Annotated in this window: 56 protein-coding genes and 1 tRNA gene (1 of these 57 cut by a window edge); 19 read left to right on the top strand and 38 right to left on the bottom strand. The window is 69.6% G+C overall.

The genetic code is table 11. From position 1 onward, the window contains the following. The first annotated feature begins 58 nt into the window (after positions 1 to 58). Positions 59 to 1,495 (top strand): carboxylesterase/lipase family protein, encoded by a 1,437-nt coding sequence (locus ACMGDM_RS18620; protein ID WP_436805621.1) that lies wholly within the window; start codon positions 59 to 61, stop codon positions 1,493 to 1,495. A 25-nt stretch (positions 1,496 to 1,520) separates the two neighbouring features. Next, positions 1,521 to 2,312, top strand: coding sequence for a ThuA domain-containing protein (locus ACMGDM_RS18615; RefSeq protein ID WP_436805620.1), 792 nt, complete (start codon positions 1,521 to 1,523; stop codon positions 2,310 to 2,312). Positions 2,313 to 2,503: 191 nt separating this feature from the next. Here the strand turns inward: ACMGDM_RS18615 and ACMGDM_RS18610 are convergent, their stop codons facing one another. From ACMGDM_RS18610 to hspQ, 5 genes are all read right to left on the bottom strand, one after another. Continuing rightward, complete coding sequence (locus tag ACMGDM_RS18610) at positions 2,504 to 3,124, bottom strand: TetR/AcrR family transcriptional regulator (RefSeq protein ID WP_436805619.1); 621 nt, start codon at positions 3,122 to 3,124, stop codon at positions 2,504 to 2,506. Between the two features lie 84 nt (positions 3,125 to 3,208). Next, on the bottom strand, positions 3,209 to 3,751 hold the full coding sequence (locus ACMGDM_RS18605; protein WP_436805618.1) for a GNAT family N-acetyltransferase: 543 nt from the start codon (positions 3,749 to 3,751) through the stop codon (positions 3,209 to 3,211). Positions 3,752 to 3,924: 173 nt separating this feature from the next. Then, positions 3,925 to 4,194 carry a 50S ribosomal protein L27 gene (rpmA, locus tag ACMGDM_RS18600; protein WP_132910023.1) on the bottom strand — a complete coding sequence of 90 codons (270 nt, stop codon included), beginning with the start codon at positions 4,192 to 4,194 and terminating at the stop codon, positions 3,925 to 3,927. A 27-nt stretch (positions 4,195 to 4,221) separates the two neighbouring features. Then, positions 4,222 to 4,518 (bottom strand): 50S ribosomal protein L21, encoded by a 297-nt coding sequence (gene rplU, locus ACMGDM_RS18595; protein WP_219756704.1) that lies wholly within the window; start codon positions 4,516 to 4,518, stop codon positions 4,222 to 4,224. Positions 4,519 to 4,652: 134 nt separating this feature from the next. Beyond that, a complete protein-coding gene (gene hspQ, locus ACMGDM_RS18590) occupies positions 4,653 to 5,030 on the bottom strand; it encodes a heat shock protein HspQ (protein WP_436805617.1) in 378 nt (125 codons plus the stop codon). 127 nt (positions 5,031 to 5,157) lie between these two features. Between hspQ and ACMGDM_RS18585 the strand changes: the two genes are divergently transcribed. Then, positions 5,158 to 5,247: transfer RNA gene (locus ACMGDM_RS18585), tRNA-Ser, on the top strand. A 14-nt stretch (positions 5,248 to 5,261) separates the two neighbouring features. On the opposite strand, the gene ACMGDM_RS18580 is transcribed toward ACMGDM_RS18585, so the two are convergent. The 5 genes from ACMGDM_RS18580 to ACMGDM_RS18560 all read right to left on the bottom strand — a co-directional run bounded on the left by ACMGDM_RS18580 (position 5,262) and on the right by ACMGDM_RS18560 (position 15,098). Further along, a complete protein-coding gene (locus ACMGDM_RS18580) occupies positions 5,262 to 6,530 on the bottom strand; it encodes a S41 family peptidase (RefSeq protein ID WP_436805616.1) in 1,269 nt (422 codons plus the stop codon). Positions 6,531 to 6,674: 144 nt separating this feature from the next. Beyond that, the gene (locus ACMGDM_RS18575) at positions 6,675 to 8,765 is read right to left on the bottom strand and encodes a phosphocholine-specific phospholipase C (RefSeq protein ID WP_436805615.1); all 2,091 of its coding nucleotides are present in this window, start codon (positions 8,763 to 8,765) and stop codon (positions 6,675 to 6,677) included. Positions 8,766 to 9,023: 258 nt separating this feature from the next. Beyond that, the gene (locus tag ACMGDM_RS18570) at positions 9,024 to 10,391 is read right to left on the bottom strand and encodes an efflux transporter outer membrane subunit (RefSeq protein WP_436805643.1); all 1,368 of its coding nucleotides are present in this window, start codon (positions 10,389 to 10,391) and stop codon (positions 9,024 to 9,026) included. A 320-nt stretch (positions 10,392 to 10,711) separates the two neighbouring features. Next, on the bottom strand, positions 10,712 to 11,902 hold the full coding sequence (locus ACMGDM_RS18565; protein ID WP_436805614.1) for an efflux RND transporter periplasmic adaptor subunit: 1,191 nt from the start codon (positions 11,900 to 11,902) through the stop codon (positions 10,712 to 10,714). Then, complete coding sequence (locus ACMGDM_RS18560) at positions 11,895 to 15,098, bottom strand: efflux RND transporter permease subunit (RefSeq protein WP_436805613.1); 3,204 nt, start codon at positions 15,096 to 15,098, stop codon at positions 11,895 to 11,897. Before ACMGDM_RS18560 ends, ACMGDM_RS18565 begins: the two co-directional genes overlap by 8 nt. A 188-nt stretch (positions 15,099 to 15,286) precedes the next feature. Between ACMGDM_RS18560 and ACMGDM_RS18555 the strand changes: the two genes are divergently transcribed. Next, complete coding sequence (locus ACMGDM_RS18555) at positions 15,287 to 16,177, top strand: LysR substrate-binding domain-containing protein (RefSeq protein WP_436805612.1); 891 nt, start codon at positions 15,287 to 15,289, stop codon at positions 16,175 to 16,177. Positions 16,178 to 16,234: 57 nt separating this feature from the next. Here the strand turns inward: ACMGDM_RS18555 and ACMGDM_RS18550 are convergent, their stop codons facing one another. Both ACMGDM_RS18550 and ACMGDM_RS18545 read right to left on the bottom strand, forming a co-directional pair. Beyond that, positions 16,235 to 16,591 (bottom strand): hypothetical protein, encoded by a 357-nt coding sequence (locus ACMGDM_RS18550; protein ID WP_436805611.1) that lies wholly within the window; start codon positions 16,589 to 16,591, stop codon positions 16,235 to 16,237. After that, positions 16,588 to 17,049 (bottom strand): hypothetical protein, encoded by a 462-nt coding sequence (locus tag ACMGDM_RS18545; protein ID WP_436805610.1) that lies wholly within the window; start codon positions 17,047 to 17,049, stop codon positions 16,588 to 16,590. Before ACMGDM_RS18545 ends, ACMGDM_RS18550 begins: the two co-directional genes overlap by 4 nt. Before the next feature lie 141 nt (positions 17,050 to 17,190). Here ACMGDM_RS18545 and obgE point away from each other — a divergent pair, with 141 nt between their 5' ends. After that, on the top strand, positions 17,191 to 18,243 hold the full coding sequence (gene obgE / locus ACMGDM_RS18540; RefSeq protein WP_436805609.1) for a GTPase ObgE: 1,053 nt from the start codon (positions 17,191 to 17,193) through the stop codon (positions 18,241 to 18,243). 176 nt (positions 18,244 to 18,419) lie between these two features. Here obgE and ACMGDM_RS18535 read toward each other — a convergent pair whose 3' ends face one another. From ACMGDM_RS18535 to ACMGDM_RS18520, 4 genes are all read right to left on the bottom strand, one after another. Continuing rightward, on the bottom strand, positions 18,420 to 19,550 hold the full coding sequence (locus tag ACMGDM_RS18535) for a M23 family metallopeptidase (protein ID WP_436805608.1): 1,131 nt from the start codon (positions 19,548 to 19,550) through the stop codon (positions 18,420 to 18,422). A gap of 309 nt (positions 19,551 to 19,859) precedes the next feature. Further along, complete coding sequence (locus ACMGDM_RS18530) at positions 19,860 to 20,048, bottom strand: hypothetical protein (RefSeq protein ID WP_436805607.1); 189 nt, start codon at positions 20,046 to 20,048, stop codon at positions 19,860 to 19,862. After that, positions 20,045 to 20,326, bottom strand: coding sequence for a hypothetical protein (locus ACMGDM_RS18525; protein WP_436805606.1), 282 nt, complete (start codon positions 20,324 to 20,326; stop codon positions 20,045 to 20,047). The genes ACMGDM_RS18530 and ACMGDM_RS18525 overlap by 4 nt, the downstream gene beginning before the upstream one ends. Further along, positions 20,323 to 20,499 carry a hypothetical protein gene (locus ACMGDM_RS18520; RefSeq protein WP_436805605.1) on the bottom strand — a complete coding sequence of 59 codons (177 nt, stop codon included), beginning with the start codon at positions 20,497 to 20,499 and terminating at the stop codon, positions 20,323 to 20,325. The genes ACMGDM_RS18525 and ACMGDM_RS18520 overlap by 4 nt, the downstream gene beginning before the upstream one ends. Before the next feature lie 275 nt (positions 20,500 to 20,774). Between ACMGDM_RS18520 and ACMGDM_RS18515 the strand changes: the two genes are divergently transcribed. Then, positions 20,775 to 21,023, top strand: a complete 249-nt coding sequence (locus ACMGDM_RS18515) for a hypothetical protein (protein ID WP_436805604.1) — start codon at positions 20,775 to 20,777, stop codon at positions 21,021 to 21,023. 59 nt (positions 21,024 to 21,082) lie between these two features. Here the strand turns inward: ACMGDM_RS18515 and ACMGDM_RS18510 are convergent, their stop codons facing one another. Next, entirely contained in the window at positions 21,083 to 22,234 is a 1,152-nt protein-coding gene (locus ACMGDM_RS18510) for a GNAT family N-acetyltransferase (protein ID WP_436805603.1), read from the bottom strand. A gap of 120 nt (positions 22,235 to 22,354) precedes the next feature. Between ACMGDM_RS18510 and ACMGDM_RS18505 the strand changes: the two genes are divergently transcribed. Then, positions 22,355 to 23,434, top strand: coding sequence for a fatty acid desaturase family protein (locus ACMGDM_RS18505; RefSeq protein ID WP_436805602.1), 1,080 nt, complete (start codon positions 22,355 to 22,357; stop codon positions 23,432 to 23,434). A 206-nt stretch (positions 23,435 to 23,640) separates the two neighbouring features. Here the strand turns inward: ACMGDM_RS18505 and lptG are convergent, their stop codons facing one another. From lptG to proB, 7 genes are all read right to left on the bottom strand, one after another. Further along, a complete protein-coding gene (gene lptG / locus ACMGDM_RS18500; RefSeq protein WP_436805601.1) occupies positions 23,641 to 24,735 on the bottom strand; it encodes an LPS export ABC transporter permease LptG in 1,095 nt (364 codons plus the stop codon). Then, positions 24,732 to 25,910 (bottom strand): LPS export ABC transporter permease LptF, encoded by a 1,179-nt coding sequence (gene lptF / locus ACMGDM_RS18495; RefSeq protein WP_436805600.1) that lies wholly within the window; start codon positions 25,908 to 25,910, stop codon positions 24,732 to 24,734. Before lptF ends, lptG begins: the two co-directional genes overlap by 4 nt. Positions 25,911 to 26,447: 537 nt before the next feature. Further along, positions 26,448 to 28,370, bottom strand: a complete 1,923-nt coding sequence (locus ACMGDM_RS18490) for an ATP-binding protein (RefSeq protein ID WP_436805599.1) — start codon at positions 28,368 to 28,370, stop codon at positions 26,448 to 26,450. Positions 28,371 to 28,406: 36 nt separating this feature from the next. After that, complete coding sequence (gene spt / locus ACMGDM_RS18485; protein ID WP_436805598.1) at positions 28,407 to 29,681, bottom strand: serine palmitoyltransferase; 1,275 nt, start codon at positions 29,679 to 29,681, stop codon at positions 28,407 to 28,409. Between the two features lie 5 nt (positions 29,682 to 29,686). Continuing rightward, on the bottom strand, positions 29,687 to 29,929 hold the full coding sequence (locus tag ACMGDM_RS18480) for an acyl carrier protein (protein WP_436805597.1): 243 nt from the start codon (positions 29,927 to 29,929) through the stop codon (positions 29,687 to 29,689). Positions 29,930 to 29,972: 43 nt separating this feature from the next. Next, positions 29,973 to 30,878 (bottom strand): NAD-dependent epimerase/dehydratase family protein, encoded by a 906-nt coding sequence (locus tag ACMGDM_RS18475; protein ID WP_436805596.1) that lies wholly within the window; start codon positions 30,876 to 30,878, stop codon positions 29,973 to 29,975. Next, positions 30,875 to 31,978, bottom strand: coding sequence for a glutamate 5-kinase (gene proB / locus ACMGDM_RS18470; RefSeq protein ID WP_436805595.1), 1,104 nt, complete (start codon positions 31,976 to 31,978; stop codon positions 30,875 to 30,877). The genes ACMGDM_RS18475 and proB overlap by 4 nt, the downstream gene beginning before the upstream one ends. 92 nt (positions 31,979 to 32,070) lie before the next feature. On the opposite strand from proB, the gene erpA reads away from it, so the two are divergent. Then, positions 32,071 to 32,409 (top strand): iron-sulfur cluster insertion protein ErpA, encoded by a 339-nt coding sequence (erpA, locus tag ACMGDM_RS18465; protein ID WP_436805594.1) that lies wholly within the window; start codon positions 32,071 to 32,073, stop codon positions 32,407 to 32,409. 150 nt (positions 32,410 to 32,559) lie between these two features. Here erpA and ACMGDM_RS18460 read toward each other — a convergent pair whose 3' ends face one another. The 3 genes from ACMGDM_RS18460 to ACMGDM_RS18450 form a co-directional block, all read right to left on the bottom strand. Beyond that, the gene (locus ACMGDM_RS18460; protein WP_436805593.1) at positions 32,560 to 32,694 is read right to left on the bottom strand and encodes an entericidin A/B family lipoprotein; all 135 of its coding nucleotides are present in this window, start codon (positions 32,692 to 32,694) and stop codon (positions 32,560 to 32,562) included. Positions 32,695 to 32,965: 271 nt separating this feature from the next. Then, positions 32,966 to 34,525 carry a sensor histidine kinase gene (locus ACMGDM_RS18455; RefSeq protein WP_436805592.1) on the bottom strand — a complete coding sequence of 520 codons (1,560 nt, stop codon included), beginning with the start codon at positions 34,523 to 34,525 and terminating at the stop codon, positions 32,966 to 32,968. 59 nt (positions 34,526 to 34,584) lie between these two features. Next, complete coding sequence (locus ACMGDM_RS18450) at positions 34,585 to 34,743, bottom strand: NepR family anti-sigma factor (RefSeq protein WP_260181586.1); 159 nt, start codon at positions 34,741 to 34,743, stop codon at positions 34,585 to 34,587. Between the two features lie 259 nt (positions 34,744 to 35,002). On the opposite strand from ACMGDM_RS18450, the gene ACMGDM_RS18445 reads away from it, so the two are divergent. The 3 genes from ACMGDM_RS18445 (at position 35,003) to ACMGDM_RS18435 (ending at position 36,920) form a co-directional block, all read left to right on the top strand. Next, positions 35,003 to 35,797, top strand: coding sequence for a response regulator (locus ACMGDM_RS18445; RefSeq protein ID WP_436805591.1), 795 nt, complete (start codon positions 35,003 to 35,005; stop codon positions 35,795 to 35,797). 222 nt (positions 35,798 to 36,019) lie between these two features. Continuing rightward, positions 36,020 to 36,157 (top strand): hypothetical protein, encoded by a 138-nt coding sequence (locus tag ACMGDM_RS18440; RefSeq protein ID WP_436805590.1) that lies wholly within the window; start codon positions 36,020 to 36,022, stop codon positions 36,155 to 36,157. A 112-nt stretch (positions 36,158 to 36,269) separates the two neighbouring features. Beyond that, positions 36,270 to 36,920 carry a sigma-70 family RNA polymerase sigma factor gene (locus ACMGDM_RS18435; protein WP_436805642.1) on the top strand — a complete coding sequence of 217 codons (651 nt, stop codon included), beginning with the start codon at positions 36,270 to 36,272 and terminating at the stop codon, positions 36,918 to 36,920. Between the two features lie 193 nt (positions 36,921 to 37,113). On the opposite strand, the gene ACMGDM_RS18430 is transcribed toward ACMGDM_RS18435, so the two are convergent. Then, entirely contained in the window at positions 37,114 to 37,287 is a 174-nt protein-coding gene (locus ACMGDM_RS18430; RefSeq protein ID WP_436805589.1) for a hypothetical protein, read from the bottom strand. 36 nt (positions 37,288 to 37,323) lie between these two features. Between ACMGDM_RS18430 and ACMGDM_RS18425 the strand changes: the two genes are divergently transcribed. Then, entirely contained in the window at positions 37,324 to 39,972 is a 2,649-nt protein-coding gene (locus ACMGDM_RS18425) for a bifunctional [glutamine synthetase] adenylyltransferase/[glutamine synthetase]-adenylyl-L-tyrosine phosphorylase (RefSeq protein WP_436805588.1), read from the top strand. Continuing rightward, positions 39,933 to 40,400, top strand: a complete 468-nt coding sequence (locus ACMGDM_RS18420; protein ID WP_436805587.1) for a peroxiredoxin — start codon at positions 39,933 to 39,935, stop codon at positions 40,398 to 40,400. The genes ACMGDM_RS18425 and ACMGDM_RS18420 overlap by 40 nt, the downstream gene beginning before the upstream one ends. Positions 40,401 to 40,588: 188 nt before the next feature. On the opposite strand, the gene ACMGDM_RS18415 is transcribed toward ACMGDM_RS18420, so the two are convergent. The 8 genes from ACMGDM_RS18415 to ACMGDM_RS18380 all read right to left on the bottom strand — a co-directional run bounded on the left by ACMGDM_RS18415 (position 40,589) and on the right by ACMGDM_RS18380 (position 46,429). Continuing rightward, positions 40,589 to 41,398, bottom strand: a complete 810-nt coding sequence (locus ACMGDM_RS18415; protein WP_436805586.1) for a transporter — start codon at positions 41,396 to 41,398, stop codon at positions 40,589 to 40,591. Further along, complete coding sequence (gene xth / locus ACMGDM_RS18410) at positions 41,395 to 42,165, bottom strand: exodeoxyribonuclease III (RefSeq protein WP_436805585.1); 771 nt, start codon at positions 42,163 to 42,165, stop codon at positions 41,395 to 41,397. Before xth ends, ACMGDM_RS18415 begins: the two co-directional genes overlap by 4 nt. Positions 42,166 to 42,390: 225 nt before the next feature. Next, entirely contained in the window at positions 42,391 to 43,161 is a 771-nt protein-coding gene (gene tatC, locus ACMGDM_RS18405; RefSeq protein ID WP_436805641.1) for a twin-arginine translocase subunit TatC, read from the bottom strand. 5 nt (positions 43,162 to 43,166) lie between these two features. After that, a complete protein-coding gene (gene tatB, locus ACMGDM_RS18400) occupies positions 43,167 to 43,595 on the bottom strand; it encodes a Sec-independent protein translocase protein TatB (protein WP_436805584.1) in 429 nt (142 codons plus the stop codon). Positions 43,596 to 43,621: 26 nt separating this feature from the next. After that, entirely contained in the window at positions 43,622 to 43,861 is a 240-nt protein-coding gene (locus ACMGDM_RS18395; protein WP_436805583.1) for a twin-arginine translocase TatA/TatE family subunit, read from the bottom strand. A 26-nt stretch (positions 43,862 to 43,887) separates the two neighbouring features. Next, positions 43,888 to 44,457 carry an SMC-Scp complex subunit ScpB gene (gene scpB / locus ACMGDM_RS18390; protein WP_436805582.1) on the bottom strand — a complete coding sequence of 190 codons (570 nt, stop codon included), beginning with the start codon at positions 44,455 to 44,457 and terminating at the stop codon, positions 43,888 to 43,890. After that, on the bottom strand, positions 44,454 to 45,188 hold the full coding sequence (locus ACMGDM_RS18385) for a segregation and condensation protein A (RefSeq protein WP_436805581.1): 735 nt from the start codon (positions 45,186 to 45,188) through the stop codon (positions 44,454 to 44,456). Before ACMGDM_RS18385 ends, scpB begins: the two co-directional genes overlap by 4 nt. 239 nt (positions 45,189 to 45,427) lie before the next feature. Then, positions 45,428 to 46,429 (bottom strand): glycoside hydrolase family 3 N-terminal domain-containing protein, encoded by a 1,002-nt coding sequence (locus ACMGDM_RS18380; protein WP_436805580.1) that lies wholly within the window; start codon positions 46,427 to 46,429, stop codon positions 45,428 to 45,430. Positions 46,430 to 46,558: 129 nt separating this feature from the next. Between ACMGDM_RS18380 and ACMGDM_RS18375 the strand changes: the two genes are divergently transcribed. Both ACMGDM_RS18375 and ACMGDM_RS18370 read left to right on the top strand, forming a co-directional pair. After that, on the top strand, positions 46,559 to 47,425 hold the full coding sequence (locus tag ACMGDM_RS18375) for a MipA/OmpV family protein (protein WP_436805579.1): 867 nt from the start codon (positions 46,559 to 46,561) through the stop codon (positions 47,423 to 47,425). Between the two features lie 40 nt (positions 47,426 to 47,465). Continuing rightward, positions 47,466 to 48,212 carry an energy transducer TonB gene (locus ACMGDM_RS18370; RefSeq protein WP_436805578.1) on the top strand — a complete coding sequence of 249 codons (747 nt, stop codon included), beginning with the start codon at positions 47,466 to 47,468 and terminating at the stop codon, positions 48,210 to 48,212. 16 nt (positions 48,213 to 48,228) lie between these two features. On the opposite strand, the gene ACMGDM_RS18365 is transcribed toward ACMGDM_RS18370, so the two are convergent. Further along, positions 48,229 to 48,762, bottom strand: coding sequence for a L,D-transpeptidase family protein (locus ACMGDM_RS18365; protein ID WP_436805577.1), 534 nt, complete (start codon positions 48,760 to 48,762; stop codon positions 48,229 to 48,231). A gap of 262 nt (positions 48,763 to 49,024) precedes the next feature. Here ACMGDM_RS18365 and ACMGDM_RS18360 point away from each other — a divergent pair, with 262 nt between their 5' ends. Continuing rightward, complete coding sequence (locus ACMGDM_RS18360) at positions 49,025 to 49,765, top strand: murein L,D-transpeptidase catalytic domain family protein (protein WP_436805576.1); 741 nt, start codon at positions 49,025 to 49,027, stop codon at positions 49,763 to 49,765. 4 nt (positions 49,766 to 49,769) lie between these two features. Here ACMGDM_RS18360 and ACMGDM_RS18355 read toward each other — a convergent pair whose 3' ends face one another. Further along, on the bottom strand, positions 49,770 to 50,072 hold the full coding sequence (locus tag ACMGDM_RS18355) for a chorismate mutase (RefSeq protein WP_436805575.1): 303 nt from the start codon (positions 50,070 to 50,072) through the stop codon (positions 49,770 to 49,772). Between the two features lie 243 nt (positions 50,073 to 50,315). On the opposite strand from ACMGDM_RS18355, the gene rpsD reads away from it, so the two are divergent. The 3 genes from rpsD to ACMGDM_RS18340 form a co-directional block, all read left to right on the top strand. After that, the gene (rpsD, locus tag ACMGDM_RS18350; protein ID WP_436805574.1) at positions 50,316 to 50,930 is read left to right on the top strand and encodes a 30S ribosomal protein S4; all 615 of its coding nucleotides are present in this window, start codon (positions 50,316 to 50,318) and stop codon (positions 50,928 to 50,930) included. A gap of 166 nt (positions 50,931 to 51,096) precedes the next feature. Beyond that, the gene (locus tag ACMGDM_RS18345; protein WP_436805573.1) at positions 51,097 to 52,749 is read left to right on the top strand and encodes a M28 family peptidase; all 1,653 of its coding nucleotides are present in this window, start codon (positions 51,097 to 51,099) and stop codon (positions 52,747 to 52,749) included. 15 nt (positions 52,750 to 52,764) lie between these two features. Further along, positions 52,765 to 53,508, top strand: partial view of an agmatine deiminase family protein gene (locus ACMGDM_RS18340; RefSeq protein WP_436805572.1) — the 5' portion only. Its footprint extends 222 nt past the window's final position; the window shows 744 of its 966 coding nt (coding positions 1-744); the start codon lies at positions 52,765 to 52,767; its stop codon lies beyond the right edge, outside the window.

The raw sequence follows: 53,508 nt of genomic DNA, 5'->3' as shown, positions 1-53,508 counted from the left end.
GGAGGTCTGGCGTAACTCGTCGGGTCGCCGGGACGATTCGACGTCGGGAGGGGGATGCATGAGGAAGCCGATCGTCGCGGCACTGGCCGGGCTGCTGGTCGCGGAGCCTGCCGCGGCCCAGCCGGGGTCTCCGGTGGTGCAGACCGACCGCGGCGCGGTTCGCGGCACGGTGAGCGAGGGCGTCGCCAGCTGGAAGGGCATCCCGTTCGCCTCGCCGCCCGTCGGCGCACTGCGCTGGCGTGCGCCCCAGCCGGCGGCAAGGTGGACCGGGGTGCGCGACGCGACCCGCTACGCTGCCGATTGCATGCAGCTGCCTTTCCCCAGCGACGCCGCGCCGCTCGGCACCGAACCGTCCGAAGATTGCCTCTACGTCAACGTGTGGAAGCCGACGGCGGCGCGCGGCAAGTTGCCCGTGCTGGTGTGGATCTACGGTGGCGGCTTCGTCAACGGTGGTGCCTCGCCGCCCACCTATGCCGGCGCGAACATGGCCAAGCGCGGCGTGATGTTCGTCAGCTTCAACTACCGGCTCGGCCGCTTCGGCACGTTCGCGTTGCCGCAGCTCAGCCGCGCCAACCCCGATGCGGGTCGGCTCGGTAATTACGGCACGATGGACCAGATCGCCGCGCTCGAATGGATCCGGCGCAACATCGCGGCGTTCGGGGGCGATCCCGCGCGGGTGACGATCGTCGGCGAGAGCGCGGGTGGCATGTCGGTGCATCAGCTGGTCACCTCGCCGCTGACCCGCGGGCTGTTCCGCCAGGCGTTCGTGATGTCGGGCGGCGACGGCCACCCCGATCCGCGCGGCAAGTCGCTCGCCGATGCGGAGCAGATCGGTGCCAATTTCGCGCGCAGCAAGGGCATCGACCCGTCCGCGCCCGACGCGCTCGAACGGCTGCGCGCGCTGCCCGGCAGCGCGGTGGTGGATGGGCTCAACCTCGCCGCGATGGCACCGCGCGACCCGGCCGCGCCCACCTATGCCGGTCCGTTCATCGACGGCACGGTGGTGGTCGACATCGGTGCGGCTTATGCCGGAAACCGCTTTGCGCATGTGCCGATGCTGATCGGCGCCACCAGCGCGGACATCGGCGGCCGTACCGGCTATATGGTAGCGGGCGCGCGCGATGCCGCGGCGCGGCTCGCCGCCAAGGGCGTGCCGGTCTGGGCCTATCGCTTCTCTTATGTCGCGAGTTCGGTTGCCACGCCGGGCGCGCAGCACGCCACCGACATCCCCTTCTTCTTCGACAATGCCGCAATCAAATACGGCGCGCAGGCGACCCCGCGCGATGAGGCGATGGGGCATGCGATGAGCCGCTACGTCGCGAACTTCGTCGCGCATGGCGATCCCAACGGCACCGGCCTGCCGCGCTGGCCGCGTTATAGCCGCGTCGCGGACACGATCGCCGACTTCAGCGCCGCGGGCACCACGGTGATCGCGCGCGATCCCTGGGGCGCGGAGATCGACCGGGCTGCGGCCACCCCAACCCTGCGCCCCTGACGCGCGACGACGACAAAGGAGACGGATGATGCGATTGTTGGCGATAGTCGGGCTGCTCGCGCTAACGCAGGCGGACCCGAACCCGCATCTGCCGCCCGCCACGCTCGACCGCGTGGCGCCGGCCCTGCCCGCCGGGATCACGCATGGCGTGCTGATCGTCTCCAAGACGAACGGCTGGCGCCACCTCGAGCACATCCCACACTCCAATGCGGTACTGGCCGACATCGCGCGCGGCCTCGGCCGCAAGAGCTTCCAGACCGAGAATGGCGCGGTGTTCAACGACGAGGCGCTTCGGCATTTCTCGGTGGTGGTGCTCAACAGCGCGAGCGGCGCCTTTCTGACACCCGAGCAGCAGGCCGCGTTCGAGCGCTTCGTCGCGCGTGGCGGTGGCGTGGTGGCGCTCCATGCCGCGGGCGACAACAGTCACAAGGAGCCATGGTACGTCGACACGATCATCGGCACCGAGTTCATCGGTCACCCGAACGGCGATGATCATATCCAGAAGGCCACGATCCTGGTGGACCAGCCGCGCCACCCGGTGATGGCGGGCGTAAAGCTGCCATGGACGTCGAGTGACGAATGGTACTCGTTCAGCAGCGACCCGGCGGCGCGCGGCATGACCGTGCTCGCGCGCGTCGACGAGGCGAGCTACCGGCCGGGCGACAAGTTGCGGATGGGCAAGCACCCGGTCATGTGGGTCAACCCGCGCGCCAAGGGGCACGTGTTCTTCTCCGCGCTCGGCCACGACGCGGCGAACTACGACGATCCCAACTATCGCCGCGTGCTGACGAACGCGATCCGCTGGGCGGCGAAATAGCTTAATTGCAGCGGCGGCCTCGGGAGGTAGCCGGCCGCGGCAATCTCGCGGGCGGTCAGTGCCTGATCCCTTTCGTCTGAACCGCGAGCGTGCTCAAGCGAACGCCGGAGCCCAGGGCCAGCAACGTTACCACCTTTGGCTCTGGGCTCCCGCAGGCGCGGGAGCATGGTTCAGCTTGGGTGAATCAGGCGCTAGCCTGATGCCCCCGCCTCGTCCGTCGTCGCCGCCGCCCTATCACGCAGCAGCATCTGCCGCGCCAGCTCGCGCGCGCGATCATTCGGCAGCGCGAGCGCACGCGCCATTGCGGCGCCGAGCAGCGCATCGCCCAGTGCCGCCAGCACGAGCTGGAGCGTCTCGTCGCGGATCAGCGCGTCGGCGCGCTCCTCATCGCGCGCCAACTCCTCGACCAGATCATGGATGGCGCCGAACACCGGGTCGAGCGCGTCGCGGTTGCCGGTGAGGATCATCCAGCTCGCCAGCGCGCCCGCCCCGCCCTGCCCGAAGGCATCGAACACCACGTCGACCAGCTCGGCCGGGTCGCGCTCGGCGCGCGAGCGGCGCACCGCGTCGCGGATCGTGGCGACGATGCTCGCCGTCATGCGCTCGATCAACGCCTGTTGCAGGCCGTCGGCCGAACCGAAATGATGAAGCAGATTGGCATGCGTCCGCCCGACCCGCGCTGCTACGGCCTTGAGCGTCACCGCCTGCGGGCCGTCCTCGAGCAGCAGCGCGCGTGCTGCCTCCAGCGCCGCGTCGCGCGACGCCTCAGGCGTCAGCCGGCGGCGAGGAAGGGCAGCGGTCGCCCGCGGCATCGGCTGGTCACCTGTCGGAGTTTCGGAACGTTGCTGCCCTTGTGCCGCGTTCAACGCCGAAAGCAACCGATCATGCCGCGATGATCAGGCCGCGATCGGCATCGCTCGCTCCGGGTCGACGGCGAGGTCGAGCGTGTAATCCACGCAGTCCACCTCGGCGTCGCGCGCCAGCGCGTAGCGGCGCGACCGGCCGCACTCGACGAAGCCGAGCTTGCGCAGCACCCGCCCGGACGCCGGATTGTCGACCTGATGGTGGGCGTCCACCCGCGTCAGCCCGAGCGCGCGACGCGCGATGTCGAGCACGGCGCGCCCCGCCTCGGTGGCATAGCCGCGCCCCCAGGTGTCCGGGGTGAGCCAATAGCCCAGCTCGACCCCGCCGCACTGGCCGCGATGCAGACCGATCCCGCCGATCAGCCGATAGTCGCCGCTACGCTCGACGATCTGGAAGCGCGGCTCGCGCGGATGTGGCTGGAGCGAGAGAAAGGCGGCCGCATCCTCCTCGGCATAGGGCCAGGGAACGCGCGTCAGCCGCGACACCACCGCCTCATGCGCGATGGCGCGGGCGAGCGCCGGCGCGTCCTCAAGCCACCCCGGCCTGAGCGTGAGTCTCGGCGTCAACGCGAACATGCTCCGTCTCCTTGTTCGGGCCGCTGCCACACGTCGATGACGATGGCGCGACACGCTGGGGCCGAGGGAGCATGAAAAAAGGGAGCCGGGGCGACCCGTCTCCCTTGTTGGCTGGGTTCCGTGCTGCGGAACCCCGGGTCGCCCTGGTGGGCAACCCGGCTGGTTACCCGATGTTATTCGGCTGCCGCCGCCATAATGTCGACCGAGCAGAATTTGCGGCCGAGCTTACCCTCGTGGAACACCACGCGGCCGTCGACGAGCGCAAAAAGGGTGTGGTCCTTGCCGATGCCGACATTGCGGCCCGGGTAGAACTTGGTGCCGCGCTGGCGCACGAGGATGTTGCCCGCGATCGCTTCCTGACCGCCGAACTTCTTCACGCCAAGACGACGGCCGGCCGAGTCACGACCGTTGCGCGACGAACCGCCTGCTTTCTTATGTGCCATTTGCTCTTGCTCCTGCGCGCTACGGGATCAGCCGACCGACACGATCTTGAGGATCGTGTGGTTCTGGCGATGGCCGTTGCGACGACGATAATTGTGGCGGCGACGCTTCTTGAACACGATCACCTTCTCGCCCTTGGCTTGGGCGACGATCTCCGCCGCCACAGTGAGGCCGTCGACCGACTTGAGCTCCGCGCCCTCACCCGCGAGCAGCACGTCACCCAGCGTCACCGACGCGCCGGCCTCGCCCTCGATCTTCTCGACGACGATCTTGTCTCCGGCGGCGACGCGATACTGCTTGCCGCCCGTGCGCACGACTGCGAACATGGCTCTTGTCACTTCCCAAATTTCATAGCTCGCGAAGGCGTACCCTGCGAGAGAAGCGTGCGAGCTATGCGAAGCCTCCCGGCCTGTCAACCGATTCCGTCACGCCTGGGGGAATGGGCAACCCGGCGGGCGGATCAGTGACGGTGCTGGCGCTTCAACCCGTAGCGTCCGTCCGCCAGCCGATCGAACAATCCGGCGATCGCGGGATGGTCGATCGGCTCGTCGCTGTCGTCATGGACCAGGTTCTGCTGGCTGACATAGGCGACGTAGCTCGATTCCATGTTCTCCGCGAGCAGATGATAGAAGGGCTGGTCCTTGTCCGGACGGAAATCCTCTGGGATCGACTGGTACCATTCCTCGCTGTTGGCGAAGACCGGGTCGACGTCGAAGATCACCCCGCGAAAATCGAGCATGCGGTGGCGCACCACGTCGCCGATCGAAAAGCGAGCATGGGCAATCGGCGGCGCCACCGGCGCCTCGGCTTTCGTGGCCATCGTCTGTTGGCGGGTCATGTGGACAATCTAGTGCGGAAATCGCCGCGCACAACAACGGACATGCTTGCGTCCCGCGCGGGACCGGGCTAGGGGCGCCGCTCGATCGCCGCCGGACCCGCCTTTCGCAGGTTCCGGTGTCCTCCGCGGAGAGGTGCCAGAGTGGTCGATTGGGACGGTCTCGAAAACCGTTGTGCCCTCACGGGTACCGTGGGTTCGAATCCCACCCTCTCCGCCACCTTCCTCCCCACATCATCGATCAAGCTCTGCACCACCGGTCAGTCGGTCGAGCGCGGACAGTACCGGGTCACCCGCTGGCATCGGTTCCGCACGGCTGAGATAGATTTGGGGGCGGTAAAGCTCGCGCGGCAGGCCCGTCACGGTGAAGAGCTGCTCGGTGCCGAGATCGACCTGGGCCGCCGAGACATCGATCGTCTCGTTGCTGAGCGCGCCCAGCAGATGCGCCATGTCGGTGCCGACGGTGGTGGCGCCGATCGCGTCGAATCCGATCATCAGCCCCTCGCCCATGCTGCCGGTCCATCGCCCGCCCGCGACATAGACGCGCCCCGGGTAGCGCAAGCCGAACGGCGCGACATATTCCATGAACTTGCGGGTCGGCCCGAGCACGCGCGCCTCATAAGGAACGACATGCATCTGATAGGGGCGATCGTGGTCGACGAAATGGCCCATGATGCCGCGCGCCACGCTCGTGTTACCGCCACTGGGCGTGTTGCGCAGATCGATCAGCAGCGCGTCCGTGTCCTTGAGTGTCTCGAGCGCGCGGGAGAAACGATCGACCAGCGCCTGGTCGCCGAGCGAGTTGTTGATGCGGATGATCCCCATCGCCCCGCGGCGCTCCACATCCAATAGCGGGCCCTGCCCGATCCGATCCGCCAGAGCGTTGGTGGGAGCCAGCGCGTACCGATGTCGCCCCTCGGCGACCTCCAGCACGCGCGCGCGGCGGCGGTGGCCGGCGAGCGCGACGTTGAACGCGAACGCGACCTGCGTGGCGGTGAGATCGGTGAAGGCGCGGCCCGTGATCTGTTCGATCGCGCGGCGCGGCGAGACGCCGTCTAGCCGCACCACCGTCATCCCGGGCGAGATACCGCGCGCGGTCGCATCGCTGCGGGCGCGCACCTCCTCGATCCGGAAGCGTGTGCCGTCATAGGCGCCGAACAGGTCCGAGGCGGTCGGCACCACTGCCCAGTCGTCCCCGTCGAGCGGACCGACGATGAGGTGCGGATCGGCGAAATTGTGCGCGACAAGCTGGAGGACGTCGATGAACTCCTTGTCGGTCCGCGCGGCGCGTGCGCGCGGCGCGAAGGTCGCCAGGATCGACTCGCCGTCGATGCCGGGTCGGGCCAGATAACCATAATGGTCGCGCAGCAGCGTGACGAACGAGTCCCACGCTTGGGCTGCCTCGAAGCCCGTGCGCGCCGGCGCCGGCTCTTGCGCCGAGGCCGACGCGGAAAGGGGGAGGGTCAGACCGGCGAGCCAGGCGGTCAGGCGAGCGTGATGCATCTGCGCTTCATTGGTCACCGTGGTGCGCGGCGCAAGATAACTGTCGCCGGTGCCCCTGCTCCGTCGATCGGCCCGCCCCCTCGCCGGCGGCCCATCGAGCCACGCGGATGATGGCGGAACGGAGCGGGACCACCCGTCCGCTCCTCAGATCACCGTCGCGGGGATCAGCGGCCCGGGCCCACCGATGGCAGGGTCGGAGAAAGAGGCGTGCCCATCCCCGAGGTGGCCGGCCATCCGCCACGCCTGCGCGCCGGCGACGAGTTGCCGGTCGTACCAGCCGTGGCTCGCCGCGAGATCGAGCGCGAGGCGGCGGGTCTGCCGCGGGCGCAGCGCGAGCGTGACCGGCGCCGCGCCATAAGCGCGGTCGGTCACCTCCACCATCAGCGGCGCGGCGGTGCGGTTCTCGACCAGCAGCGCGGGCGCGGCATCGCGCGCGAGGCTGACCGCGAACAGGTCGCCACGCCCGACCAGCCGGCGGTGGAACCCGTCCGGACCGAGCACGAATAGATCGGCCACGCCGGCCGGCAGCGAGTGCGGCAGCGCGCCGCCCGCCACGACGGTGTAGCGCGCGGGCAGCCCGTCCAGCCGCGCCATGTCATAGACGTGGAAGACCGCCGCGCGCTCGCGCGAGTGGTTCACCAGCAGCAGCGCCGACGACTCACCGCCCCGCAACTCGGCGTCGAGCTTGTAGGGCGTGGCGCGGCGTCGGCGCAGCCCGCGCTCCTGCTCGGGTGCCTTCACCGCGGCGGGCAGTGGCGGCGCGATCCCCTTCAGCCCCGCCGCACGCGCCGACGACGCCGCGGTGGCGGGCAGGCCCGCCATGAACGCCACCGTGTCCGGCGCGGCGAAGTCGAAGCAGGAGGTCAGGTCGCCGCACACCGCCCGCCGCCACGCGCCGATATTGGGCTCGCGCACGCCGAAGCGCGCTTCCAGGAAGCGCAGGATGCTGGTGTGATCGAATACCTCGGAGGCGACATAGCCGCCACGGCTCCACGGCGAGACGACGTACAGCGGCACACGCATGCCGAGGCCATAGGGGCGGTCGCGATAGGCGGCGTCCTCGGGCGTGCGGCAGTGGACGTGATATTCGTCATCGGCGGGCACGTCGCTGGCGCCGACCGGGCGGCCGTTGATCCGCGCTGGCGGCGCCGGTGGGGGCATATGGTCGAACAGGCCGTCATTCTCGTCGAAGTTGATCAACAGCACGGTGCGCGCCCACACGTCCGGGTTGGCGGTGAGCGCGTCGAGCACGCGTGCGCTATAGTCGCCGCCCTGTAGCGGGGTGGACACGCTGGGGTGCTCCGACGCCGCCTCGGGCGCGATGATCCACGATACCGCGGGCAGGCGATCGTCGCGCACGTCCTGGCGCAGGTCGTTGAGCGTGCGCGTCGTGGTGGTGCGGCGCGCGAGCAGCGCCGCGGCTTCGTCCGCGGCGGACTGCGCGCGGCGATAGGCATGGAAGCCGACCAGCGGATTGTCGGTGAAATTGTCCGCCATGTCCTGGTAGATCTGGAAGCTGATCCCCGCCGCCATCAGCCGCTCGGGATAGGTGGTCCAGCGATAGCCGCCGTGGCGCAGCGGGTCGGCGTCCAGGCTGTCATAGCCATTGTCGATCGCGGGGCCGCCGGCGCGTGCCAGCGGGTCGTGCGTCCCCGACCAGATGTACAGCCGGTTGGGATTGGTGCTCAGGTGCATCGCACTGTGATAGGCGTCACACAGCGTGAAGGCCTCGGCGAGCGCATATTGGAACGGCAGGTCCGCGCGCATGAAATGCGCCATCGCGTGGTTGTGCTTGGCCAGGGTCCAGGCGCCCATCCGCCCGTTGTCCCACGCCGCCTGGCTGTCGGCGAAGCCGTGCGGGGTGCCGAGCGGGCGATAGAGGCGGAAGTCGGTCGCGGTGTCGAGCCGGAAGGGCGCGAGCAGCGCGGGCGCGGCATCGGCATGCTCGTTGGGCTGGAGCAGCACGGTGCGACTCGGCGCGCCGGGCAGCGGCGGCGCCGGCGCGGCGAAACGGTCGCCGAACCCGCGCACGCCGCGCATCGCGCCGAAATAATGGTCGAAGGCGCGATTCTCCTGGGTGAGGATCACGACATGGTCGACGTCGCGCAACGTGCCGGTGCGGTGGCGCGCGGGCAGCTCGAGCGCGCGCGCGATCGAGGGAGTCAGCGCCGCGGCGGCCCCGGCGGAAGCCATCATGCCGCGGATGAAGCTGCGGCGGTCCTGCATCGGCGGCATGGCTTGCTCCTTCGGCCTCGTGACGGAGCCTCGCTCGAGGCGCCCGCCCTCTCCTTCTGTCCCGCAAGGGAAAAAGGACGACTTCAGACGACCTCCCCTCTCCTTCAGGGGAGGGGCGGGGGTGGGCTCTTCCGCAAACGCACCTTCAGCGGAGACGCCCCACCCCAACCCCTCCCCTGAAGGAGAGGGGCTTCTCGGATCAGGCTGGTGTCGTACCGCCGTTATCCGCTTCATGCGGCACGCCGATGACAGCACGGCTCAGCCCGCCGCGACACCCCCGCCGAGCGCGCGGATCAGGTCGGTCGCGGTCTGGAGTTGCTGGCTGCGCACCGTCAGCAGCGCGCGCTCGGCGTCGAGCGCGGCGGTCTGCGCGGTGACCACCTCGAGATAGTCCGCCGCCCCGTCGCGGTAGCGGATCAGCGCCAGCTCGCGCGTGTGCTCTGCCGCCTCGGCCGCGGCGCGCTGGTCGCGCTCCTGCGCGGCGAGCAGCCGCTGGCTGGCGAGCGCGTCCTCCACCTCGCGGAAGGCGGTGAGCACGGTCTGGCGGTACGACGCCGCCGCCTCGTCATATTCGCCGCGCGCGCGCTGCACGCCAGCGCGGCGGCGCCCGCCGTCGAAGATCGCCAGCGCCGCGGACAGCGGGCCGAGCGCCCAGAAACCGTTGGAGGCGCTCAGCAGCGAGCCGCGCGCCGTCTCGAACCCGCCCGCCGCGCCGAGCGTGACGCTGGGGAACAGTGCCGAGCGCGCCACGCCGATCCGCGCGTTGGCGGCGGCGACGCGCCGCTCCGCCGCGGCGATGTCGGGGCGGCGCTCGAGCAGGGTCGAGGGCAGGCCGGCGGGGATCGCGGGCGGCGCGAGCTGGCGGTCCTCGACCGCGAGCGTGAAGCCGGCGGGCGCCTCGCCGAGCAGCACCGCGATGGCATGCTCGTCACGCTGGCGTGCGATCCCCACCGCGGACAGCTCGGCGCGCGCGCTGGAGAGCAGGTTCTGCGCGCGGCTGACGTCGATCCCCGAGGCGATGCCGCCGCTGTGGCGGGTATCGGTGAGCTGATAGGCACGCTCGTTGGCCTCGACGGTCTGGCGCAGCAGCACGATCCGCGCGTCGAGCCCGCGCATGTCGAAATAGATGCTGGCGAGCTGCGCCTGCAGCCCCAGTGTCACCGCGGCGACATCGGCCGCGCTGGCGGCTGCGTCGGCGCGGCTGGCGCGCACCGAGTTGCGCACGCGACCGAACAGGTCGAGCTCATAGGCGAGCGAGGCGCCGACCGTGCCTACGGTGTAGGGCGCGGCGCTGCCGAGCGCGAGCGGCCGGCCCGCGGAGACGCGGTCGCGGCTGACGTCGGCGGAGACGCCGACCTCGGGGAAGAGATCCGACCGCGCCTGGCGCGCGACCGCGCGCGCCTGGTCGTAGCGCGCAATCGCGGCGGCGAGATCCTGGTTGCCGGCGACGACCCGCTCCTCGAGTCCGGTGAGCACCGGATCGGCGAAGGCCTCCCACCACTTGCCGGCGGGAGCGACGTCGGTGCCGGCCGCCTGCCAGCCCTCCGCCTCCTTGTACGCCGCGGGCGCGGGCGTCGCCGGGCGGACGTAATCGGGCGCGACGGAGCAGGCCGCGGTGGCGAGCAGGGTGGCGAGCGTGGCGAGGCGCGCGACGGTAAGCGCGTGACGGGCACGCGTCCCACTCCCGTCATCCCGGACCTGTTCCGGGATCCACCTGTCGGCGCGCTCCACGATCGTTGAAGAAGCGGGACCGTGAGCCCCGGAACAGGTCCGGGGTGACGAGAAGGCGTAGGGTGTCGGTGCGCTTCCCAAGCCGCGCGACGACGAGCGCAACGCCTCATCGCCCTGGGTTCCTGCGTGCGCAGGAACACAACCGGTTTTCACCGCCCCGCCCCGTGCTCCTGCGGACGCAGGAGCCCAGGGCCACGAGCGCAGCGCCCAACCCCTCACCGCGCGCCCGCCTTCTGCACCTGCACCGCGTCGCCGTCGGCGAGCGAATCGGGCGGGTTGTCGATCACGCGGTCGCGCGGGGTGACGCCCGAACTCACCTCCACCGTATTGCCATGGTCCTGCCCGATCCGGATCGTACGCAGATGCGCCTTGCCGTCCGCGCCGACCAGCGCGACCTGCGTGCCGTTCTCGCCGACGATCAGCGCGCTCGCGGGCAACGCCACCGCGCCGCTCGCGCCCGCCACCGGGAAGCTCGCCTGCGCATAGGCGCCGGGCTTGAGCGCGCGGTCCGGGTTGGGCGCCTCGACCTGCACCAGCACCGTGCCCGACGATGGCTCCACCGCGCCGGCGGTGCGGGTCAGCGTCGCGTCGAACGTGCGACCGGCATATTCGGGCAGCGTCAGCGTCACGTGCATGCCCGGGTGGATCTGCGCCGAATAATTCTGCGGCACGCGGATATAGGCGCGCATCCGCCGCACGTCGGAGACGGTGAACAGCGGTGTCGACGCCGCCGTCCCCGCGGTCACCAGCGCGCCGATGTCGGTCGAGCGGCTGGTGACGATGCCGGCGAAGGGCGCGATCAGGCGGGTGAAGCCCTGCGTGTAGGTCAGCCGCGAGACGTTGGCGCGCGCGGCGTTGGTCACCGCGGTCTTGGCGGCGAGGTCGCCGACCTTCTCGTCGGTCTCCTGCTTCGACACCGCGTCCTTGGCGAGCATGTTGCGCCAGCGCGTCGCAGTGGAGGCGGCGAGCTGCTGGTTGGCGCGCGCAGTCTCAAGGTCGGCGCGCGCGGCGACGAGCTGCTGGTCGATCTCGGGCGCGTCGAGCACCGCCAGCGTCTGCCCGGCGCGGACGGAGTCGCCGATGTCGACGTACCATTTGCGCACGTAGCCACTGGTGCGCGCGAAGATCGGGGCGCTGTTGATCGCCTGCAGGTTGGCGGGGAGCGTCAGCGCGCCCGTCGCCGCCGCCGGCTTGGCCTGGATCACCGCGACGGTCGGGGTCGACTGCGCCGCGGTCCAGTCGGCGAGCTTGCTGTCGGTGCGCGAGCGCGCCGCGATACCCACGCCGACGACGCCGACAGCGATCACCGCCGCCGCGATCCCGGCGGTGCGCAGCGAGCGCGACGACGCCGTGGAGGGCGCGGCCGGCGTCGACGCGGGGGTCGTCTCGTACGACGCCTCAGACATGGGCTTGCTCCAGATGGTGGGCCTCGCGCGTCGGCGCGGTCGCGGCGCGACGGCGGTGGACGAGGCTGAAGATGACGGGCACGAACATCAAGGTGGCGAAGGTGGCGACCAGCAGCCCGCCGATCACCGCGCGACCGAGCGGCGCGTTCTGCTCGCCACCCTCACCCAGCCCCAGCGCCATCGGCAGCATGCCGATGATCATCGCCAGCGCGGTCATCAGCACCGGGCGGAAGCGCGTCATCCCCGCCTCCAGCGCGGCGGCGGTGGCGTCGCCGAGCTCGGTGAGCCGCTCGCGCGCGAAGCTCACCACCAGGATCGCGTTGGCGGTGGCGACGCCCATGCACATGATCGCGCCGGTGAGCGCGGGCACCGACAAGGTGGTGCCGGTGGTGAACAGCATCCAGATGATCCCCGCCAAGGCGCCGGGCAGCGCGGTGATGATCACGAACGGGTCGAGCCAGCTCTGGAAGTTGACCACGATCAGCAGGTAGATCAGCACGATCGCGCCGAGCAGCCCGTAACCCAGCCCCGAGAAGGCGCTCTTCATCGTGGCATATTGGCCGCGCAGCGTGACGGTCGCGCCCTTGGGCGCCTCGGCCTTGAGATCGTCGAGCACGCCGCGGATGTCGCCTGCCACCGCGCCCAGGTCGCGCCCCGCCGGGGTGGCGTAGAGGTCGACCACCGGCGCGATATTATAGTGCGAGACCACCGCGGGCGCATTGCTGCGCACGATCGTGCCGAGCCCGCCCAGCACCTGCGAGCGCCCGCTGGCGCCGGTCACCGGGATGCTCGACAGGTCGCTTATCGAGCCGACGCGATACTCGGGCGCCTGCGCCACCACCGGGTAGGACACGCCGTTTTCGGGATTGAGGAAGAACACCGGCGCCGTCTGCGCGGTGCCCGCCAGCGAGCTCGCCAGGCTGGTCGTCACGTCGCGCTCGGTCAGGCCGTACTGGCCGATGCGGCTGCGATCGACCGCGACGTTGAGCTGCGGGTAGCGCGCCGACTGCTGGATGCGCGCGTCGGCCAGGCCGGGGATCTTGGCGATCCGGCGCAGGAGCTTCTGCGCATAGGCGGCATTGGCGGCGGCATCCTTGCCTGCGATCTGGATGTCGATCGGGGCGGGCGCGCCGAAGTTGAGGATCTGGCTGGTGATGTCCGCGGGCAGGAAGGAGAAGGTGGCGCCGGGGAAGTCGCGGGGCAGCTGCTCGCGCAGGCGGCGGACATAGTCCGCCGTGGGCGCGTGATCGTGCGACAGCTGGATCAGCACGTCGCCGTCCTGCGGCCCGACCGTCCCCGAATTGTTGTAGGTTGTGTTGATCGAGCTGACCGGCAGGCCGATGTTGTCAACGACCGAGACCAGCTCGTCGGCCGGGATGATCTGGCGGATGCGGCGCTGAATGCGGTCAAACTCCGCCGACGTTTCCTCGATGCGGCTGCCGACCGGCGCGCGCACGTGCATCGCGATCTGCCCCGCGTCGACCGAGGGGAAGAAGTTCTGCCCGAGGAACGGCACCAGCCCGAACGACAGCAGTACCACCGCGAGGAAGCCGATCACGAACCCCCTGGGCGCGGCGAGCACGCGTTCGAGCATCCCGCCATAGCCCGCGCGGATCCGCTCGAACCGCGCCTCGAAGCCGCGCTGGAAGCGCAGGAGCGGGTTGCGCGATGTCGGCGCCCCGGCGCTGTGCTGGTCGTGGTCGTCGCCCGCGCCGTGCGGCTTAAGCAGGTACATCGCCATGGTCGGCACCAGCGTGCGCGACAGGATGAACGAGGCGATCATCGCGAACACCACCGCCAGCGCCAGCGGCACGAACAGGAACCCCGCCACGCCGGGCAGGAAGAACATCGGCACGAACACGATGCAGATGCACAGCAGCGAGACGAAGGCGGGTGTCACGATCTGCGCCGCGCCGTCGAGGATCGCACGGTGAACCGGCTTGCCCTGCTCGAGGTGCCAGTTGATGTTCTCGATCGTCACCGTCGCGTCGTCGACCAGGATGCCGACCGCGAGGCTGAGGCCGCCGAGCGTCATCGTGTTGAGCGTGTTGCCCGTCACCGCCAGGCCGATGATCGCGGACAGGATCGCCAACGGGATCGAGATCGCGATGATCACGGTCGAGCGCCACGAACCCAGGAACAGCAGGATCATCAGGCTGGTCAGCGCCGCGGCGATCGCGCCTTCCTTGACCACGCCCTCCACCGCGGCGCGGACGAACAAGGACTGGTCCCCGATCGGCACGATCTTGAGCGTGCTCGGCAGCGTCTCCTGGATCTTGGGCAGCGCGTCCTTGATCCCCTGCACGATCGCCAGCGTCGAGGTGGCGCCGTTCTTGAGCACGGTCATGATCACTGAGCGCGCGCCGTCGACATGGACGACGTTGGTCTGCGGCGCCGATCCGTCGCGCACATGGGCAACATCGCGCATGTAGATGGTGGCGCCGCCCACGACCTTGACCGGAATGCTGTTGAGCTCCTCGATCGAGGCGGGCGCGTTGTTGAGGCGCACACTATACTGGAAGCCGCCAATCTTGGCGAAGCCGGCCGGGTTGATCTGGTTCTGCGCCGCGATTGCGTTGCCGACGTCCTGCGCCGACAGCCCCTTGGACTGGAGCGCGTCGGGGTCGAGGTCGATCTGGATCTGGCGCTGGCGCCCGCCCGAGGGATAGGGGATCGCCGCGCCCGGCACGGTCACCAGCCCGGGACGCACCTGGTTGCTGGCGAGATCAAACATCTGCCCCTCGGACAGGCCCTTGCCCGACAGAGCGAGCTGCACGATCGGCACCGTCGAGGCGCTGTAGTTGAGCACCAGCGGCGGGGTGATCCCCGGCGGCAATTGTTTCAGCACGGTCTGCGACACCGAGGTGACCTGCGCGGTGGCGGTGCGGATGTCGGCGCCGGGCTGGAAATAGATCTTCACCACGCCGATGCCGGGCAGCGACTGGCTCTCGATATGGTCGATGTCGTTGACCGTGGTGGTCAGCACGCGCTCGAACGGGGTGATGATCCGCCCCGACATCTCGTCGGGTGACAGGCCGGCATATTGCCACGCGGTGGCGATCACCGGCACCTTGATGTCGGGGAAGATGTCGACCGGGGTGCGGAGCGCCGCGAGGACGCCGACGATCGCGATCAGGATCGCCATGACGATGAAGGTCAGCGGGCGCGCCAGCGCGATGCGTACGATGCCGATCATGGGCACAGCTTCCCGTGGGTGACGCCCACCCCGGTGAGCGGCGTCGCGCGCCAGCCTAGCGCGCGCGGCGTCGGACGACCAGGAAAGGACGGCGGCGCAATGACATGCCGCGGTGCAGCGGATGAGCGCTGGTTAACGCTTTGTCTAATATTGTTTCCGCCTCGATCGATACGTACAGCCTATCGATCATGGAGCTGCGACATCTGCGTTACTTCGTCCAGGTCGCCGAGGACCTGCACTTCGCGCGGGCGGCAGCGCGGCTCGGCATCTCGCAGCCCCCGCTCAGCCAGCAGATCCGCCAGCTGGAGGACGAGCTGGGCGTGCGCCTGCTCGACCGCACCAGCCGCCGAGTCACTTTGACCCAGGCTGGGACGGCCTTCCTGGAGGCGGCACGCCGCACATTGATCGAGGCGGAGCAGGCGATCCTGGTGGCGCGCCGTGCCGCGCGTGGCGAGTCGGGCGAGCTGCGCGTCGGCTTCAACGCCTCGGCACCGTTCATTCCCCAGGTCGCCGCCGCGATCCACGCCTTCCGGCTGCGCTACCCCGAGGTGCGACTGGCGCTGACGGAGTTCGCCGGTCCGGCGCAGGTGCACGCAATCCTCACCGACTCGCTCGACGTCGGATTCCTGCGGAGCGCCGCCGCACCGACGCTGCCGCCCGAACTTGCCGCGACCCGCCTCCTCAGCGAGCGGCTGGTGGTCGCGACACGACCCGACCACCCCCTCGCCGGTCGGACGGAGCTCCGCCTCGCCGACGCCGCCGCGCACCCGCTGGTGGTCTATGCCAGCGATCGCAGCGGCGGCTTCACGGAGGAACTGTTCGCGCTGATGCGCGCCGCAGGGGCGGAGCCGCGGGTGGCGCAGACGGTGCGCGAGGTGTCCACGCTGCTCGGGCTAGTCGCGGCGGGGGTCGGCGTTACCGTGGTGGCCGAATCACTGTGCGCGCTCCAGTCGGCGGGGCTGGTCTACACGCCGCTGGCCGACGCCAGCGCGGTGAGCGCGATGTGGCTGGTCCACCCCATCAGCGGCGCCCGAACGACGGCGAATTTCGTCGCAATCGTCAGCGAGGCGGCGTCGTAAGCGCGCAGCACCGATCGCTGCCCGCGAAGCGGTACGCGGCGAGTCCGTAGCTCATGGCTATTGATAGTGGCCCAGGCGCTCGAACCCGGTGTTCGTCTTCGCCATCTTCAGCAGCTTGCGGATTGCGCCGCGGACATGGCGATCGAACTTGCGATCGTCATAGACCCCGCGCCAGATATAATCGTCGCGCTCGGCCAGCGCCTTGAGCACGGCGGCGAACGTCTCCTGCGTGTCGGCGGCACCAAGGCGCAGCAGCGCCGCGCACACCATCTCCTCCGCCGCGGCCAGATCGCACTCGTCCTCACCCGAGCGGCCGCGTCGCTGCGCGGTGACCTGATCGGTACGCGCCGCCGCGACCCGCCGCTCAAGCCAGGTCCGCACCGCCGCCGCGTCCCAGGTCTGCGCCGCGGTCATGCCGCCGCTCCCTCTGCTGGTTCGGCCAGCGTCTGCTTGATCTGCTCGACGGTCATGCCAAACACGGCGGCCAGGCCGCTCACGGAGGCGCCGCGCTCCGCGAGCGTGCGGATGCGCGCAGCGTCGACCACCATGGCATAGCCGCTGGTGTCGCGATCCTTGCGCACCACGTCGCGCCGCCCCGAGCCGCGCTTGCGCTCCGCCGCGGCGCGATGTGGGTCGCGCGCCGCCAGCGCGGTTGCCGCTTCCTGGCGCGCCGCGCGCGCGCGCTCGCGCTCGTTCGCCTGCGCTTCGCGGGCGGTGGCACGCGCCTCGAGCCGCGCGCTGGTCGCGTCCGCGCGAGCGAGGGCGCGTGCCTCGCTGGCGCGCGCCCGCTCGTCGGCGCGCGTCGCCGGATCGCGACTCGCCAGCGCCCCGCCCCGTGAAGCCGTCGGCACACCCCAGCTGCTATCGACCACCCGTCTCGATCCCTCATCGGCGCGCGACGCGCCGTCCGCGCCTTCCCTAGGATGGCGCCGCCATCCCCGGCAAGGCGGCGAAGCGACGCCGACGCCACGACGCTGTCGCTTTACCCGGCGCGACACGGTACGGAGCGCGCCATGCATTTCCTCGATCAGGCAAAGATTTTCGTTCGTTCGGGCGCTGGCGGCCCCGGCGCGGTGAGCTTCCGGCGCGAGAAGTACATCGAATATGGCGGTCCCGACGGTGGTGACGGCGGCAAGGGCGGCGACATCGTCTTCGAGACGGTGGCGGGACTGAACACGCTGATCGACTTTCGCTACACCCAGCACTTCCGCGCGCCGCGCGGCTCCGGCGGCTCGGGCAGCAACCGCACCGGCGGCGGCGGCAAGGACCTCGTCATCAAGGTGCCGGTCGGCACCCAAATCCTCGCCGACGACGAGGAGCGGACGCTGCTCGCCGACCTCACCCGCGTCGGCGAGCGGATTGTGTTCCTGCGCGGCGGCGACGGCGGCCGCGGCAACGCCAGCTACAAGACCTCGACCAACCGCACACCACGCCAGCACGGCACCGGCTGGCCGAGCGAGGAAGCCTGGGTGTGGCTGCGGCTCAAGCTGCTCGCCGATGCCGGGCTGGTCGGCTTGCCGAACGCGGGCAAGTCGACCTTCATCAACCAGGTGACCAACGCCCAGGCCAAGGTCGGCGCCTATGCTTTCACCACCACGCGCCCGCAGCTCGGCGTGGTGCGCCACAAGATGCGCGAATTCGTCGTGGCGGACATCCCCGGGCTGATCGAGGGCGCGGCCGAGGGCGCCGGGATCGGCGACCGCTTTCTCGGCCATATCGAGCGCTGCCGCGTGCTGCTCCACCTGGTCGACGCCAATGACGACAACGTGGCGGAGAGTTACCGGATCGTGCGCGACGAGTTGGCGGCCTATGGCGGCGGCCTCGAGGAGAAGCCGGTAGTGGTCGCGCTCAACAAGATCGACACGCTCGACGACGAGCTGATCGCGGCGCTCTCGGCCGAGTTGGAGGAGGCGAGCGGCGCCGAGGTGATCCCGCTCTCGGGCGCCAGCGGCGTCGGGGTCGACTGGGCGCTCGACAAGTTGCTGGAGGCGATCCCGACCGGCGCGGCCCCGGTCGACGACGACGGCGAGGAAGAGGCGCTGGAATGGTCACCGCTGCGCGAGTGAGCAGCGGGTGCGAGCCGCGTGGGCCACGCCACCCGAGTTGGACGATCGCAGTCTTCGAAAGCTGACAGGCTTGCGCCGGTACAGGCGCTCGGTGGCGCCTCCATCAACAAGGATCGCGCGCTGCCAAGCAGGGCCGCTCGCCTGACGCGGCGCCCCTTCCCTCTTCCCGTCGCTAATCAGTCCTGCGGCACCGGGCCCGAGGTCGACACCGGAATCTGGCCCACGGCACGGTCCTGCGCGGCCATCAGATAATCCGCGGTGGTGAGGAACGGCACCGGATTGACCGCATGGCCGTCGATGCGGACCTCGTAATGGAGATGCGGGCCGGTCGAACGGCCGGTCGAGCCCATCAGCGCGATCAGCTGGCCGCGCTTCACGCGCGTATTGTCCGAGACCAGGATTTTGGAAAGATGACCGTAGCGGGTGGCGATACCCTTGCCATGGTTGATCTCGACCATGTTGCCATAGCCGCCTTGGCGCCCGGCATGGCTGATCACGCCGTCCGCGGTGGCGTAGATCGGCGTGCCGCTCGGGCCGGGGATGTCGACCCCGGCGTGCATCGCCGCGGTGCCGCGGAACGGGTCCGAGCGAATGCCGAAATTGCTGGTGAACTGGAGCTTCTGCACCGGCTGCACCGAGGGGATCGCGATCACGCCCTGCTCGAGCCGGTCAAGCTTCTTCCAGCTCATGAACAGCGAGCGGAACTGCTGGTCAGCGGCGAGATCGGCGCGCGCCTCGGGGCTGTTCGCCTCGACCAGCGGACCGCCCATCGCGGTGCCGCCGCGAGCAATGCGCGTGGTGGAGATGCCCAGCTTGCGCACCTGCGTCGCGGTGGCGGCATAGCGCTGGTCGAGCTCGCGCTGCGCCACCGCGGCGAGCTCGGCCTGGCGCGACTCGAGCCGCAGGAAGGGCTTGATCGCGTCGCCGGCAAGGCGGGTGGCGTCGGGATCGATCGCCAGCGTGGCGCGCGCCAGCTGCCGGCTTTCACCATCACCGGTGAGGGCGGCGGCGAGCAGCGCCTGGCGTTGTTCGATGCGGCTGGCGTGCAGCGCGGCGGTGTGCCTGATCGTCGCCACGCGCGCCTGGAGCCGGGTGACCTTCTGTTCCATTCGCGCCAGCTTGCGCTCGCTGCTCGGCGCCGAAGTCAACCCAGCCGCCACCGCGACCTGCTGGCTCGCCGCCACCGCGCCATAGCCGGCGAAGCCGAGCACCAGCGCAGCACCGCCGCGCATCATGAAACGCGTGCCGCGAACGGCGCGCAGACGATCGAGCGGGCGCACGGCCGGCGTGAGAGCGGTGTCGTTCATCGAACCCCAGATCAAAGATGCGGCCGGTGGCGAGACGCCGCGCGACCTTCCCCTTTTCTCGTACTGCCGCCCCGGAGACGATCGCCTCCCGGACGCAAAGGTTTGTGAACTGCCGAGGGTTAATTGAGCAAGACCGGCGGCCCGCCGCCGCGTCCGGGCGACGGAAGGACGCGGCGAGTCGTTGCGGTTCGCCGCGTTGGGTCGCCATTGATCGCGTAATTTTCGTAAGTTGCGAGTGATTCTTAGCGCTGGGCACCGCCTCGGCGCGATCGCAACGGCGCCGACCGACCGAGCCGGTCGACACGGGGCTCAGGCGGCGGGCACCACCATCTCGCGCGCGGCGCGCGCGTCTTCCGAGCGCCGCGAGCGTGTCGCCATTGCGGTCCAGGCCGCCTCCGCGCGCAGGCAGCGCTCCCGCACATTGGCGAGCGCGCTGGCCTCGGCCTGCTCGCGACATTCCGCGGCGCGGATCGAGAAGACGTCCGATTCCTTCATCATGGCTCTCCCACCGTCGGCTGTTGCTGCGCGATCAGATCGAGCACCACCTTCGCACCCTCGGCACTTGCCGCGGCGAGCTTGAGCGGACGCTCGTCGAGCCCGACGTCCGAGTTGAGAAACGCCATCGCACCCGTCAGCCCGAGCCGTTCGCTCGCGGCGCGCACCACCTGGCTCTCGCGCGCGGCGCTCTCGGGCGACAATTTCGGCACGCTGTTGTGGGGACGGAAATACGGGCGTCGTGGCTGACGCGGCGCGCTATTCTCGGGCTGCTCGCTCATGCGGCCACCACGACGGTGGAACGGACCACCCCGGCGAGCCACTGCACGTCGGCGATGCGGCCGGCATAGCCGCGCACCTGCGCACGATGGATCTCAGTGCAGCCCGGACTGACCGTGTTCGCCGCCCGCGCCACCGCGATCAGGTGGCCTCGATACAATTCGTTGAGGTCCATTCGTCTCTCCCCTGCATGCAAGCGGGAGCACGTTGGTCTCTCAGCTGTCCAGGCTCGCGAACCAGATCTTGGACAGTGTCGAACAGATGGGGCGGCGGCACCACCTCCACAAGGCCGCGCCACCATCTGGCGCATTTCGCCGGATGTCGGCGCGAGGAAAATCGACATTGGCCACTCTCAGCAGCCAAGTCATTGTTAGTACGGCTTTTTATGAATTGGCACGGGGTCTGCAAAGCATCCGCTGTCCCCGATCAACGGGGCAGGGAGACACTATCATGAACATCATCGCCACCGTTGTCGTCGCCTCCACCAGCCTGTTCCTCGTGGCCGCCGCGGACGCCGCGCCGAAGACCGTCACACCCGCTGGCACGGAAGCGGTCAGCAAGACCGTCACCCCGTCGCGCAACCCCGCCACCCGCTATTGCTACAACACAGAGGCGACCGGCACGCGCATCATCCAGCGGGTCTGCCACACCCGCGCGGACTGGAAGGAACTCGGCGTGATCGTTCCCGATCGCCTCTGACGCCCGCGCGATCGAGGCGGGGTCGGGACGTGTCCGCCACCCCGCCCCCCCCCTTTCGGTCAGAGCGTCCGCTCGTAAACCTGATACACCTTGTTGACGCGGCTTTCGATCGCGGTGGCGATCGAGTTCATCCCCTGATTGTCGTCGAGGATCCACCCGATCTCGCCGCGCGACGCGCCATAATTGGCGACCGACGCCTTGCGGATCGCCTCGATCATCATGAAGGCGAGCTGGCTCGCCAGCCGTGACGATTGCAGCTCCTTGCGCACGCCCATCAGCGGCACGCGCATCGTCCGCACGCGCGGCTTGCGCAGCCACAGCAGCAGCTTGGCCCAGCCGAACGGGAGCAGGCTGCCGTTCAGCGGCCGGATCGCCTCATTCAGGTCGGGCAAGGTGATCATGAACGCCACCGGCTTGCCATCCACCTCGGCAATACGGATCAGATCATTGAACACGATCGGCTTGAGCTTGACGCCGACGTCCTTGATCTCGGGCGGGGTGAGCGGAACGAAGCCCCAATTGTCCGCCCAAGCGTCGTTGAGGATTTCGAGGATAATTGCGGCTTCCTCGTCGAAGCGGCGCTTGTCCACCTCGCGAACGACGATGCTCTTGTTGTTCTCGCCCGAGCGGATGATCCGCTTTACGATCGGAGGGAATTCCTGCGTGATGTCGAGCTCGTAGGTCTGCAGCTGCTTGACCGGGTGATACCCCGCGCGCTCGATCCACTCGCGGTACTCGCGCTTGTGGTGCCCCATCATCACGGTGGGCGCCTGCTCAAAGCCTTGAATCAGCAATCCCGGCTCTTCCCAGATCGACATGCTGATGGGGCCGAGCGCGCGCGTCATCCCGTGCTCGCGCAGCCACGCCTCGGCGCGTGCGAGCAGCGCCGTAAAGACGCCCTCGTCCTCCGCATCCATCAGACCCCATTGCCCGACGCCAGGGCCGAAACCCTGCGCGGCGGGCATCTCCAGCGCCAACGTGTCGATATGCGCCGAGATCCGCCCCACCACACGACCGCCGCGATGCGCAAGGAACAGCTGCGCCTTGGCATGGCTGAACCAGCCGTTCTTCTCGGGCGTGATCAGCCCGAGCGCCTCGCCCTTGAGCGGCGGCACCCAATACGGATCATCCTGGTAGAGCCGGAACGGCAGGTCGACGAACGCCTTGCGCTCGCGCTTGGTGGTCACCGGCGTGAGGGAGAGATCGGACATGGCATTCGCCCGTAAACGGGGAAAGCGATCATGGCGAGTGAGCTTTTACCTGCAACGGTAACGCCGGGCGTCCTGTAAACGCCATGGAGTCGCCACTATGTTACGGCAATGAACAGCGCCATGAACACGATCACTCTCGACCGCGCGGGCGCTACGCCCAGCGCGCCGCGCGTACCGATCGCCGACGACAAGGCGATGCTGCGCGCCGCCGCCGATCTCACGCGAGACCTGGTGCAGCCACGCCCCGCGCTTTACTGGGCCGACCTGATCGGCTCGGCGCTGGTGGGCTATGCCGCGCTCGCAGTGGCCGTTACCGTGGCATCGACCGGCTGGGTGGTCGTGGCGGGCGTCGTCGCGGTGCTCGCGCTGTATCGCGGCATGAGCATGATTCACGAGATCAGCCATATCAAACATGCCGCTCTGCCTGGCTTCCGTACCGGGTGGAACGTGCTGATCGGCGTGCCGATGATGATCCCGTCGTTCATGTACGAGGGGGTGCACAACCTGCACCATGCCAAGACGCGCTATGGTACGTCGGAGGACCCCGAGTATCTCCCGCTCGCGCTCATGCGGCCGTGGACGCTGCCGGTGTTCATCCTGGTATCGGCGCTGGCGCCGCTCGGTCTGCTGATCCGCTATGCACTGCTGGCGCCGCTCTCCACGCTCTCGCCGACGCTGCGCGAGGCGGTGGTGGCGCGCTATTCGGCGCTGTCGATCAACCCGCACTTCCGCCGTCGCCCGCCGCAGGGTGAGGAGAAGGCGCGCTGGACCCGGCTCGAGATGGCCACCAGCCTGTGGGCGATCGCGCTGATCGCGTTGACGGTCGCGGGCGTGGTGTCGCTCAAGGCGTTCGCGATCTTCATGCTGGTCGGCTCGGGTGTCGCGCTGATCAACCAGGTGCGCACGCTCGTGGCACATCTGTGGGAGAATGAGGGCGAGGCGATGAGCGTCACCGCGCAATATCTCGACACCGTCAACGTGCCCCCGCCGGCGCTGCTGCCGGTGCTGTGGGCGCCGGTCGGGCTGCGCTACCACGCGTTGCATCATCTGCTGCCGGGGCTGCCGTATCATGCACTTGCCGAGGCGCACCGCCGCATCTCCGCGGTGCTGGAGCCGGACTCGCCGTATCACAAGGCGAATTACGCCGGCCTGCCGGGGTTGGTCGGCAAGCTCGCCGCCGCGACGATGCGGCCGCGCTGACGAGGTAGGACGCGGCGGGGTCGTTAGGGAACCACGCTGCGTTCTCTCACTTCTGCCATCCTGAACTCCTTTCAGGATCCGGAGTGCCGCTTACTCTACTGCCGCTAATGCTGGCAGCGCCGCGCGTGTGCCAGCGCCACCATGTCACTGCCCAGCCCGCCGGTCTCCTGGTAGCGCGAGGAGAGAACCGCTGTGCGGAGGGGTAACTACTCCTCCGTACGCAGCAGCACCGCCTCGCCGATCAGTAGGAACAGCAGGAACGGCGCCCAGGCGGCGAGGAATGGCGGATAGGCACCGAGATTGCCCATCGCCAGCGCGAACTTGTCCGCCATGAAATAAGCGAAACCGAGCGCCATGCCGATCACCGCGCGCAGGAACAATGCGCCTGAGCGCGCGATGCCGAACGCCGCCACCGCGCCGAGCAGCGGCATCAGCACCGACGACAGCGGCCCGGACAATTTGTGCCACAACACGCCCTCGAGCGACTCGGTCGGTCGCCCGGCCTCTTCCAGGTCGCCGATCGCGGTGCGCAACCCGGCGAACGACAGCGCGTCGCCATCGACATTGGCCAGCGTGAACTGATCCGGCGTCACGCCGCGCGCCACCACCACCGCGCCCAACGAAGTGAGCGCGCCCGAGGTGACGTCGAACCGCTTGGCCGGCCACACCTTCCAGCCGTCACCCTGGCGCACACCATTGGGCGCGGTGATCAGCCCGCGCAGCCCGCCGTCGGGGTTGCGCTCGTAGACCGCGACGCCACCGAGCTGCGCCGCATTGCCGCGCCCGCTGATCCGATCGGCCGAGATCAGATTGTTGTCCGCGCGCACCCAGACGTTCGAGCGATCGCCGCGGTCGAGCGGCATGGCGCCGTAATTCACTTTCTGCCAGGCGCTCAGCTCCGCGGTCGCGCGGCTGACCACACGGTCGTTGAAGGCGAAGGTGACCAACGCGATCCCCACGCTCGCGCTTACCAGTGGCGCCAGCACCTGATGCGCTGACAGGCCGGAGGCCTTGAGCGCGACCACCTCGCTGTTGGCGTTCATCGTGATCAGCGTCAGCACGGTGCCGAGCAGCACCGAGAACGGCAGGAACGTCGAGATGATCTGCGGCGCCCGCAGCGAGACGTAGCGCCACACCTCGGCATCGCCGTTGCCTGCCGTGGCGAGGATGCGCCCGCTCTCGCTCAGCAGATCGAGCGTCTGCAGCACCAGCACCAGCCCGAACAGGATACCGAACGTGCGCGTGAGGAACAGCCGCGCCATATAGATGGCGACGGTGCGCGACGGGAAAAAGGCGCTCATGCGCGCGCCTCCTTGCGCCGGCGACCGGGAAGGTAGCGCGCCACCGCCGCCCAAGCCTTGCCGAAGAAGCGCTCCAGCGCGCCGATCGGCTGTCCGCCGGGAACATAGGCCAGGGTGTAATACATCCACAGGATCAGCGCGCCGAACAGCAGGAATGGCGCCCATAGCGCGATGAGCGGGTCCACCGCGCCGCGTTCGCCCAGTGCCGCGGCATATTGGTTGATCTTGTGATAGGTCACTACCATCACGATCGACAGGAACACGCCAAGCGCCGAGCTGGAGCGCTTGGGCGGCACGCCCAGCGACACCGCCAGCAGCGGCAGCAGGAACATCATCGCCACCTCGACGACGCGGAAATGGAACTCGGCGCGGCTGCCGTCACGCTGCGCCTCGCTGGCGTTCGCGGCATGGCCGAGCTTGGCGAGCTGGGGCAGCGTATATTCGAGATTCTTGCCCCCGCGCGTGCGGAAGCTCTCGAACCGCGGCAGATTGATCGGCAAATCGTGCGCGGTGAAGGTCAGCGTGCGCGGCGTGGGGAAATCCGGGCGGTTGTGGATCAACGTGCCGTCGGTCAGCCGGAAGATGATCACATTGGGATCGTCGGTGGCGAGAAACTGCCCGGTCTCGGCGGTGACGCCGACCCAGTCGTTGCGCGGGGTGAGCGCGTGAACGAAGATGCCGGAGAGCCGGCGCCCGCTGTCCTGGCTGCGCTCGATCCGCAGCGTCATGCGATCGCCCAGATGGGTGAATTCGCCCACCTTGATCGACGCGCCGAGCGCGCCGGTGCGCAGCTCGAAGCGCAGCTTCTCGTAATTGTACCGCGCCAGCGGCTGGACATAGCCGACGATGGCGATGTTGAGCGCCGCCAGCACGATCGCGTACATGTACGGCACGCGCAGCAGCCGCGAGTAGCTCATGCCGACGCCCCGCATCACGTCGAGTTCGCTCGACGTGGCGATCCGCCGAAAGGCGAGCAGCACGCCCAGCATCAGCCCGATCGGGATACCGAGGCCGAGATATTCGGGCAGCAGGTTGGCCAGCATCTTCCACACCACGCTGACCGGACCGCCCTGCGTGATGACGAAGTCGAACAGCCGCCCGATCCGATCGAGGATCAGCAGCATCGAGGCGATCAGCAGCGTGGCGAACAGCGGCAGCGCGATCAGCCGGGCCATGTAGCGGTCGATCGAAGTGAACAAGGTGCGGCGCCGCCTCGTGGCATCGGGCGTAAGGCCCTGGTGAGGGTGCGGCTATAAGCGCGCACGGCGCGTGCGTCAGCAGCGAAAAGCGCGAGGGCGGACGGTGCGGAGGACGCGCCGCGATGCGTTGGAGACTTTGCCCTAACCCATCAAGTTCTGCCCTTCAGAGTTCCTCTGCAAAGCTCTTCCGCCATCCCGGACTGGGTCCGGGATCCAGCGTGCCGCGCACTCCTTAGCCATCGCTCTTGCGGAGGAGTGGATTCCGGACATCCTCCGGGATGACGCAAGGTGACGAGCGATCCGGAGTTTAGCAGATGGATCCTCTCAGGGGGCAGGCTGGATGAGAAATCGAGGTCTTACCGAGTTTGCCACCTGCACCTCACCCCATCCTCTACCTAGGAGGAGAGGACTGAATCTCGCGCGATGACACCACCGCTCCATCTATTCGGTCCGGCGGGGTACGTTCTACGGCGGCATCAGGATGACGGCAGCCCGCTCGTCACCCGGTAACACTCACGCTGCCACCCGCGCCGGCGGGTCGTCGTGCGGCGCCGCCGCGCTTGCCACCGCGCGCTCCAGCGCGGCCAGCGTGAAGGGCTTGCGCAGCACCGGACGGCCGCCGAGATCGATCGCCTCGTCCGCGCCTCCCGCAAAGCCGGTGACGAACAGCACCGGGACGCGCGCGTGCGCCACCGCCAGCCCGGCGACCATCTCCGGGCCGGTCAGCGTCGGCATCAGCACGTCGGACAGGATTAGATCGACCCGCTCCATCGCTGCGAGCAATGCGCCGGCGCGCGTCGGGTCGTCGCAGGCATGCGGCAGGTGACCGAGCTCGCGAAGCGCGTCCATCGTCGCCGGCAGCACGCGCGGATCATCCTCCACCACCAGGATATGCAGGCCGCTGGTGTCCGACGCCGCGGCTGGCGGCGCGGCCGGCACCACGGGCGGAGCCGCCGGCGCCGCGAGCGCGACACGCTCGCGGGGCAGCAGCAGCGTCACCGTCGTACCCACGCCTACCACCGAATCGATCGCGACGTCGCCGCCGATCTGGCGCGCGAACGAGAAGACCTGGCTTAGTCCCAGCCCCGTGCCCTTGCCGACCGGCTTGGTGGTGAAGAACGGCTCGAACACGCGCTCCACCACCTCCGGCGCCATGCCGCAGCCGTTGTCGCTCACCGCCAGCGCGACGAAATCGTCGCCCGCGACGGTGCGCCGCGCGGCGCGAACCGCGAGCGTACCGCGCCCCTGCATCGCGTCGCGCGCATTGACCGCAAGGTTCACGAGCGAGTTCTCGAGCTGGACCCGGTCGGCGCGGGTGCACCAGCCAGCGCTCTCGTCGGTGAACCGCACCGAAATGCCGTCCCCCAGCGTGCGGCCGATCAGATCGGCGAGACCGTCGAACAGCGTCGTCACGGCGATCGTCTCGGGGTTGATCGCGGTCTCGCGCGCAAAGGCGAGCAGTTGCTGGGTCAGCGCGGCGGCCCGCTGCGCGCCGTCGTGCGCGCTGGCGAGATGGCGCGCGGCCGACCCCGGATCGATCCGGATCGCGCGCTGCGCCAGCTCGACCCCGCCCAGCACGACCGCAAGCATATTGTTGAAATCGTGCGCGATCCCGCCGGTGAGCTGGCCCACCGCCTCCATCTTCTGGATCTGTCGCAGCCGCGCTTCCTGCGCGCGCAGCTCTGCCGTGGCCTGGGCCACCGCCTGCGCGAGCTCCTCCGCGCGGTCGCGCTGCGCGTCCGCCTCGCCGCGGGCGGCGGCATGTTCGGCATGCGCGGACACCACCGCCCAGCCGAGCCAGATCACGCCCACCACCAGCAGGAGCCCGAAAGCGGCGAGCACCTTGGCCATCATGCTCGAGCGGCGCACCGACGCCTGCGCGTGGCTGGTTCGCGCCTCGAGCAGGGCGCGCTCCTGCGCCACCAGCGCGTCGAGTCCGCTGTTGATGCGATTGAGCGAGTCGGACGTGCTGCTGTGATAGAAGCGCGCCAGTGCCTGGCTGTTCTTGCGGTAGTTGGTGTTGAGCGCGGTGAGCGCGAGTTCGTCGCCGCGCTCGCCGAAGGCCTTGCGGATGTCGGCGAGGTGACCCGCCTGCACCGCATTGTCGTGGGTCAGCTTCTCGAGTCGGTCGATCGTCTCGTCGGCGCGGCGCCAATCCTCGAAATACAGCCGCCCGAGCTGCTGGTCGCCCGAGATCACATACCGCCCGAGTGACGCCTCCGAGCGCGCGATCGTGCCCTGCAGCGTGCGCACCAGGATCATCACGTCATAGCTATGACGCTGCGCCGCCAGCGCATCGTCGCGCTGGTGGTTGGCGCCGCGCAATGTCAACAGCAATGCGCCGAGCACCGCCACGCCCAGCAGCGCCATCGCCCAAAGGGCGACGGTGCCCCGGATGGAGGTGGCTCCCCCGTGCTCGGCCGCGTCGTTCGTCACCCCCTCCGTATACCTTACCGGAGGTTAACGAAAAACCTAATGCGTGCCGATCGCCCCGACCTGCTGACCCGCCGCGGCGAACATCGCGATCACGCGGCCGATCTGCTCGGCGCTGTGCTCGGCGCAGATCGAACAGCGCAGCAGGAAGGTGCCTGCTGGCGTCGCCGGCGGCCGCGCGACGTTGACGTACAGCCCGGCCTCGAGCAGCCCCTGCCACATCGCCACCGCCTGTTCCTGATCCTCCAGGATCACCGCGACGATTGCCGAATCGGGCGAGTCGGTGCCGAGCCGGAAGCCGAGCGCCTTGAGCCCGCCGTGAAGTTGCCGCGCATTGTTCCAGAGCCGCGCGCGCTTCTCGTGCGCGTGCATCAGCTTGCGCACCGAGGTGGCGGCGGTGGCGACGACCGAGGGCGGCAGCGAGGCGGTGAAGATGTAAGGACGGCACGACAGGCGCAGCGCCTCGAACTTGGGATGGTTCGAGATGCAGAAGCCGCCGACGGTGCCGACCGACTTGGAGAAGGTGCCGATCACGAAGTCCACGTCGCGGCCGAGTTCCAGCCCCAGCTCCTCGTATACGCCGCGGCCGTGCTCGCCGAAGAAGCCCATTGAATGCGCCTCGTCGACCAGCACCATACAGCCGTGCTTGCGCGCCACAGCGACCATCTCACGCAGCGGCGCAATGTCGCCGAGCATCGAATAGACGCCCTCGAGCACCACCAGCTTGCCCGGCTCCTTGGGCAGGCGGCCGAGGCGCTTGTCGAGGTCCTCGATTGAGTTGTGGCGAAAGCGGACGATCTCGGCGTCGCCTATCTTGCAGCCGTCGTAGATCGAGGCGTGGCTGTCGGCGTCGAGGATGACATATTCGCCGCGCCCGGCGATGGTGGAGATCACGCCGAGATTGGCCTGGTAGCCGGTCGAGAAGACGATCGCGTGCTCGGCGCCGTAGAACTCGCGCAGCGCGTCCTCGGCGTCGACATGGTCGCGGAAGGTGCCGTTGAGCATGCGGCTGCCGTTGGTGCCGCTGCCGAACTGCTCCAGCGCGCGCTTGCCCGCCGCGATCACGTCGGGGTCGAACGTCATGCCCATGTAATTGTAGGTGCCGAGCAGGATCGTCTCCTGCCCGCGGATCACCGCGGTGGTGGGCGAGCGCACCTCCTCCATGACGATGCCGAAGGGATCGCGCACGCCCGAGGACATCAGCCTGTCGCGTTCGGCGATCAGCGGATCGAACTTGGCGAACAGGTCACGCGCGGTCGGTGCGGGCGCGACGGTCTCGGGCAGCGCCTCGGGCTGGAGGCCGGTCTCGGTCATCGCCCTCAGCCCCGCAGCTTCTCGACCGCGTCGGCGAGCTGCCCCACGGTCTCGATCTCGGCCTGCATGTTCATCGTGATGATGATGTCGAACTCGTCCTCGATCGCGGCGACGAAGTCCATCACGGTGAGCGAGTCCCACTCCAGGCCGCCCTGGAAGGTGGTCGCCTCGGTGATGTCGATGCCCTTCTTGTTGAAGGGTTCGATCTGCGCGCGGAGCGTGTCGAGGATCGCGGTACGGTCAGTCATAAGCTCGGCTGTGGCCTTGAAATGCGGCGGATGTCGGGCCGCGCTATAGCAGCCCCTGGGCGCGATACCATCGCGCCGTGGCGGCCAGCCCCTCGCCCGCCCCGATCCGCGGCTGCCATAGCGCGGCGGGTGGCGTCTTGGCGGGGTCGGCGGTCCAGTCGGGGTGGACCATATAGGCGACGCGGTCGGCGGTGAGCTTGGCGCTCGCGCCGCGGACCAGCGCGTCCCCGCGCGCGGCGAGGCGGAGCAGCGCGGCGGGCAGCGGCAGCGGCAGCGCGGGGCGGCCGACCGCGGTGGCGATGGCGCGCGCGAAGTCGGTGTAGCGCAGGGCGCCGTCGGGGCTGGCGGGCTCATAGATGGCGTGCGCGCCCGCGCCCGGCCGCTCGGCGAGCGCCAGCAGCAGGCGCGCGAGGTCGTCGACATGGATGATCGAGAGCCGGCCGTTCGGCGGCAACGGCACCACGCCGCGCCGCGCGGCGCGGAACAGATCGCGCTGCTCCATGTCGCCGGGGCCGTAGACGCCGGGCGGGCGGACGATCGTCCAGTCGAGCCCGCTGGCACCAACCTCCGCTTCCGCGCCTGCCTTGGACCAGCCGTAGTTGGAGAGCGCGGGCTCGCGCGCGGCGAGCGAGGAGACGTGGACGAAGCGGGCGACTCCCCACACCTTGGCCGCCTCGACCACGGCGCGCGTGCCCTCGACGTTGGCGGCGGCGAAGCCGGCGCGGTCGGGCGCGTTCACCGCACCGGCGACATGGACCACCGCGTCGGCGGTCGAGACCAGCGCCGAGAGTGCTGCGGCGTCGTCGAGCGCGCCGCTCACCCAGGTCACGCCGTCGCGCTCGGGCTGCTGCCGCCGTGCCAGTGCGCGGACGTAGTGCCCCGCGGCGAGCGCCTGCTCCAGCAGCGCGCCGCCGACGAAGCCGGTCGCGCCGGTCAGCGCGAGGATCACAGCAGCGCCATATGGTTGCGGTGGACCAGCGCGGCGCGCGGAGCATAGCCGAGGATCGCTGCCTGCTCGTCGCTGCGGCGCCCGATCAGCCGCGTCGCCTCGGCCGCGTCATATTCGGCGAGGCCGCGCGCGATCGTCCCCGTGGGTCCCTCGATGGTGACGAGATCTCCGCGCGCGAATTTCCCCTCCACCCGCGTCACGCCGGCGGCGAGCAGGCTGCGCCCCTCGGTCAGCGCGCGCGCCGCCCCCACGTCAACGTGGATCGCTCCGCGCGCGGTGAGCCCGCCGGCGAGCCACGCCTTGCGCGCGGGCGCGCTGCGCTCGGCGGCGAAGAGCGTGTGCCGCGCCGCGGCCGACAGCGGCGATTCGGCACGCCCCGAGGCGATCGCCAGCGCGGCGCCGGCGGCATTGGCGATGCGCGCCGCCGCGATCTTGGAGACCATGCCGCCGGAGCCCATGCCCGAGGCCGAGCCGTGATCCGCCATCGCCTCGATCGCGGCGTCGATCCGCTCCACCCGCGCGATATGCTGCGCCCCCGGCAGCGCGGGGTTGCGATCGTATAGTCCATCGACATCGGACAGCAGCACCACTCCCTGCGCGCCTGCCGCCTGCGCGACGCGCGCGGCGAGCCGGTCGTTGTCGCCGAAGCGGATCTCCTCGGTGGCGACCGAGTCGTTCTCGTTGATCACGGGCACGACGCCGAGCTGGAGCAGCCGGTTGAGCGTCGCGGCGGCATTGAGATAGCGCCGCCGCTCCTCCAGATCGCCGAGCGTCACCAGTATCTGCGCCGCCGTCAGCCCGCACGCGCCGAGCACCTCGGCCCACACCCCGGCGAGCGCGATCTGACCGGTTGCCGCCGCAGCCTGCGCGTCCTCCAGGCTGGCGCGTCCACCCTTGGTGAGGCCCAGTCGCCGCGCCCCAAGCGCGATCGCGCCCGACGAGACGACCGCGACCTGCTGCCCGGCCGCGGCCCGCGCCGCAATCGCCGCGGCGATCTGCTCCAGCCACGCGCGGCGCACCCCGCCGTGATCGTCGACGAGCAGCGCCGAGCCGATCTTGACGATCAGGCGCGGACAGGTGGCGGGCGGGAAGAGCGACATGGCACCCGAGCGGTTAGCGCGCGGCGCGGTCGTGCTCAATCGTCGCGGGCACTCCCCTTCCCTCCGGACAGAGGCGCGCCTATCTTGCCCCCATGGCCACGCTCGCACCCGATATCGCACTCACCCCCGCCGCCGCCGCGCGCGTCGCGGCGATCGCGGCGCGGCAGAACAAGCCTGCCATCCTGCGTCTTGCGGTGGAGGGCGGCGGCTGCTCGGGATTTCAGTATCGCTTCGGCTTCGCCGACGCACCTGACGCGGCCGACGTGGTGGTGGAGACCGATGGCGTGCGGCTGGTGGTCGACGACGTCAGTCTCGATCTCGTCCGCGGCGCGAGCGTCGACTATGTCGAGTCGCTCGGCGGCGCCTCGTTCAAGGTCGAGAACCCCAATGCGGCGAGCGGCTGCGGCTGCGGCACCAGCTTCTCCATTTGACCCCGCGCTGAACGAGCGCGTCCGGCTCCACCGCACGGCCACCTCGTTATTCGCCTCTCCCCCGCGAGCGAGTGCGTAGGGGGCCTAGACGCGCGAAAGGCGGGCCACGTCGCCGTGACCCGCCCTCCGTGCGACCCCGAAGGGTAGGCGTTACTTCGACTTGTCTGCCGCGGTGCTGACGGCATCGCCGGCCGACGACACGTCCTTACCGACGCCGCCCACCGTGTTGCACGCTGCCACCAGCACCGCGCCGGCCAGAGCCGCGACCGTCATCATCTTACGCATCGACCTGTCTCCTGGAAGAACAACTGACCAATGCGCCGCGACGGCGAACGTTCCACGCGCGCAACAGCGGCGGGGCAACGAGGTTTTGCGGCGAAAGGATAAAGGCCCGGAAGCGTCACCGGGGGGGGGGAGGGGTGGACGCTTCCGGGCCTATGTCACGGACAGCGAGAGCGGGGGGGCATAAAGTCGCTGTCCGGGTAGCTGAACGGCCGCTTGGAAGAACGGTTCCGCAATGCCGCGACATTTTCCTAAATCGAATAAAAAGAAGTGTTTACTCGCTGCCGGTGACCGCAATCGCGATCTCATAGGCGCCCGCCAGCGGATCATGATCGAGCGAGGAGCGGAGCTGGCGGGTAAGACCTTCGATCACGCGGCCATAGCGATGCCCGAGACCGTCGCGCAGAATGTCGCTGTCGACCAGCGCGCGCGACGAGAGGCGCAGCGTCGCGCGATCCGCCACGCGGTTCGCCGGCGGCTTGAGCGAGATGCGCAGCTGCGCCTCGGGAGAGCAGGTCATCGCCAGCTCGACCAGCTCGGTCACCAGGAAGGCGACCGCCACTGCGACGTCCTGGGTGACATAGAAGGGGTCGATGTCGAGGATGATGCTGATTCGCGTGCCCTCGGGCGCGGTGGCGCGGATACTGGACGCGAGCTCCCCCAACACCGAGCGCAAGCCGACCCCGCGATTCTCCTCCATCTCGGCGAAATGATAGCGGTGCACCACCGCCAGCGCGTCGACGCGGCGCTGGATCGAGGCATAGGCCTGGGTCGCTTCCGCGCTCTTTGCGCCGCGCGCGTGGAAGTTGATCAGGCTGGAGATCACCTGAAGGTTGTTCTTGACGCGATGGTGCACCTCGCGCGTCAGCTTGGTCTGGCGCACCAGCCCTTCGGCGAGCCCGGCCTCATGCAGCGCGACGGTACGGCTGAGAGCGCGGAACGTGTCGCCGAGATCGCGGATTTCCTGCGCTGGCAATGCCCGCAACATCGCGGTATCGGGTTCGTCGCCCGGCACATAATCGGCGATGCTGCCGCGCAGCGCGCGCAGCGGCGCGATCAGCAGCCGGTCTACCACGAACCAACTGATCGCCGCCGCGAGCGCCCACATCAGCAGCGGCAGCGCCAGCGCGATCAGCAGCGGTGAGCTGATCGGTGCGCTGCGAACCTGCATCTCGAGCGCGAGACCGGCGATGGCGAGATCGTTGCGCGCCGCCTCGCGTCGCTCGAACGCGCTCTCACGCGCGAGCGGATCGAGTTCGAGCCGGTCGTTGCCGAGCGTCAGCGTCGAGCCATAGTCGAGCGCGAACCCGCTTGGCCGGCTCAGCTGCTGGAGAAACGTCGCGGGGAAAAAGGCGGCGGCGCTCACGCCGTTGCTCCGTCCCGCCACGCGCAGCATGAGCCCGCGCCGATGGCCCGGCGCGGCGTCGACGATCCGGGCACTGATCACTGACGGGTCCGACTGGCGCGCGAATGCCGCAGCGCCGGGGAAAGGCTCCCCGCAGAGCGGCTGGCCGCGTCGGTCCAGGATGACGAAGCTGGTGCCGGCCGCGGACTGCTGTGCGAACACGCCCTGCGCGCGGGCGCAGCTGGGCGCATCGGCGCGGTCGGCATTGAGGGCATCAACCGCCACGCGCAGTGCGGTCATGTCACCGACCAGCTCGATCGCGATCGCGCGGCTCGACTCGGCCGCCGCGACGCGCAGGTGCGAGCGCAGCTCGGTGTCGGCGAGCTGGGTGACGCGCAAGGTGGCGAAGATCGCGATCAGCGCCAGCGGGAGCAGCGCGATGCTGAGGATCAGAAACAATTTCGCCCCGGTGGGCCAGCGATGGATCACATCGCCTCGCCCCGCGGACAGGCGCGGGACGTCAGCGGCCGGGGCCTCGGCCACCTCGATCAGTCAAGCTTGCCGAGCAAGGAGAGCAGATCATCCGGCACGGCTTCCTCGACGGTCTTTTGATACACGGAGCGCAGCGCCGAACCCATGTCCCGATTCTTGGAATGCGCGACGGTGCCCTTCTTCGGCTTCTCCGGCGCTTTCTTGTCCGACGTCAACGTTTACCCCCAAGACTACCCGGCCCCAGCGACCGCTGGGCGGGTCGAGCGGACACGATGGAACATCCCATTGCTGCCGGCACGGTTGGCCGTGCTCGGCGGATGAAACCAAATAGCCCTTCGATGGTTCCCCCGGCACGCGACGAAAATCGCCGGCCGGGGAGAGCTTATCGCCGCGGCCGCGCGACGCTCGCGCATGGTTTCACGACGCACGGCGACGCTGCTTGAGCGCTCGTTCGTGAGGGAGGGCTTTCTACATATGTCGCTCGGACAACAACTCGCGCCCCATCTTCCGTTCCTGCGCCGCTATGGTCGCGCGCTGACGGGCAGCCAGGCGCAGGGCGACCGCTATGTGCGCGCGACGCTGGAGGCGATCGTGGCCGCGCCCGACGAGTTCCCGCGCGACGTCGATCCCCGGCTCGGCCTGTATCGGACCTTCCAGGCGATCTGGAACTCGGCGAATTTCGACGAGGTCGACAGCGCCGAGCCGGCAGAGGAGCAGGAGGCAGTGGCACGCGCGCGGCTGTCGCGGATGACGCCCCTGTCGCGCCAGGCGCTGCTGCTCACCGCGATGGAGGGCTTCACGCCCGAGGACGCGGCCTATCTGATCGAGGTGGAGCCGGCCGAGGTCGACTCGCTTGTCGCCGAGGCGCTCGCCGAAATCGAGAAGCAAACGCGAGCGCGCGTGCTGATCATCGAGGACGAGCCGATCATCGCGATGGATATCGAGTCGATCGTGCGCGATCTCGGCCATGAGGTGACCGGCGTGGCGGTGACCCGCGACGAGGCGGTGGCGCTGGCGATGGAGGATCGCCCCGGCCTGGTGCTCGCCGACATCCAGCTCGCAGACGACAGTTCGGGGATCGACGCGGTGAAGGACATCCTCGCCGAGTTCAACGTGCCCGTGATCTTCATCACCGCCTTCCCCGAGCGGCTGCTCACCGGCGAGCGGCCCGAGCCAACCTTCCTGATCACCAAGCCGTTCCAGCGCTCGACGGTGAAGGCGGCGATCAGCCAGGCGCTGTTCTTCGACGAGACCACCATCCCCGCCTAACCGGTCGGCGCGGTGTATCCGCGGCATCCTCGCGCCCCGGCGCCGCGCCTGCGGTCCCGGCGCGCGCGGGGACTCTTGCCGCTCGCGTGCGAGTTGAGGGCCGGCAAGCAGGCCATCGATCCCGGCGAGCAAAGGCAGGAGAATGCATCCGATCCTTCCCGCCCGCCTTGTCGTTTCGATCTTCCTTACGGACCCAAAACGGTCTCGGTGCGTTGAGGGGCAATGGCAGACGAGAACGATCGAGTGCACCTCGAGACCGACGAGGCCCGCGCCGGCAGCACCCCGGGCATGACCCGCTATATTCTAGCGGCGTCGCTGGTTTTGATCGTTGTGGCGTTCGCTGCCATCCTGCTGTCCTGACGCGATGCTCGAACAAGTGGTGGCGGACGGTCTGGCCAAGCGGCCGGACGATACCTATCTTGCAAGCTCGGGCGAGCGCCAGAATGGCGCCGCGCCAGCACGACGGAGCGGCATGACCCAATCTTCCTCGCACGAGAACGAGGCGTCGGCTCCTCCGGCGCCGACGGAATATGTCGCGCTGTCGGATCCCGAGTTCAAGAAGCAGCTCGCGCTGGTCATTCCCCATCTGCGCGCGTTCGGGCGGTCGCTCTCGGGCAATCGTGATCTCGCCGACGATCTGGTGCAGGAGACGCTGCTCAAGGCTTGGGCGGCACGCAAGCGCTTCCAGGCGGGCACCAATATGCGCGCCTGGACCTTCATCATCCTGCGCAATCTGTTCCTCAGCCAGATGCGACGCGCGCGCTTCAAGGGCGAGTGGGACGATCTGGTCGCGGATCGCGTCCTTGCCGCGCCCGCGAGCCAGGACAAGCACGTCGAGCTCGCCGACATGCAGCGCGCGCTCATGCACCTGCCGCAGCCACAGCGCGAGGCGCTGATCCTGGTCGGCGCGGGTGGCTTTGCGTATGAGGAAGCGGCCGACATCTGCGGCGTCGCTGTGGGTACGATCAAGAGCCGCGTCGCGCGCGGCCGCGTCGCGCTCGAGGCACTGATGACCGATGGGGCGCTCTCGTCGCGTCGCGATCATGAGGTGAGCGGTGATCGTACGACGCTCGACTCGATCATGAACGAGGTCGACGAACTGAGTCGCGATCGCGACGCCTGACCTGAGGCCGCGTGCCGATGTGGCGAGCGGGGATTGTTGCCCGGCCGCCCGGTCGGCGCTTGCTTGAATGTGCGCTGGCATGGATCATCCGCCAGCAGCAGTAGCGGCTGGAGCGCCGCGCAAAGCGGCGCTCGCGGTGGCTCTCGTTAATGAAAACGTCCGGGCCGGCTCTCACCGCCTAGGCCGACTGCCTTCAGTTGGCGATGCGGCTTAGTCGCGACAGCAGACAGGCCATGTCGCTGGGCAGCGCCTTGTCGCGCCGGAACGCGGCGTTCAGTGAACCCGCCAGCACGTCACCCGCCTGAGGCGCACGTACGACATAGTCGCCCGTTGCCGTTCGCGTCAGGGAGGGTGCTTCTCGTACCATGTTGCTCGAACGTGCGACTGGTGGTTAGGTTTCGACATGACGACTGCCGGTTTCGACGAGGCGCGCCGCCGGGCGGAACAGAATGCGCCATTCCTGAACACGCTGCTGCAACGTGAAGCGGCGACGAAGGAAGCGCTGGCCGAAACCGGCGGCTCGCTGGCGCGTCGGCTACGGCTTGAGCGTCGGGCGCTCGCACTCGAGGTCGCGCTGGGCGATCTCGCCGGCGCGCTTGACCTCACCCAGATTACCGCACGGCTGAGCGACTTTGCCGATCACGCGCTGGATCGCGCCATTGCGGGCGCGATGATGGAGCGCACGCCCGACGCGCCGCCGCGCGGTTTCGTCGCGATCGCGCTTGGCAAGCAGGGCAGTCGTGAGCTCAACTATTCCTCCGACATCGATCCGATCTTTCTCTACGATCCGGCCACGCTGCCGTGTCGTGCGCGCGAGGAGGTAGCTGACGCGGCGGTGCGCATCGGTCGGCGGGTCCTGGAACTGCTCCAGGCGCGGGATACCGACGGCTATGTACTCCGCGTCGACCTGCGGCTGCGCCCGTCTCCCGAGGTTACGCCCATCGCCATCCCGATCGACGCCGCGATCAGCTATTACGAATCGCAGGCGTTGCCGTGGGAACGCGCCGCCTTCATTCGCGCGCGCGTCGCCGCCGGCGATCGCGCGCTCGGTGCGCGCTTCCTCGAGGCGATCCGCCCATTTGTCTGGCGCCGCAGCCTCGACTTCGGCGCCGTCGGCGAGATCCTCGACATCACCCGGCGGATTCGTGACCATCACGCGCAGGGGCAGATGTTCGGCCCGGGCTATGATCTCAAGCGCGGGCGCGGCGGGATCCGCGAGATCGAGTTTTTCGCGCAGATCCACCAGTTGATCCATGGCGGACGCGATCCGGCGCTGCGTGCTCCGGCCACGCGCGACGCGCTCGCCGCGCTCGCCGCGGCGGGGCGGATCGACGCCGCCGATGCGCGGGCGCTGTGCGAGGCTTATACCCTGCTTCGCACGATCGAGCATCGCGTCCAGATGATCGACGACCGCCAGACGCACGCGCTGCCCGCGGGCGAGGCGCTCGACCACGTCGCACGGCTGCACGGACTGGAGGATGGCGCCGCGCTGCTCGCGCTGCTCGCACCGCACGTCGAGCGCGTCGCGGCGGCGTTCGACCGGCTTGCTCCCGTCGCAGGCACCGGGCTCCCGTTCGATCCGGCACGGCTCGGCGCCGCGCTCGCCGACGCCGGCTTCGTCGACCGCGACGATGCGGTGCGCCGCGTGACCGCGTGGCGCGAGGCGCGCTACCCGGCGCTGCGCAGCGCCGCGGCGCAGAGCGCGCTCGAGGCGGTGCTGCCCGGGCTGGTCGGCGCGCTGGCGCAGGCGCCGGTGCCCGCGGTGGCGCTCAACCGGCTCGATCGCCTGTTCGAGCGGTTGCCGAGTGCGGTGAACGTCTTCCGCCTGCTCGAGGCGCGTCCGGCACTGGCGACGTTGCTCGCCGAGCTGCTCAGTCACGCGCCCACGCTCGCCGACGAGCTCGCGCGCCGCCCCGACCTGCTCGATGGGCTGATCGATGCCAGCGCCTTCGCGCCGGTCGGGGAAGTTGCCGAGCTGGTCGCCGAGATGCGCGCGGCCGAGGCGGGCGCGGACTATCAGGCGCTGCTCGAGCACGTCCGCCGACTCGTCGGCGATAAGCGATTCGCGCTTGGCGCGCAGATCGTCGCCGGCGCCGCCGACCCGCTCGATGTCGCCGCTGGCTATGCGCGCGTCGCCGAGGCGGCTATCGAGACGCTGGCCAGCGCCGCCACGGCCGAGTTCGAGCGCGCGCACGGGCGCGTGCCCGGCGGCGAGCTGGTGATCCTGGCGCTTGGCCGGATGGGCGGCATGGCGCTGACTCATGCCTCCGACCTCGACCTGATCTATCTCTTCACCGGCGAATTCACCGCAGAGTCGGACGGTGCCAAGCCGCTTGGGGCAACGCTCTATTTCACACGGCTGGCGCAGCGCGTCACCGCAGCGCTGTCGGTCCCCACCGCCGCCGGGCCGCTCTACCCTGTCGATACGCGGCTGCGCCCCTCGGGCGCTCAAGGCCCTCTCGTGGTCAGTGTCGACAGCTTCGCGCGCTACCAGCGTGAGGAGGCGTGGACGTGGGAGCATATGGCGCTGACTCGCGCGCGCGCGGTGTTCGGCTCCCCCGCGGCGCGGGATAAGGTTGAAGCGATCGTCGCCGCGGTGCTCGCCGGCGACCGGCCGCGGCGCGACGTCGCCGCGGAAGCGGCGGAGATGCGCGCCGAGATGGCGCGGCACAAGCCGCCGCAGGGGCCGCTCGACGCCAAGTTGCTGCCGGGTGGGCTGGTCGATCTGGAGTTCGCGGTGCACGTCACCCAGCTCACCCGTCGCGCCGGGTTCGACCCGCAGCTCGGCGCCGCGATCGCGCAGTTGATCGATCGCGGCGCGCTCTCACCGGCGATGGGTGACGCTTATGCCTTGCTCGCGCGACTGCTGGTGACGGTGCGGCTGGTCGCGCCCGATGCGCAGGAGCCCGCCGCTGCGGCCACGCGGGCGCTGATCGCCCGCGCGGTGATGATGCCCGAGTGGGAAACGCTGCTTGCCACGCTCGATGCGGTGCGCGAGAGCGTCGCCACACAATGGCAGGAGAGTATCGCGTGGACACCATCCCCGACGTGACCGCGACGGACACCGACGGCGCGCCGCTGCGCTTGCGCGACCTGCCGCGCCCGCTGATCGTCTATTTCTATCCCAAGGACGACACGCCGGGCTGCACGCACGAGGCGCTCGACTTTTCCGCGCTCGCCAGCCGCTACGCCGCGGCGGGTGCCTCGATCATCGGCATCTCACGCGACACGGTGGCCAAGCACAACAAGTTCATCGCGCGCCACGGCCTCGCTATTCCGCTCGCCAGTGACCTCGACGGCAGCGTCACCGAGGCGTTCGGCGTATGGGGCGAGCGGCAGATGTACGGCCGAACCTATATGGGGATCGAGCGCGCGACTTTCCTGTTCGATGCCGCCGGTCGGCTCGCGCGCGTGTGGCGCAAGGTGAGCGTGAAAGGGCATGCCGAGGAAGTGCTTGAGGCCGCGCGCGCGCTCGCGTGACCCGTGCGCGCGTCTACACACCATCGCCACTTATCATTCTGGCCTTGAGCCGAGATCCAAGGCGTCGCGAGGGCGAGGCTCGTTACGTAAGCGGCTTGGTGGGTTTCGGCCCGCATCTGGGATAGCGGAGTAGAGCGAGTACACCACCCGAGGCGCGAACCGTCGCTCGCCGAACGCCGTACACCGATCTAGAACAGAAAGGCGCCGCCCACTACCAGTCGCGCGTCGGGCGCGTCATGGTTGAGCCCCGCCACGGCGAGCAGGTCGATCTGGGTGCGCTTGGTCGGCTGCCAGGCCAGCGACCCCGCCGCGAGCGTCCGTGTGACATGCCCGGACGGGTCGTCGTCGCGCTCCAGCGAGAATTCTGCTACCGCAGTGAGGCTGTCGGTGAGCGCATAGCCCAGCCCGACCACGCCGCTCGCATCGAAATGGCGCCCGTTGCCGTCGTCGTCGACCGCGGCGGCGGCCTCGCCGGTGAAATCGAGGCTCCATTTCTTGTCGATCTGCCAATAGACCGGCGCGACCACGCCCACCGCCCAATCGCCGTCACCGATGCCGGAGCGGCCGGTCGGCAGCGTGACATAGGGCTGAACCGCGGACGACAGCGCGCCGCCGTCGGGGTGTGACAGCGCGTAGCGATAGGCGATCGTCGTGTCACCGGCGCCCCAGCGCCGTGACACCGCGCCGCTCGCCTTGTCGCGCGTGCGCACGGTGCCGAGCGGGGTGAACTCCACCTGCAACTCGCTGCGCCCGGTCAGACCGATCCGCGCGATGGTGTCGCCGAACAGCGTGCGGTCCTCGCGCTCGTCGCCGGTGTCGTCGCGCTGCCAGTCGGCGCCCGAGATCTCGACCTGGACCTGCCCCGGCAGTGTGGTGCAGCCGCTCGCGCCGAGCGAGGGCCGGTTGGGGCAGAAGCGCACGTCCGCGTCGCCGTCCTGCGCCGCGGCCGGGGCGGCGGCGAGCAGCAGCGTCGCTGCCACCAGAGCGCCGCGGATCATCGCAGCCGCGCCCAGGTCGGCGCGTGATCGCTCGCTTTCTCGCGCCCGCGATACGCCTTGTCGACGCCCGCCTCGACGAGCCGGTCCGCCACCGCCGGGCTGAGCAGCAGGTGATCGATGCGGAAGCCGGCGTCGCGTTGCCACGCGCCGGCCTGATAGTCCCAGAAGGTCCATATGCCGCCGCGCGGATGCCGGGCGCGGAGCGCGTCGGTCCAGCCCTGCGCCACGAGCGCGCGATAGCCGGCGCGACTCTCCGGCTGCATCAGCGCGTCGCTTGCCATCGCGCGCAAGGAGAAGACGTCGTCGTCGTTGGGAATGACATTATAATCGCCCGCCAGCACCGCCGGCACCTCCTCCGTCAGCAGCTGCTGCGCGCGCGTGCGCAGCCGGTCGATCCACCGTATTTTATAGTCGAACTTCGGCCCCGGCACAGGATTGCCGTTGGGCAGATAGATCGACGCCACGGTGAGCCCGAACACCTCGCATTCGAGATAGCGGCTATGCTCGTCCTCGGGCTCGCCCTCGAGCCCGCGCTGCCGCTCGACCGGATCGGCGCCACGCGCGAGCACCGCGACGCCGTTGAAGCCCTTCTGCCCGTGCCACAGCGCGCCATAGCCCGCGTCGCGCACCTCCGCCTCGGGGAAGGTCTCGTCGCTCGACTTGAGCTCCTGGAGACAGACGACGTCGGGCTGCGCCTCCTCGAGATACTCGAGCAGCCGCGGCAGCCGGGCCTTGATGCCGTTGACGTTGTACGTGACGATCTTCACGCGCGACGATCTACTGCGTGCCGTCGGCTTTGTCTCGCCTCAAGGCAGGGGCGCGTGATTCTTCGGTGACGCCGTATCTCGTCCGGTGAGGCTGCGTCGGTGCTGCCGACGCCCCTTCCGTCACTCTGGGCCCGTTCCGAAGCCCACGGGTGCAGCGGGCATCCACACCGGCGGGACGCAGAGCGCAGTGAATCCCGGACCGAATACGGAGACCGGCGTGCGCGCTTACTCCGCCTCCAGCGCCGCAGCTGTCTCACGCGCGCGCTTCCGCTCGGTGAACCAGATACCGATGATCGCAAGCTCGTACAGGATCACCAGCGGGATCGCGAGCAGCAGCTGCGAGCCGACGTCCGGCGGGGTAAGTACCGCAGCGATCGCGAAAGCGCCGACGATCGCATAACGGCGCGAGCTGATCAGCTGCTTGCGCGTCACGATCCCGGCACGCTCGAGCAGCATCAGCAGCACCGGCAACAGAAACGCGGCCCCGAAGCCGAAGAGGAACTGCATCACGAAGCTGAGGTAATAGCCCATCGCGGGCAGCGCCTGCTGGTGCACACCGCCCACCGTCCCGGAAAAGCCAAGCAGGAAGTGCAGCGCCATCGGGATCGCCACGTAATAGGCCATCGACGCGCCCAGCAGGAACAGCACCGGCGTCGCCAGCAGGAACGGCAGCAGTGCGCGCTTCTCTTTGCGATACAGCCCCGGCGCGACAAACTGCCACAGCTGCATCGCAATTACCGGGAACGAGATCATCGTCGCGGCAAAGAATGCCACCTTTACCTGGACGAAGAACGCCTCGAACAGCTGCGTATAGATGAGCGTCTTCTGCCCCGCGCTCAGCAGCGGCTGGACCAGGAACGCGAAGATATCCTCCGCGAAATACCAGCAGACCGCAAACGACAGCACCACCGCAACGATGCAATATAGCAATCGGCGGCGCAGTTCGAGCAGATGGTCGAGCAGCGGCGCGCGGCTGTCTTCCAGCTCGTCGACAATCTCGCTCACGACGACGCCTTGCTGTCGGCGGCGGGCGCCTCGTGCGGGCCGCCCGGGACGACGCGGGGTTGCTCGACCATCACCGGCGGATGGTCGTCATGCGATGCGTCGGCATGCGAAGGCTCGTGCGACGTTACCGGCGCCCCGTCGGCGGGCGCGTGACCGATCGACGCGGGCTCGGGCGGCGGCGGCGGAATCATCGGGTGCTCGCGCATGATCCGCTCATTCTCCGCCTTCCACTTCTTCTCCATTTCCTCGAGCTCGGCCTCGCGCACCATCTCGTCGAAGCCGGCGCGGAACTGCCGGCCGACCGCGCGCGCGCGGCCGACCCAATAGCCGACCACGCGCATCGCCTTGGGAAGGTCTTTGGGGCCGATCACCACCAGCGCGACCAGCGCGACCAGCAGAAATTCGGACGAATCGATGTTGAACATTCAGCGTGCCGGCCGGGTGAGAGGAATCAGTGCCGCTCCTCGCGAACGCGGTCGGCATCGCGGTCGAAAGCGGGCTCGGCGCTCGACTGCGCCTCGATGCGCGGCTTGGGCCGGGCGTCCTCGGCATCTTCCTCGGCCATACCCTTCTTGAAGTTCTTTACGCCCTTGGCGACGTCTCCCATCAGGTTGGAGAAGCGACCGCCACCCAGCAGCAGGACCGCGACGATCGCGAGGATGAGGATATGCGGAAGACTGAAGCTGCCCATGACGAAATCTCCTAATGCGGTGACATCTAGTCGTCGTCGCCGCCGTTTTCCACAGCGAGTTGCTCAAAGGCGAGATCGACCGGGTCGAGCAGTCCCGCGGCGCGCAGATCGTCCAGCCCCGGCAGGTCGCGCCGGCTCGCCAGCCCGAAGTGGGACAGGAACTCGGCCGTGGTCGCATAGGTGAGCGGGCGCCCGGGCACCTCGCGGCGACCGGCGGGGCGGACCCAGCCGGCTTCCATCAGCACGTCGAGCGTTCCCTTCGCCACCTGCACGCCACGGATCGCCTCGATCTCGGCGCGGCTGACCGGCTCGTGATAGGCGATGATTGCGAGCGTCTCGATCCCGGCGCGGCTGAGTCGACGCACCTCCTCGCGGTCGCGCCGCAGCAGGTGGGCGAGATCGGGCGCGGTCTGGAAGTGCCAGCGCCCGCCGCGCTCCACCAGCTCGATGCCCCGTCCGCGATAGCGCGCCGCCAGCGCCGCCAGCGCGGCGCGAACGTCGCCGTCGCCCACGTAAGCGCGCAGCGAGTCGATCGCGAGCGGCTCCGCCGCGGCGAACAGCACCGCCTCGACCGCGCGCTCGAGCGCGTCGCTCATACCGCCGGCGCCCGCAGGTACAGCGGCGCGAACGGCGCCTCCTGCCGCAGCTCGACCCGCCCCTGTCGCGCCAGCTCGAGCGCGGCAAGGAAGCTCGACGCCAGCGCCGAACGCCGCAACGCGAGGCTCGCCTGCTCCGGCAGAAACGCCTCGATCGCGCGCCACTCGATCGCGCTGCCCACCAGCGCGGCGACACGCGCGATCGCCGCCTCCAGCGTCATCACCTCACGGTCGTGGACGACGTGCATCACCGGCCGCGACCGCGCCGACACGCGGCCATAGGCGGTCATCAGCTCGAACAGGTCGGCGGTCCATTGCGCCTTGCGGACGACGCGCAGCCCCTCCGGCGCGGCGCGGCGGAACACGTCACGGCCGAGCCGGTCGCGCGCCATCAGCCGCGCGCCGGCGTCGCGCATCGCGTCGAGCCGCTCCAGCCGCAGCTGCAGCCGCATCGCCAGCTCGTCGGGATCGGGCTCCACCTCTGGGTCGCGCGGCAGCAGCAGCGCCGATTTGAGATAGGCGAGCCACGCCGCCATCACGAGATAGTCGGCGGCGAGCTCGAGCTGGAGCACGCGGGCGCGCTCGACATAGCGAAGATATTGCTCGACCAGTGCGAGGATCGAGATCTCGCGCAGGTCCACTTTCTGCGCGCGCGCGAGCGACAGCAACAGGTCGAGCGGCCCTTCCCAGCCCTCGAGATCCAGCGTCAGCTGCTCGGGCGCATCGCTCACCGCGCGGGACCGGAATGGAGGGGCAAAGCACTGACGCGGCACATGCGCCGCATCGTGGCACGCGACGCGGGACGCGGCTAGGGTGTGGCGACGTTCGCGTAAGCTCCGCTTTCCTCCGCTACCTGTTCCCCGGCGAAGGCCGGGACCCAGTCGGGGGACGTCAACGAGCCCGACCACGATCACCTAACTGAGCCCCGGGCTACGCCAGGAGACATCCTCGCTCGGGCGCCCCCCAAGGTCTACGCCAGCGCGAGCAACCGGTCCCTCGTGTCGAGCAGCGCCGCCATGTCGCCCGAGGGCGGCCTCAGCGTGGCCATCGCGCGCTCCAGCCGCGCCAGCGATGTCGGCGTGATTTCGTCGAGCCGCGCGGCGATCTCCTCCATCTCGGGCATCCGCGCCCAGCAGTCGAGCACCAGGTCGCAGCCCGCCGCGATCGCACCCGCGGCCTTGTCCCCGGCCGAGCCCGACAGCGCCTTCATGTCGATGTCGTCCGTCATCAGCAGACCGTCGAAGCCGATCAGCCCGCGGATCACGTCTTCGATCACCACCGCTGACAGGGTTGCCGGGCGCTCGCGATCCCACGCTTCGAACACGATATGGCTGGTCATCCCCATCGGCGCGTGCGCGAGCGCGCGGAACGGTGCCAGATCCTCCTCCAGCTCGGCGGCAGAGGCGGTGACGGTGGGCAGATGGTAGTGCGTGTCGAGCCGCGCGCGCCCGTGCCCCGGCATATGCTTGACCACGCCAACGACGCCGCCGGCCGCCAGCCCCTCGAGCGTGGCGCGGCCCAGCGCGGCGACGCGCATCGGCTCGCTCCCGAACGCGCGCGACGTGATCGCCTCGGTGGTGTCGCGGCGGGCGATGTCGACGATCGGGTGGCAGTCGACCGTGATCCCGACCTCGGCAAGCATCAGCCCGAGTGCCTGCGCGTTCGCGCGCGCCGCCTCGATCGCTGAGACGGGAGCGATGTCATACAGGCGATCGAACGCGGGCCCGGCAGGAAAGGCGGGCCATTCGGGTGGCCCCAGCCGGGCGACCCGCCCGCCCTCCTGATCGACCAGGATCGCCACGTCGTCGCGCCCTTCCAGCTCGCGGAGCGAATCGGTCAGCGCACGCACTTGCGCGCGCGTCTCGATGTTGCGCTTGAACAGAATGTAGCCGGCGGGTCGCGCCGCGCGGAAGAAAGCGCGCTCGGCGGGCGTGAGCGCGGGGCCGGACAGGCCGAAGATGACGGGCTTCATGCGGCGAGCTTGTAGAGTGCGTCGCGCGCGCTGGGAAATCCTCTATGATGGGCGGGCGCGGCGCCGCCGGACCCGCCCTTGCGGGTGACGCGTTGAAGCCGGCCACGCCGCGGCGCTGAGGGAGACCGCATGTCATATCGCATCGTCGGCGCATTGGCTCTGGTGGTCGCCGCCGTGCCCGCCACCGCGCAGGAGCGCGCCGGACCGCCCGCGCCGTCCGCCGCCGCGCCCGACGTGCTCGCCGATCAGCCGCTGATCCCGACCGAGCCCGGCCAGCAGAAGCGGCGCGAGCCCTTGCGCGTCCGCGTCGGGCTGGGGCCGCAACTGGTGCCCGGCTTTCCCGGCAACGACGCGCTGCGCCTCACCCCGATGATCAGCGTGGCGCGCGCCCGCGGCGACACGCCGTTCGGCTTCGGCGCGCCCGACGATGGGACGACGGTGGCGCTGATCCGTCGCGGCCGCACCGAGTTCGGTCCCACGGTCGAGCTCCAGGGCCGTCGCCGCACCGACGATATCGTGCCGGGCCTGCCCGCGGTGAGCCGGACGGTCGAGCTCGGCGGCTATGCGCAGACATGGACGGACGACCGGCTGCGCTGGCACGGCGAGGTCCGCAAAGGGCTCGGCGGACACGAAGGGTGGATCGGCCAGTTCGGCGTCGATTATGTCCGGCGCGATCGTGACGCCTGGCTGTTCGCGCTGGGACCGCGCGTGGTGGTCACCGACACGCGCTATCAACGTGCCTGGTTCGGCGTCTCGCCCGAGGCGGCGGCGCGCACCGGGCTGGCGACCTATGCGCCAGACGGCGGGGTGCAGTCGCTGGGTGCGACCGGTCGCGCCTTCTATGCGCTGACGCCGCGCTGGGGCGTGCAGGCACAAGCGGTGTACGCGCGGCTGATCGACGATGCCGCCCGCTCGCCGGTGATCCGCCGCGTCAACTCGCAGAACCAGCTCTCCGCCGGGCTGGCGCTGACCTACACCTTCTCGATCCGCCGCTAGCGCTCACGCGCAATTCATCGCGGCCGTCCATATTGTCGGCATGTATGCGGCGACACGACAGCAACGGCTCGGTGCGGCGCTCGCCGCCGCCGGCGTCACCGCGATGCTCGGCTGGGCGCTGCTGATCGGGCTCGCGGGACCGGCGATCCAGGCGCGGGTCGACGAGGGGCTCGCGCTGTTCCGCCTCGCGCCGCCGCCGCCGCGGCCCGAGACGAAGGTGGCGCCGCGTCGCGCCGCGAGCCCGCGTCGTTCGGGGCGCGCCGCCCCCGCCAACATCCGCAGCCAGGCCACTCAGATCGCCGCGCCGCGCCCGATCGTGACGGTGCCGGTCCCACCGCCGCCGATCGTCGTCGCGCTCCGGCCGTTCGGGGGCAACGAACCGACCCAGGGCGCGACCGAGCGGGTCGGGTCAGGCACGGGCGCAGGCGGCCTCGGCGACGGCACCGGCAGCGGCGGCTGGGGTGACGGCGATGGCGGCGGCGGTGGCCGCGATCGCGCGCCGGTGTGGCGGCGTGGTCGGCTGACCGACGCCGATTACCCGCGCGACGTCGGCGAGGCGGGGTTCCAGGGAACGGTCACGGTCAAGTTCCTGGTCTGGACCGACGGCCGCGTGCGCGATTGCGAGGTGCTCCGTTCGAGCGGCAATGGCGACCTCGACACGACGACATGCCGGCTGATCCAGCGCCGCTTCCGCTACGATCCCTCGCGTGATGCGCAGGGGCGGGCGGTGCCGGCGTGGATCCTGGAGAATCACGAGTGGGTGATCGAGGCGGAACCCGCGCGGTGATTGCCGGCGGGTCGTCCTACCGCCGCGCCAGCTCGTGTCCGCCGCCCGGCTCCATCATCGCGCCCGCGACATAGGCCTCGTCTGTCACTTCCACCGTCGCGCCCAGCGCGGTCGCCTCGAACAATTTCTTGGCGAAGGCCGTGGGCAGCCGCACGCAACCGTGCGACGCCGGAAAGCCGGGGTTGCGCCCCGCGTGCATCGCCACACCGTCCCAGGTCAGCCGCTGCATATAAGGCATCGGCGCGTCGTCGTAGAGGTTGGACCGGTGCATCGCCTTCTTCTGCAGGATCGTGAAGCGGCCCAGCGGGGTCGGCTTGTCATCGGACCCGGTGGACACTGCCGAGGCTGCGATCATCTTCTCGCCACGGAACACATAGGCACGTTGATCCGGCAGCGAGATCAGGACGCTGACGGGCCCCTCGCGCGCGGGATCGTCCGCCCACAGGAAGCGCCCCGGCGGCATCACCGCGGCCGCTTCGGTGATCGCCAGATCGTCCATCGTCTCCGCGCGTGCCGGGAGCGATGCGCCGGTCGCAAGCTCCAGCGCCACGCCTGCCACAGCGATGTGTCGCACGATTCCAGCTGCCGCGAATCGCCGCATAATGCCTCCGTCTTCGTCCTGCTCGGGTCCGACACGCCCTGCGGACCGGAGAATGCAACAAACGCGCCATTAGCTTTTTGGTGCCAGCGACGAAGCGTTGCGCATTCGCGGCAAGTGATCGGAACCGACGCACGACACACCGCAAACGTTGACGATCATTAACCAGCCTCGTGCTACATCCCCGGCAATGGAGCGGGGATTAACGCAAGTGATGATGAACGCGCAGGATACGACGCCGTCGCGCCGTGCTTTGCTGAAGACCGGCGGACTGTTCGCTGGTGCTCTGATGATCCCGGGGGCGGTGTCCGCCGGCATGCGCGATCGCGCGCGCCAAGGGTCGCCCGAAAGCTTGTTGCCGCACGACTTCTTCACCACGCCGCACGCGCCGGCGCCACGCCCGGTGATGGCCGAGCCGGCACGGCCGCACTCGATCTCGGCGCCGGGCGTCAATCCGCGCTTGCTGCAGCGCGCGATGGCCGCGCTTGAGCGGCATGGCGATCGCATCGCGCAGCGCGACCGGATCGCGGTGGCGGACTTCAGCGCGGGCTCGAGCGAGCCGCGCTTCCACCTCATCAACCTCGAGAGCGGGCGCACCGTTTCGAAGCTGGTCGCACACGGCAGCGGCTCCGACCCGTCGCACACCGGCTATCTCCAGCATTTCTCGAACACCGACGGCTCCAACGCCTCGTGCGAGGGCGCCTTCCTGGCGTCGGATTATTACGTCGGCAAGCACGGTCGGTCGCAGCGCCTGATCGGGCTCGATCGCACCAACGACAACGCCTTGTCGCGCGCGATCGTGGTCCATGCCGCCTGGTACGCGAATCCGGAGATGATCCGCCAGCGCGGCATGCTCGGGCGCAGCCAGGGCTGTTTCGCCGTGGGCGAGAGCGAGCTGAGCGAGGTGTTCGAGCGGCTCGGGCCGGGCCGGATGATCTACGCCGCCAAGGTGTAACGGGTCAGCGCCGGTCGAAGGCCGCGAGTTCGTACGCAATCGACGCCTCGACCAGTTGATCCCACAACGCCGTGATCGCGTCACCCGGAAGCCCATGCGCCTCCGCCGCGGCGCGCGCCTGTGCGATCACCTGCGCCTTGCGCGCCTCGTCGCGGACGTGTCCGCGCTCCGGCTTGATGCGCGCGGCGGCGTCCATATAGTCGAAGCGCCGGCGCAGCAGCGCCACCAGCTCGCGGTCGAGCGCGTCGACGCCGGCGCGCACCTCCGCCATGGTACGACAATCGGGGCCGGGAAGGGTCTCGCTCATGCCGCGCTGCCTGCCCGCGCGCGCGCCGGCTGTCCAGCATCGGTTGGCGCCCCGGCAGGTCAGGCCACGGGCGGCAGCGTCGCTGTCCCCGATCTTGACTCGCCGGCCCTGCCCCGCTACCCGCGCCGCTTCGCAATCGCCCCCGCACCCCGGTGAAGCGGCGGGCCTGCGCGCATCCACCTACATGGATCACGCAGCGCGATGACCGGGACCAACGTTGTTCGTTATTGCTAGGAATATCTGATGTCGAAGCGCAGCAGCGCCAAGTACAAGCTCGACCGTCGTCTCGGCGAGAACATCTGGGGCCGGCCCAAGAGCCCGGTCAACAAGCGCGAGTACGGCCCGGGCCAGCACGGCCAGCGCCGCAAGGGCAAGATGTCGGACTTCGGCATCCAGCTGCGCGCCAAGCAGAAGCTCAAGGGCTATTACGGCGACGTCACCGAGAAGCAGTTCCGCCACGCCTATGAGGAGGCGTCGCGCATGAAGGGCGACACCTCGCAGAACCTCATCGGCCTGCTCGAGCGTCGCCTCGACGCGATCGTGTACCGCGCCAAGTTCGCGCCGACGATCTGGGCGGCGCGCCAGCTGGTCAGCCACGGCCACGTCCGCGTCAACGGCGTGAAGTGCAACATCGCGTCGCGCCGCTGCAATGTCGGCGACGAGATCACGCTCGGCACCAAGGCGCAGGAGATGGCGCTGGTGCTCGAGGCGCAGCAGCTCGCCGAGCGCGAAGTGCCCGAGTATGTCGCGACGGACGGCGCCGCCAAGGTGTCGTTCATCCGCGTGCCGACGCTGGACGAGGTGCCCTATCCGGTGAAGATGGAGCCGAACCTGGTCGTCGAGTTCTACTCGCGCTGATCCATCGCGCCCGCCACGGCGGGCCGGTTCGAGACGAGAAAGGGCGGTGCCGGGTGGCGCCGCCCTTTCTTCGTTGCGGCACTGTCGCGGCGACCGAGGCAAGCGCCACGTGGACAGCACCGACCCGGCTTGGCAGAAGGCGCCGCATCCTCCCGCGGAGTCCTTCATGCGCCTGCGTACTGCCCTGCCCTCCCTGCTCGCGCTCGCCGCCGGCACCGTCGCCACCGCGCAGACCGCCCCGGTCGCGCCGATCGCCGAACAGACGCTTAAGGACGTCACGAAGGAACTGTCGTCCGACGCCTATGAGGGTCGCGCGCCGGGCAGCGCCGGTGAGGAGAAGACCGTCGCCTACCTGGCGAAGCGGTTCGCCGCGGCGGGACTGAAGCCCGGCAACAAGGGCAGCTGGTTCCAGGACGTGCCGCTGGTCGAGCTGACCGCGCGCAACGTCTCGCCGCTGGTGTTCAAGGGCGCCGGCGCGCCGCTCAGCCTCGCTTATGGCACGCAGATGGTGGTCGGCAGTCACCGCATCGCACCGCGCGCGGAGGTGAAGGACAGCCCCGTGGTCTTCGTGGGTTACGGCATCAACGCGCCCGAGAAGGGCTGGAACGATTATGCCGGGGTCGATGTCCGCGGCAAGACCGTGGTGATCCTCATCAACGATCCCGACTGGCGCTCGCCCGAGGTCGGCGGCACGTTCAATGGCCGCGCCATGACCTATTACGGCCGCTGGACCTACAAGTTCGAGGAAGCCGCGCGCCAGGGTGCCGCGGCGGCGCTCATCGTCCATCAGACCGAGCCGGCGGCCTATGGCTGGAACGTCGTGCAGTCGAGCTGGACCGGCGCGCAGCAGGTCGCGGATGCCGCCAATTTCCATGCCGACCAGAGCGCCGTAATCGGCTGGATCCAATATGACCAGGCCAAGGCGCTGTTCGCGCGCGAGAAGCTCGACTTCGACGCGCTCGCCGTGGCGGCGGCGCGCAAGAGCTTTCGCGCGGTGCCGCTCAAGGGCGCCACTGCCTCGGTCGCGTTCGACGAGACGGTGCGCAAGCACATGTCGCGCAACGTCGTCGGCGTGCTGCCGGGCAAGTCGCACCCGGACGATTACGTTCTCTACAGCGCGCACTGGGATCACCTCGGCCGTTGCGAGGCGGCACCCGACGGCGACGACATCTGCAACGGCGCGATCGACAACGCGAGCGGCACCGCCGCGCTGGTCGCGCTGGCGGAAGCCAACGCCAAGGCCGGTGCCGCCGCGCGCAGCCAGCTGTTCCTTGCGGTGACCGGCGAGGAATCGGGGCTGCTCGGCTCCGAATACTATGCCGCCAACCCGATCTACCCGCTCGCGCGCACGGTCGGTGGCGTCAACATGGACGCGCTGTCGCTCGCCGGACCGGCGAAGAACGTCGTGGTGGTCGGCAAGGGCAAGTCCGAGCTCGACGCCTATCTCGCCGCGGCGCTCAAGGCGCAGGGCCGCTACGCCTCGGACGAGCCCACGCCGGAGAAGGGCTTCTATTATCGTTCCGACCATTTCAGCTTCGCCAAGCGCGGCGTGCCGATGATCTATTTCGACGCGGGCGACGACCTGGTCGCGGGCGGCAAGGCCGCGGGCGCCGCGGCGGCCAAGGACTATGAAGAGCACCGCTATCACGGCCCCAAGGACGAATATGATTCCAAGTGGGACTGGTCTGGAACCGTGCGCGACGTGCAGCTCTATTATTCGATCGGACGGGCGCTGGCGGAGGGCGACACCTGGCCCAATTGGGTCGCGGGCGACGAGTTCCGGGCGCTGCGCGATCGCAGCCGTGCCACCGTCCGCTAAGCAGGAGTGACGATCGTGCCCCGTACCCCGCTGCCCGAATGGGCGCCGCACCAGGCGGTGTGGATCGGCTTTCCGAGCCATCCCGAGCTCTGGCAGGATGATCTGGACCAGGCGCGCGACGAGGTCGTCACCTTCGCGCGCGCGGTGCATGCCGATGGTCGTGGCGAGCGCGTGCTGCTCGTCGCCGCCGATGCCGAGGCGGCCACGGCGGCGCGCGTGCTCGCGCCCTTCGCCGAGGTGATCGTCGAGCCGTTCGGCGACATCTGGCTGCGCGACACCGCTCCGATCGTCGATGGCGACGGCCGCGCGCGCGACTTCGAGTTCAACGGCTGGGGCGGCAAATACGACCTCCCCGGCGACGACGACATCGGCGCGCGGCTGGGTCGGCGGCAGGGCATGGTGGTGCTGCCGGGCGACTGGGTGCTCGAGGGCGGCGCGATCGACGGTGACGGCACCGGGCTGGTCGTCACCACCGAGCAATGCCTGCTCAACCCCAATCGCAACGCGGCGCTGACGCAGGACGCGATCGAGCGGCGGCTGGCGCGCGATCTGGGCTATACCCGCGTGCTGTGGCTCGGCGACGGTTTGCTCAACGACCACACCGACGGCCACGTCGACAATCTTGCGCGGTTCGTCGGCCCCAACCGGCTGGCGCTGCCCGTCGGCGCGGAGAATGATCCCAACTGGCGCGTCTACCAGGATGCCGCGGCGCGCGCGCGCGCTGCCGGTGTCGAGGTGGTCGAGGTTCCGTCGCCCGGG

It is taken from the genome of Sphingomonas larreae (genome assembly GCF_051400595.1).
In the GTDB taxonomy this organism is placed as follows: domain Bacteria; phylum Pseudomonadota; class Alphaproteobacteria; order Sphingomonadales; family Sphingomonadaceae; genus Sphingomonas.
The sequence above is the reverse complement of the archived record's forward strand: the minus strand, read 5'-3'. Positions and strand labels throughout refer to the sequence as shown.

Bases quoted from the DNA above. Each gene is read 5' to 3' on its own strand.
- ACMGDM_RS18510 (WP_436805603.1), bottom strand. From the start codon at position 22,234: ATGTCCGATCTCTCCCTCACGCCGGTGACCACCAAGCGCGAGCGCAAG.
- ACMGDM_RS18565 (WP_436805614.1), bottom strand. From the start codon at position 11,902: ATGTCTGAGGCGTCGTACGAGACGACCCCCGCGTCGACGCCGGCCGCG.
- ACMGDM_RS18415 (WP_436805586.1), bottom strand. From the start codon at position 41,398: ATGATCCGCGGCGCTCTGGTGGCAGCGACGCTGCTGCTCGCCGCCGCC.
- erpA (WP_436805594.1), top strand. From the start codon at position 32,071: ATGGCCACGCTCGCACCCGATATCGCACTCACCCCCGCCGCCGCCGCG.
- ACMGDM_RS18535 (WP_436805608.1), bottom strand. From the start codon at position 19,550: ATGAACGACACCGCTCTCACGCCGGCCGTGCGCCCGCTCGATCGTCTG.
- hspQ (WP_436805617.1), bottom strand. From the start codon at position 5,030: ATGACCCGCCAACAGACGATGGCCACGAAAGCCGAGGCGCCGGTGGCG.
- ACMGDM_RS18580 (WP_436805616.1), bottom strand. From the start codon at position 6,530: ATGCATCACGCTCGCCTGACCGCCTGGCTCGCCGGTCTGACCCTCCCC.
- ACMGDM_RS18505 (WP_436805602.1), top strand. From the start codon at position 22,355: ATGAACACGATCACTCTCGACCGCGCGGGCGCTACGCCCAGCGCGCCG.
- ACMGDM_RS18610 (WP_436805619.1), bottom strand. From the start codon at position 3,124: ATGCCGCGGGCGACCGCTGCCCTTCCTCGCCGCCGGCTGACGCCTGAG.
- ACMGDM_RS18525 (WP_436805606.1), bottom strand. From the start codon at position 20,326: ATGAGCGAGCAGCCCGAGAATAGCGCGCCGCGTCAGCCACGACGCCCG.
- rpsD (WP_436805574.1), top strand. From the start codon at position 50,316: ATGTCGAAGCGCAGCAGCGCCAAGTACAAGCTCGACCGTCGTCTCGGC.
- ACMGDM_RS18530 (WP_436805607.1), bottom strand. From the start codon at position 20,048: ATGATGAAGGAATCGGACGTCTTCTCGATCCGCGCCGCGGAATGTCGC.
- ACMGDM_RS18425 (WP_436805588.1), top strand. From the start codon at position 37,324: ATGACGACTGCCGGTTTCGACGAGGCGCGCCGCCGGGCGGAACAGAAT.
- ACMGDM_RS18560 (WP_436805613.1), bottom strand. From the start codon at position 15,098: ATGATCGGCATCGTACGCATCGCGCTGGCGCGCCCGCTGACCTTCATC.
- lptG (WP_436805601.1), bottom strand. From the start codon at position 24,735: ATGAGCGCCTTTTTCCCGTCGCGCACCGTCGCCATCTATATGGCGCGG.
- ACMGDM_RS18605 (WP_436805618.1), bottom strand. From the start codon at position 3,751: ATGTTCGCGTTGACGCCGAGACTCACGCTCAGGCCGGGGTGGCTTGAG.
- ACMGDM_RS18615 (WP_436805620.1), top strand. From the start codon at position 1,521: ATGATGCGATTGTTGGCGATAGTCGGGCTGCTCGCGCTAACGCAGGCG.
- spt (WP_436805598.1), bottom strand. From the start codon at position 29,681: ATGACCGAGACCGGCCTCCAGCCCGAGGCGCTGCCCGAGACCGTCGCG.
- ACMGDM_RS18370 (WP_436805578.1), top strand. From the start codon at position 47,466: ATGTATGCGGCGACACGACAGCAACGGCTCGGTGCGGCGCTCGCCGCC.
- ACMGDM_RS18345 (WP_436805573.1), top strand. From the start codon at position 51,097: ATGCGCCTGCGTACTGCCCTGCCCTCCCTGCTCGCGCTCGCCGCCGGC.
- tatB (WP_436805584.1), bottom strand. From the start codon at position 43,595: ATGTTCAACATCGATTCGTCCGAATTTCTGCTGGTCGCGCTGGTCGCG.
- scpB (WP_436805582.1), bottom strand. From the start codon at position 44,457: ATGAGCGACGCGCTCGAGCGCGCGGTCGAGGCGGTGCTGTTCGCCGCG.
- ACMGDM_RS18375 (WP_436805579.1), top strand. From the start codon at position 46,559: ATGTCATATCGCATCGTCGGCGCATTGGCTCTGGTGGTCGCCGCCGTG.
- ACMGDM_RS18460 (WP_436805593.1), bottom strand. From the start codon at position 32,694: ATGCGTAAGATGATGACGGTCGCGGCTCTGGCCGGCGCGGTGCTGGTG.
- ACMGDM_RS18380 (WP_436805580.1), bottom strand. From the start codon at position 46,429: ATGAAGCCCGTCATCTTCGGCCTGTCCGGCCCCGCGCTCACGCCCGCC.
- ACMGDM_RS18520 (WP_436805605.1), bottom strand. From the start codon at position 20,499: ATGGACCTCAACGAATTGTATCGAGGCCACCTGATCGCGGTGGCGCGG.
- lptF (WP_436805600.1), bottom strand. From the start codon at position 25,910: ATGGCCCGGCTGATCGCGCTGCCGCTGTTCGCCACGCTGCTGATCGCC.
- ACMGDM_RS18480 (WP_436805597.1), bottom strand. From the start codon at position 29,929: ATGACTGACCGTACCGCGATCCTCGACACGCTCCGCGCGCAGATCGAA.
- ACMGDM_RS18435 (WP_436805642.1), top strand. From the start codon at position 36,270: ATGACCCAATCTTCCTCGCACGAGAACGAGGCGTCGGCTCCTCCGGCG.
- ACMGDM_RS18445 (WP_436805591.1), top strand. From the start codon at position 35,003: ATGTCGCTCGGACAACAACTCGCGCCCCATCTTCCGTTCCTGCGCCGC.
- ACMGDM_RS18620 (WP_436805621.1), top strand. From the start codon at position 59: ATGAGGAAGCCGATCGTCGCGGCACTGGCCGGGCTGCTGGTCGCGGAG.
- ACMGDM_RS18395 (WP_436805583.1), bottom strand. From the start codon at position 43,861: ATGGGCAGCTTCAGTCTTCCGCATATCCTCATCCTCGCGATCGTCGCG.
- rplU (WP_219756704.1), bottom strand. From the start codon at position 4,518: ATGTTCGCAGTCGTGCGCACGGGCGGCAAGCAGTATCGCGTCGCCGCC.
- obgE (WP_436805609.1), top strand. From the start codon at position 17,191: ATGCATTTCCTCGATCAGGCAAAGATTTTCGTTCGTTCGGGCGCTGGC.
- ACMGDM_RS18420 (WP_436805587.1), top strand. From the start codon at position 39,933: ATGGCAGGAGAGTATCGCGTGGACACCATCCCCGACGTGACCGCGACG.
- rpmA (WP_132910023.1), bottom strand. From the start codon at position 4,194: ATGGCACATAAGAAAGCAGGCGGTTCGTCGCGCAACGGTCGTGACTCG.
- ACMGDM_RS18440 (WP_436805590.1), top strand. From the start codon at position 36,020: ATGGCAGACGAGAACGATCGAGTGCACCTCGAGACCGACGAGGCCCGC.
- ACMGDM_RS18360 (WP_436805576.1), top strand. From the start codon at position 49,025: ATGATGAACGCGCAGGATACGACGCCGTCGCGCCGTGCTTTGCTGAAG.
- ACMGDM_RS18430 (WP_436805589.1), bottom strand. From the start codon at position 37,287: ATGGTACGAGAAGCACCCTCCCTGACGCGAACGGCAACGGGCGACTAT.
- proB (WP_436805595.1), bottom strand. From the start codon at position 31,978: ATGTCGCTCTTCCCGCCCGCCACCTGTCCGCGCCTGATCGTCAAGATC.
- ACMGDM_RS18515 (WP_436805604.1), top strand. From the start codon at position 20,775: ATGAACATCATCGCCACCGTTGTCGTCGCCTCCACCAGCCTGTTCCTC.
- ACMGDM_RS18575 (WP_436805615.1), bottom strand. From the start codon at position 8,765: ATGCCGCCGATGCAGGACCGCCGCAGCTTCATCCGCGGCATGATGGCT.
- ACMGDM_RS18355 (WP_436805575.1), bottom strand. From the start codon at position 50,072: ATGAGCGAGACCCTTCCCGGCCCCGATTGTCGTACCATGGCGGAGGTG.
- ACMGDM_RS18555 (WP_436805612.1), top strand. From the start codon at position 15,287: ATGGAGCTGCGACATCTGCGTTACTTCGTCCAGGTCGCCGAGGACCTG.
- ACMGDM_RS18550 (WP_436805611.1), bottom strand. From the start codon at position 16,591: ATGACCGCGGCGCAGACCTGGGACGCGGCGGCGGTGCGGACCTGGCTT.